Below are 57,671 nucleotides of genomic sequence, written 5' to 3' on the forward strand. Positions count from 1 at the left end.
GCTGGAAGCGGCGTTGCGCAAGCCGGCGGCGCAGCAACCGGTGTGGCCTGATCCGCGCCGGGCACGAGACGCGGTGGCCGCGCTGAGCCGGGCCGAACCGATCGTGGCGCCGGACGAGACCGCACGGTTGGCCCGTCAGCTCGCCGCGGTCGCCCGGGGCGAGGCGTTCCTGCTGCAGGGAGGCGACTGTGCGGAGACCTTCGCCGACAGCACCGAGGCCCATCAGCGCGCCAATCTCCAAACGCTGGCCCACATGGCCGCGGTGCTCGTCCACCGTGCCGGACTGCCCGTCGTCAAGATCGCTCGAATGGCCGGGCAGTATGCCAAGCCCCGGTCCCAGGCCGTCGATGCCCGGGGTCTGCCCGTCTACCGCGGCGACATGGTCAACTCGGTCGAATCCACGCCCGCGGCCCGGGCACCCGATCCTGACCGGATGCTGCGAGCCCACGCCGGCGCCGCCGGCACCATGGGGTTTGTCCGCGAATTCCGTCGAGGCGGCCCCGCCGGCAGCGAGATCTACGTCAGCCACGAGGCGCTTCTGCTCGACTACGAACGGTCGCAGCTGTGGGTGGACACCAGCGGGCCGGAGCCTCGCCTGTCCAGTGGACTGGGGCACTTCCTGTGGATCGGCGAGCGCACCCGCCAGCTCGACGGCGCCCATCTCGCCTTCGCGGAGCTGTTGTCCAACCCCATCGGTATCAAGATCGGTCCGGCGACGACCCCGGAGCAGGCGGTCGAATATGTGCGCCGGCTCGACCCGCACGGCGAGCCCGGGCGAGTCACGCTGGTGAGCCGCATGGGGCACTCCCGGATCCGTGACGTTCTGCCGCCGATCGTGGAGAAGGTCACCGCCTCCGGCTGCCAGGTGATCTGGCAGTGCGACCCCATGCACGGCAACACCTACATGTCGGCGAACGGCTACAAGACCCGCCATCTCCGTCAGATAGTCGACGAGATCACCGGCTTCTTCGAGGTGCACCGGGGGCTGGGCACCCACCCCGGCGGCATCCACGTGGAGGTGACGGGCGACGACGTCACCGAGTGTCTCGGTGGTGTGCCGGCCGTCGCGGAGAAGGATCTACCTGTCCGGTACGAGACGGCTTGCGATCCCCGCCTGAACGCGCAGCAGGCGGTGGGGCTCGCCTTCGTGGTCGCGGAGCTGGTCGGGGCGCCCCGGACGTAGCGGACGCGAACTCAACTCGGGCAGCTGGGCGACCCGGAATCGCTGTGCATCCCGTCCGCGAGTTCGTTCCACATGACCGCCAGCTCCAGCCGGGACTTGACGCCGATCTTCTGGAATATCTTCCGGAGGTGGAACGCAACGGTGTGCCGGGAGAGGAACATCTGTGCCGCTGCCTGCCCGTTGGTGAGGCCGATGGAGACCAGCCGGGCCACGGCATATTCGGTATCGGTCAGACCGGGAATACCGCTGGACGGCCAGAATCTCGCCTGCGACTCCGGGTTGGATTTGATACCTCGCAGCTTGCTCCGGACGCGGGAGGAATCCCGCAGCGACCCCATCTCGGCGAACGATCGCATGGCCAGATCGAGGTTCTTCACCGCCTCCGGGTTCTCCTCGTCGTCCTCGGCCAGGACCAGGCCGATGTCCTCGATCGCCAGCGCGCGCGCCCACGGATCGGTGTGGGCCTCGGCGGCCAGGCGGATCTCCTCGACATCCCGGGCCAGGAGCCCCGCCGCGTGTGCCGCTGCCGCGCGTAGTTCGGGAATGTCGGGATTCTCGGTGGCGACCCGCTCGGACAACTGCACGCCGCAGCCGGCCAGGGCGGTCTGCCCCTGGTTGATCAGGAGCCGGACCAGCCACGGGATCGCGGCGGGCTCGTCGGCGAGCAGGGAACAGACTGCCGCTTCCGACTCGAGCACCTTGCCGGCGAGCGAGGCGGCCTGCTCCGGGCCCTTCTCCGCTTCGGCGATCTGAATGACGATCCACATGGCCTGACCGGTGGGCAAGATTTCGCGGCCGAAAACCGCGTCCTCCTTCAGCTGATTTGCATGATGAATGCTCTCCAGCAAATCGCCGCATCGCAAGGCTGTTGTGGCCAGGATAGCGTTGCCGAGTGGCGTCCAGGTCGTCTGATTAGCCTCGTTCGCCAGCTGCATTCCGATTTTTGACTGGCTGGCCGCACCCGCGATGTCGCCGTTCGCAAGTTTAATCTTTGCTTCGACCAGTGTGGCGATGGCGGCAGATTTGCGGTGCTCGATCAACGCGGGGCTGGCGCGTATCTCATCGATGATCTGCTGCGCCGCGCCGGTCCGCCGGATCAGGGTGTAGAGCAGCGCCTGTTGCAGGCGCGCGTGCAGGGCACAGGGTTCGCCGCACCGATCGCAACGGGCCAGGGTGGCGGCCTCGGTGTAGGAGAGGCCCAGGCCGAGGTCGCCGGAGCGCCAGCTCGCCCGGGCCTGCGCGAGCATCTGAACGATTAGGCAATTGTCGGAGGAAATGCCGTGGGAATCGTTCCGGGCAGACTTTGCCCGCCGTGACCTGATCAAAGACAATCCCCCAAATTGATCATGCCGATCCGGGCGGGTCATCTATTGCTCGCCGCCCACAACCAGGCCGCCTTGCCCGCCATGGTGCGCTTCTGACGTTACCATCGAAATGGATGAATCAAACACTGTTTTTTACCGTTGGCAGCCAGATTTCCGAGGTGTTGCGGGGCACGGTCGGCCGCACGATCGCAAAGGTGCTGGTCAGCGCGTCGACGGCGCGTACGTGCGGGCGGCTATCAGATCTCGGACCATGCCCGGTGAGGCCGGTTCATCTGAGCATCACTCACCTTGGCAGTTCGATGTCCGTCAAATGCGATGGGGTGCTTCGTCCGCAGGCTCCACCCGGCCGGTTCGCGGGCCACTACCCGGTTTGACAGTGTTGAGTGGAGGCGCTGGTCAGCAGACCGGTCCACCGGCGACATGGATGATCTGGCCGGACACGAACGACGCGTGGTCGCTCGCCAGGAAGGCCACCATGTCGGCGATGTCCCTCGGCTGACCGACCCGGCGCAGCGGAATCGTCGCCGCGGCCTGCGCCTGGTGCTCCTCGACCGTACGGCCGGCCTGCGCCGCCAGTGCCGCGGTCATCTCGGTGGCCACATAGCCGGGCGCCACGGCGTTGACGGTGACGTTCAGCGGGCCGAGTTCCAGGGCCAGCGTCTTGGTCAGGCCCTCGATCCCGGCCTTCGCCGCCGAGTAGTTGGCCTGGCCGACGTTGCCGACCGCGGCGATGCTCGACAGGTTCACCACGCGGCCCCAGCCGAGCTTGACCATGTGCTCGGCGACCGCGTGCGTCATCAGGAACGTGCCGCGCAGGTTCACGTTGATGACCAGGTCCCAGTCGGTCGGCGAGAGATAGAAGAGCAGGTTGTCCCGGGTGGTGCCGGCGTTGTTGACCAGGATGCCCGGCGGCCCGAACCGGTCGACGACCTCGTCGACCGCCGTGCGGACCGAGTCGGCGTCGCTCACGTCGACCCCGATGGCCGTGGCGCGGCCGCCCGCCCGGTCGAGGCTGGCGGCGGCGGCCTCCGCCGCCGCCGGATCGATGTCGAGGACGGCGACATCGATGCCGTCCTCGATCAGCCGGCCGGCCACCGCGGCGCCGATGCCCCGGGCCGATCCGGTGACGATGGCGACGCGGTTCACGCCGGCTCGGGCGTCAGCGCGACCGGTAGCGAGCTCATGCCGTGCAGGATGCTGGAGTAGATCCACCGCTCCGGCCCGGTCTGTTCCGCGGACGACACGAGCGTACGCAGCGAGTCGAGCACCTCCTCCACCTCGATACGCGCCAGCGTGTGCCCCAGGCAGATGTGCGAGCCGAAGGCGAAGGTGAGGTGCTTGTTCGGCGTACGGCCGAGGACGAGGCGGTCCGGATCGGCGAAGACCTCGGGATCCCGGTTGGCCGAGGAGATCCAGACGCTGACGATGTCGTCCTTCTTGACCGGCTGCCCGTTGACCATGGTGTCGCCGGAGGCCTTGCGTCCGCCGTGCAACGAGGGAACGGTCCAGCGCAGCACCTCGTTGGCGGCGGTGTCGAGGCCGACGGTGCCCTCCTTGAGGGCGCGCCACTGGTCCGGCCACTCGATCAGTGCCTGGAGGCCGCCGGAGATGGCATGACGTCCGGTCTCGTCCCCGCCGATGATCAGCCCGTAGCAGTTGGACATCAGGTCGGCGTCGCTCAGCGGGCGACCGCCGACGTGGCAGTTGGCCAGCAGGCTGACCACGTCGTCGGAGTCACTGCCGCGCCGGGTCTGCGCCAGGTCGGCGAAGTAGAGCAGAATCTCGCTCTTGGCCTGCCAGCTCTCCTGCGGCGGGGCGTCCGCGTAGTCGGAGCTCCACGCGTGCGAGGTGAGCCCGAGCAGATAGCGGCGGTCCGCCTCGGGCACGTCCATCAGACCGCAGATGGCGCCCAGCGGAACGTTCGCGGACACGTCGTGGACGAAATCGCACTCGCCCTTGTCGATCGCCGCCCGGACCAGGTCGTCGATCGTCCGCCGGATCGCCTCGCGGATGCTCTTGAGCCGGCGGGGGGAGAATGCCGCGTTCAGCACGTTGCGCAACTGGGTGTGCTTGTCGCCGTCGGTCACCGCGAGCATGGAGCCGGACGCGGAGTCGCCACCGGTGAGCAGGGTCGCCAGCGCGTTGCCGCCCTCGGTGGTGAAGTGTTCCTTGTCGCGGTAGACCGTCATCGCGTCGGAGTAGCGGGTGAAGACCCAGAAGCCGGGACGGTCACCCTTGGGCGGGTGCCAGTAGTGGGGCCGCTCCTCGCGGAGCGCACGCCACACCTCGGAAAGTTCGTTCTCGGCGTGCAGCACCGGGTCGGCGAGGTCGAGCGAATCGAGGAGCTCAGGGCTGACTTCTGGGCGGGTCATCGGCGGCCTTCCACGTGAGGAGTCGGGGCGGGCGGGGACGGCAGCGGGGTCGCCACCGAGGCGAGGGCACCGATCGTGGGGTTTCCCATGATCTCCGCGGGGGAGATGGCCAACCCAGCCTCGCGAGCGCGCCGGATCAGCGAGATGGCCAGCATGCTGTCGCCGCCGAGCGCGAAGAAGTCGCTGTCGACACCGACCTCGGCGGCCTCCAGCAAGTCCTGGAAGATGGCGACCAGCGCGCGCTCCGCGGGGGTACGCGGGGCCTCCCGCGCCGGACCGTCCTGTTCGGCCACTTCGGGAAGCGCGGCCAGGTCGAGTTTGCCGTTCGGCGTCACCGGAAGGGCCTCGACGACGACGTACCCGGTCGGCACCATGTGCTCCGGCAACCGGCGTGCGGCGTGCTCGCGGAGGTGCTCGCGGGCGGGCGCCTCCCCGTCGGCGGCCACGACCCAGGCGACCAGCCGGGTGCGGCCGGTGCCGTCCTCGCGTACGCCGACCACCGCGCGGGCGACCGCGGGAAGTTCCTCGAGCACCGCCGCCACCTCGCGCGGCTCGATCCGGAAGCCCCGCAGTTTGATCTGGTCGTCGGCCCGGCCGTGGAAGTCCAGGTTGCCGTCGTCGCGCCAGGAGGCGACGTCGCCGGTGCGGTACATCCGGCTGCCGGGCGGGCTGAACGGGTCCGCCACGAAGCGTTCGGCCGTCAACGCGGGCCGGTTGAGGTAACCCCGCGCGACACCGGTTCCCGCTACGTAGAGCTCCCCGCGGAATCCGGGTGGCACCGGCTGCAGCCCGGGACCGAGCACGTAGACGCGGGCACCGGCGATGGGCCGTCCGATCGGGGGACGGCCATCTCCCGTGAGCGGCCCGCTCTGAGTGGCGCAGACGGTGACTTCGGTGGGCCCGTAGGCGTTGACCATCCGGCGGTTCGCGGACCACCGCGCGGCCAGCTCGGCCGGACATTCCTCGCCGGCGCTGATCAGGCCACGGAGCCCGGGCACGGCTGAGCAGTCCATGCTGGACAGCGCCACCGGCGGGAGGATGGCGTGGGTGACCCGCCGTTCGACCAGGACCGCTGTCAGCGGTTCTCCGGCGAGGGGGCCCGGCGGCGGCACGACCACCGTCGCCCCCGCGGTGAACGCGCCCATCAACTCGGCGACGAACGCGTCGAAGCTCGGTGACGCGAACTGCAGCACCCGGGCGGTGCTGTCCAGTCCCAGGCCCTCGCGCTTGGTCGCGGCCAGGTTCGCCAGCCCGGTGTGGGTGACCACGACGCCCTTCGGCCGGCCGGTCGTGCCGGAGGTGTAGATGACGTACGCCGGATCGGCCAGTCCCGGGGTGACCCGCGGAGATTCGTCCGTCCGTTCGCCGATCCCCGGGTCGTCGACGAGGACGCGCGGCCAGGGACGGGTCAGCGGGAGGTCGGCCGACGCCGTCGTGCAGACCGCGACCGGGTCACAGTCCTCCAGCATGGCGGCGATCCGCTCTCGCGGATATCCCGGATCGACGGGGACGAAGGCGGCGCCGGTCCGCACGGTCGCCAGGAGCGCGGTGATCAGGTCCAGGGATCGTGGCAGCACGAGGGCCACCATCCGGCCCGGTGCCGCACCCGCCTCGGCGAGGGCCGCCGCGAGCCGTCCGGCACGGTGGTCGAGTTCGGCGTACGAGGTCACGACGCCGTCCTCGTCCACCGCCGGCTGCCCGGCGTGCTCGTCGACGGCGCGCTGCCACAGCCGGCCCAGCGTCGCGGCGGGCTGCGGCTCTCGGAACGCGTTCCATTCGCGGAGCACCTGGCGGCGGGTGGCCGGGTCGAGGAGGTCCAGCCCGGCGACCGGTTGGCCGGGCGCCTCGCGGAACGCGTGGAGCAGGCGCACGACCATGTCGAGGAGACGCCCCGCGGGTTCCGCGCCGATGCGCCGCGGGTCGGTGACCAGGGTCAGGACGAGTTCGCCCGCGTCACGGTCCACCCTGAGTTCGGCCGTGGGCGGCCGGACCGGATCGGGCGGCGGGTCCCCGGCACGGGTGAAGCTGACCGCGGTGTCGAACAACGCGTCCGCCGCGGCGTCGAGCACGGCCCGCCCCCGCGGTCCCAGCCGGGCGTGCCCGGCCGAGGTGGCCACGGCGTCCCCGACCCGGTCCAGGACGGCGCCGACCTCCTCGTCCGGCGCGACGTCCACCAGGAGCGGCCGGAGCCCGGCCCCGAAGACCACCGGAGAGCCGGCGCCCAGCAGGTGCAGCAGTACCGCCCAGACCCCGAGCAGCGTGTTCTCCGCGGACGGGAACTCCGGGACCCGCCGGACGAGCGTCGGTACCCCGGCCGCGTCGTCGCCCGGCCGGGCGAGCCGGTCGCGCAGCAGGGAATCGCCGTCGACACCGTCCAGCGACGACTGCCAGAACCGCGCGCCCAGCGCCTGCTCCAGCAGCAGGTTCCGATCCGGCTTCGCCGATCCCAGCAGGGGCAGTTCGGGTCTGACCTCGATGTCCACCGGAGCGTGGCGGTCGCCGATCGCGTCCGCCACGTACGCCCGCAGGTCGGCCGGTCGTGGCGTGCAGCCGGACGCCGGCGTCACCACCGCGTGGACCAGCGCCAGGCGGTCCCCGTCCTCGATCCCGAACACTGCCGCCTGGGCCACGTCCGCGTGCTCGAGGAGCACCCGCTCCACCGCCTCCGGGTAGATCCGGACGCCGTGGCCCTTCAGGACGCCGTCGAGCCGGCCGTCGAGGGTCAGGTACCCCGACTCGTCGAGCCGTCCGAGGTCGCCGGTGTGCACCCACCCGTCGCGGACCGTCCGCGCGGTCTGCTCCGGGTCGTTCCAGTAGTGGCTCATCGCCCATCCCCCGGACGAGCAGATCTCGCCGGCGACGCCCGGCGGGAGGACCCGGTCGTGGTCCTGCGGATCGCGGATGGTGATCCGGACGTTCGCCGGGGCCCGTCCGACGGTGCGGCGCAGGTCGGGGTCCAGGTGGTCCTCCGGGGTGAGCAGGCTGACCATGCCGGTCTCGCTCGTGCCGTAGACCTGGAACAACACCGGGCCGAGCGACTTGGCGGCGGCCGCCAGCCGCTCCGGCGCGGCCGGGCTCCCGGTGTAGAACACCTCGCGCAGGCTCGAGAGGTCGTAGTCGTCGAACGCGTGGTGCTCGGTGAGGGCGTAGACCTCAGGAGAGGCGAGGACGAGCCGGGTGACGCGGTGCCGTTCGACGGCCCGGAGCACCACCTCGGCGTCGAACCCGTGGTGCAGCACGACGCGGCCCCCGGCGATGATCGCGTCATCGGCGGAGAAACCGCTGGAGTGGGTCAGCGACCCGGTGACCAGGCAGACCGCCGGCCGGGCCCCGGCCGCGGCCGCGGCCATGTCGTTCTTGACGGCGAACGGCCAGCTGATGCCCTTCGGCCGTCCCGACGAGCCGCTGGTGAACGTCACCACGGCGACCTCCGGCGGATCGGCCGTCGAGTCGTCGAACGGCGTCTCCGGGGGCCGGGTCATGTCCAGCACGTCCGGCCCGGACGGACCCGGGGCGGCGAGGGCGAACGCGGATCCGGCCGCGGCACGCAGGCCGCGCGCCCGGTCGAGGTTGTCCTGGTCCACCGCGAGCACCGCCGGCCGGAGGTCGGCGAGGATCTCGGCCTGGACACGGGAACCCAGCTCGTCGCGGGGGTCCGCGGCGTTGACCCCACGGATGTGGACCGCCGTCGCGCCGACGAGGTTCACCCCGTAGCGGTAGACCAGCGTGGCCGGCGTGTTGGGGCTGGTCAGCACGGCGACCGAGGTGCCGGGGCCGACACCGGCCGAGCGCATCCACGCGGCTGTCGTGCGGATCGCCCTGGCGAGGCGCTCGGCCGAGAACGGCTCGTCTCCGAGCGTGACGGGAACGGCGGCAGGATCGGCGTCGAGCCGGCCGAGGATCTGGCGGACGTAGTGTTCATGCCCCCGCAACGGTGATCTCCAATGCAGCTCGACGATCGCGGCCGACGGATCGGCCGCGAGGCTGGGCGCCGGCGCAGGCCAGGCCGTCGTGACGGTTTGCAGGGCAACGCTAGGTGCCGTGCCGGCCGTCGTGGATCCCTCGCGTTGACGGTGGTTGCCGGTGCCGGGTGCTGTTCCCCGCCGGCACTGTCAGGGCAAGCGATGGGGCACGCCGAGTCGCCTGCGTATGGTCGCGAGACATGGCTTCCCTGACCCCGCGCGCCGACGTCCTCGTGGTCGGCTGCGGTCCGAGCGGTGCCGTGCTCGCGAGCCTGCTGGCCCGCCGGGGCCGGCGGGTGACCGTGCTCGAGCGGCATCGGGAGGTCTTCGGGCTGCCCCGGGCCACCAGCTTCGACGGCGAGACCGCCCGTCTGCTGGCGGCGGCGGGTGTCGGCGCCGGCCTGCCCGGGGTATCGGTGCCCGCGACCGGCTACCAGTGGCGCGGCGCGGACGGGCAGGTCCTCCTGGACATCGCCTTCAGCGAGGCCGGCCGGTACGGGTGGCCGGACGCCAACACGATGCACCAGCCCGCGCTGGAGCAACTGCTCGGCGCCGCGCTGGCGGCCGAACCCGGGGTCGAGGTCCGGCGTGGCCTGTCCGTCGTCGGCATCAGCCAGACCGACGACGGCGTCACCGCGATCGCCGAGGACGAAACCGGCGCCACCCACACCTTCCGGGCCGGCTGGCTGGTCGGCTGCGACGGGGCCAACAGCGTCGTCCGCGAACTGACCGCCGTGCCGATGACCGACCTGGGGTTCTCCTTCGAGTGGCTGCTGTGTGACGTCGCGCTGCACGAGCCCCGCGAGTTCGTACCGACGAACCTGCAGCTGTGCGACCCGGCCCGGCCGACGACGCTGGTGGGCAGCGGGCGCGACCGGAGGCGCTGGGAGTTCATGTGCCTGCCGGGGGAATCCGCCGCCGAGATGGACAGCGTCGAGACGGCGTGGCGGCTGCTGGTGCCGCACGGGGTCACGCCACAGACGGCGACGCTGCTGCGGAGCGGGGTCTACCGATCTCATGCCCGGTGGGCCCAGCAGTGGCGGCAGGGCCGGGTTCTTCTCGCCGGGGACGCAGCCCATCTGATGCCTCCGTTCGCCGGCCAGGGCATGTGCTCGGGCATCCGCGACGTCAGCAACCTGGCGTGGAAGCTGGACCTGGTTCTCGGCGGCCGGGCCGACGATCGGCTGCTCGACTCGTACACGCTCGAGCGGCGCGGCCACACCAAGGCGGCCGTCCTCGCCTCGGTCAAGCTCGGCCGGGTCATCTGCGTGACCGATGCGGCCGCCGCGGCGGACCGCGACGCGGCCATCCGGGCCAACGGCGGTGGCCGCCGGACGTCACCACCCGAGGCGGCACCGCTGGTCACCGGACTGATCCAGCCCGGGGGCGGTGACGTGATCGGCACCGGCCGGTTCGACGACCTGATCGCGGCGGGCTTCTTGCTGATCACCACCGAGGAGCCGGACGCCGTCAGCGAGACCCAGCGCGCCCTGCTGTCCGGGCTCGGCGCCACCGTCGTCCATATCGGACCGGGCGAACAGGCGGACGGCGGGTACCTGGACTACCTGCGGGACCGGGGCGCGGTGTCCGTTCTGGTCCGGCCGGACTACCACGTCTACGGCACCGCTGCCGCAGGCGCGACGGCCACGTTGGTGGACGGTCTGTTCGACCGGCTGGGGCCGCATCGCCCGTCAGTCTGAAGGATCCCGGCCGCCCGGCCGCACCCCTAGCGTTGATTGACGTGAGTACCTCTGAGCAAGATCTCATCCGGGCACTGCGCGAGTCGGTCAAGGAAACGGCCCGGCTGAAGCAGCGGAACAGCCAGCTGCTCGCCGCGGCCTCGGAGCCGATCGCGGTGGTCTCGATGGGGTGCCGCTTCGCCGGGGACATCGCCGGGCCGGAGGACTTCTGGCGGGTGGTGTCCGAAGGCGTCGACGTCTACACGCCGTTCCCCGGAGACCGGGGCTGGGACCTGGTCAACCTGTACGACCCGGACCCGGACACCCCGGGTACGACATACGTCGACCAGGGCGCCTTCCTGCACGACGCCGCCGAGTTCGACGCCCGCTTCTTCGGCATCTCGCCCCAGGAGGCGACGGCGATGGACCCGCAGCAGCGGCAGCTGCTCGAGGTCTGCTGGGAGACGATCGAGCGCGCCGGAATCGACCCGGACAGCCTTCGCGGCACCACCACCAGCGTCTACGCGGGGATCGTGCACCAGGACTACGCACCCGACATCGCGGGGGCGGAGGGTTTCCTCAGCCTCGAGCGCGCGCTGGGCAGCGCCGGTGGCATCGCGTCCGGCCGGGTCGCGTACTGCCTCGGGCTCGAAGGGGCCGCGGTCACGGTCGACACGATGTGCTCCTCGTCGCTGGTCGCGATCCACCTGGCGAGCCAGGCGCTGCGCCGGGGGGAGTGCACGATGGCGCTCGCCGGTGGTTCGACCGTGATGGCGACGCCGGGCGGCTTCGTCGGGTTCGCCCGCCAGCGGGGCCTCGCCCGCGACGGCCGGTGCAAGTCCTTCGCCGCCGCGGCGGACGGCAGCAGTTGGGCCGAGGGCGTGGGCGTGGTGCTGCTCGAGCGCCTCTCCGACGCCCAGCGCAACGGGCACCAGGTACTCGCCGTGATCCGCGGCTCCGCGGTCAACCAGGACGGCGCCTCGAACGGCCTCACCGCCCCGAACGGGCCCGCGCAGCAGCGGGTCATCCGCGCCGCGCTGGACGCCGCCGGGCTGTCCGCGGACGAGGTCGACGCCGTCGAGGCGCACGGAACGGGGACCACGCTCGGCGACCCGATCGAGGCGCAGGCGCTGCTGTCGACGTACGGCCGGGGGCGTGATCCGGAGCGGCCCCTGCTGCTCGGCTCGGTCAAGTCGGTCCTCGGTCACACCCAGGGCGCCTCGGGCGTCGCGGCCGTGATCAAGACCGTGCTGTCGCTGCGCAACCGGTACCTGCCGGCCACGCTGCACGTCGACGCTCCGACCCCGCAGGTCGACTGGTCGCCCGGCACCGTCGAGCTGCTGACAGAGGGGCGCGCGTGGCCCGACACCGGGCGTCCGGCCCGCTCCGGCATCTCCTCGTTCGGCGCCAGCGGGACCAACGTCCACATGATCGTGGAGGAGGCTCCGGCCGCCCCCGAACCGGGCGAGCAGGTCGCCGACACCGCGCCGGGGGCGGCGCTTCCGTTCGTCGTCACGGCCAAGACCGCGACCGCGCTGGCCAACCGCGGCCGGCGGCTCGGGGACACCGTGGACGAGAGCGTCGCGCTCGGCGACCTCGCCCACGCGCTGGCGACCCGACGCGCGGTGCAGAGCCGCCGGGCGGTGGTGGTTGCGGCGACCCGCGAGGAGCTGCGCGCGGGGCTCGCCCTGGTGGCCGAGGGCCGGACCGGGCCCGGGGTGGTCGCCGGGTCGGCCGGCACGAGCGGGCCCGGCAAGGTCGTCTTCGTCTTCCCCGGCCAGGGCACCCAGTGGATCGGCATGGGCCGTCGGCTGCTGGACACCTCGCCGGTCTTCGCCGCCCGGATCGCCGAGTGCCAGAAGGCGTTCGAGCCGTGGGTCGACTGGTCGCTGGTCGACGTCCTGCGCGACGGGACCCCCGAGGAGCTCGAACGCGTCGACGTCGTGCAGCCGGTGTGCTTCGCGATGATGCTCGGCATGGCGGCGGTCTGGGAGTCGCTCGGCGTGGTCCCGGACGCGGTCGTCGGCCACTCGCAGGGTGAGATCGCGGCCGCCTGCGTCTCGGGCGCGCTCTCACTGGCGGATGCCGCCCGGGTGGTGACATTGCGCAGCCAGGCGATCGCCGAGCTGCTGCCGGCCGGGGGCGGGATGGCGTCGATCGGGCTGGCCGAGGACGCGGTACGCGCCCTGATCGAGCCGTGGGGAGCGCGCCTGCAGGTGGCGGCGCTCAACGGACCCTCGTCCGTGGTGGTCGCCGGCGAGGGCACCGCGCTGGACGAGCTCGCCGCGCAGCTGGCCGACAGCGACAGCCGGTTCCGCCGGGTTCCGGTCGACTACGCCTCCCACAGCCACTACGTGGAGAGCTTGCGATCCGCCCTGCTGGCCGACCTCGCCGCCGTCACGTCCTCGGCGCCGCGCATCCCGTTCTATTCGACGGTCGAGCCCGGCTGGCGCGACGAGCAGCCGTTCGACGCCGAATACTGGTACCGCAACCTGCGTCAACCGGTCCTGTTCGAGCCGGCCGTCCGCGAGCTGATCGCCCAGGACCATCGGGTCTTCATCGAGCTCGGCGCCCATCCGGTGCTGGTGCCGTCGATCACCGGGACCGCTGCGGAGCTGGACGCGGACGTGCTCGCGGTCGGGTCGATCCGGCGGGACGAGGACGAACCCGCCCGGCTGGCCACCTCGGCGGCCGAGGTCTTCGTCCGCGGCGTGCTGGTGAAGTGGCCGGCCCTGCTGCCCGAGGGCGCCGGAGCGGTCCGGGTCGAGCTGCCCACCTACCCGTTCGACCACCAGCGGTACTGGATCACCATGCCGACCACCGCAGCGGGCGCCGAGTCGCTGGGGCAGGTGACCAGCGGCCACCCGCTGCTCGGCGCGGTGGTGGAACTCCCGCAGACCAACGGCGTGGTCTGCACCTCCCGGTTGTCCCTGGCGACCCACCCGTGGCTGGCCGGTCACCGGATCCAGGACAACGTGCTGGTGCCCGGCACCGCCTACGTCGACCTGGCGATCCAGGTCGGCGACGAGCTCGGCTACGGCGTGCTCGACGAACTGGTGATCGAGGCGCCGTTGGTGCTCGAGGCGGATGCGGCCGTCAGCCTGCAGGTCGCCGTCGGCGCGCCGGACGCCGCCGGTCGTCGCCGGGTGGAGGTGCACAGCTCCCGCGGCGGCGAGTGGACCCGGCACGCCGCCGGCCTGCTGTCCGACGCGTACGACCAGACGTCGGGCAGCGGCTTCGACTTCGGTCAGTGGCCACCCCCCGGCGCCGTTCCGGAGTCGGTCGACGACTTCTACGACCGCCTGGCCGACCGCGGATACCAGTACGGGTCGGCCTTCGCCGGGCTGACCGCCGTGTGGCGGCGTGGCGAGGAGATCTTTGCCGAGGCGGCGCTGCCCGCCGACCACCGGGACGACGTGGACCGGTTCGGCATCCACCCGGCTCTCTTCGACGCCGCCCTGCACACGAACGCCTTCCACCGGCGCGCGGACGACCGCAACGTCCTGCCGTTCGCCTGGACCGGCGTCCGGCTGCACGCCGGTGGTGCCGTCGCGCTGCGAGTCCGGGTCGCGCCGTGCGGACCGGACGCGTTGTCCTTCGACGCCGCGGACGGGACCGGTGCGCCGGTGCTGTCCATGGAGTCACTGGTCTCGCTCCCGATCACGGACGTGGGCGGGCAGCCGGGCGGCCGGACGCCGGACTCGCTCTGGCAGGTCGACTGGACGCCGCTGCCCCTGCCGGCGCCGGTTACGGTGCCGGAGCACCAGGTCGTCGTCGAGAGCTCAGGCGATGTGGTGCGGCTGGCGCTGGCCGACGAGCTCGGCGATCCCCACCCGGACGTCGCCGTCCTGGACGTCGCGCCGGCCGCTGGCGCGGAGGTCGAGCCGCTGCCGCTGCTGGGCCGGGTGCTCGAGGTGGTGCAGGCTTGGCTGGAGGAGCCGGCGCTCGCCTCGGTGCCCCTGGTGGTGGTGACCCGCGGTGCGGTCCCGGCGTCGGGTCCGATCGGGGATCCGGCGGGTGCCGCGGTCTGGGGGCTGGTGCGGTCGGCGCAGGCCGAGCACCCGGGCCGGATCCTCCTGGTCGACGTGGAGCCGGGCGGAGACCGCGACGGGGCGGTCGCCGCGGGCCTCGCCGCCGGCGAGGCGCAGGTCGCGGTCCGTGGGGACGCCGTCCTGGCCCCGCGGCTGGGTCGTGCCGTCCTCACCGGGGAGGCGGTCGCGCCCGGGTTCACCGACGGCGGCACCGTGCTCATCACCGGCGGGACCGGCGTGCTCGGCGCGCTGCTGGCCCGGCATCTGGTGGCCGAGCACGGCGTCCGCCGGCTGGTCCTGGCGGGCCGGCGCGGCGCGGCCGCCGACGGGATGGCCGAACTGGGCGAGCTCGGCGCGTCGGTCGAGGTGGTCGCCTGCGACGTGACCGACCGGGACGCGCTCGCCGCGCTCCTCGCCGCCGTCCGGGCCGAGCACCGGCTGACCGGCGTCATCCACGCGGCCGGGGTGCTGGACGACGCCGTCATCGCGAGCCTCGACCCGCACCGCCTGGCCCGGGTGTTCGCCCCGAAGGCGGCGGCACTGCGGCTGCTGGACGAACTGACCCGCGACGACCCGCCCGAGGTCTTCGCCGTGTTCTCCTCGGCCGCGAGCGTTTTCGGCTCGGCGGGCCAGGGCAACTACGCGGCCGCGAACGCGTACGCCGAGGCGGTCGTGTCCGCGCGCGCCGCCAGTGGTCTGCCAGCGGTGGCGCTGGCCTGGGGACTGTGGAGCCCGGCGACCGGGATGACCGGCCGGCTGGCCGACGTCGACCGGACCCGGATGAGCCGGGGCGGCGTACGGCCGATGCCGGCTGACGAGGCGCTGGCCAGTTTCGACGCGGGCATCCGCTCCGGCGCCCCGCTGCTGGTGCCGATCGGTCTCGACCTCGGCGCGGTCCGGGCTGAGGCGGGTGCCGACGGCACCGTTCCGGCGCTGTTCCGGTCGCTGGTCCGGCCGCCACGGCGGACGGCGCGGGCGGGCGCCGGCGAGCCCGGGGGCGCGCTGGGCCGCCGGCTCGCCGGGCTCACGACCGAGGAGCAGACCGAGCTGGTCCTCGCGCTCGTGCGCACGGAGGTCGCGACCGTGCTCGGCATCGCCGACCTCGACCCCGCCTCCGACGACAGCCGCTTCGGCGAGATCGGGTTCGACTCGCTGACCGCGGTCGAGCTGCGCAACCGGCTCACCGCGGAGACTGCGGTCAAGCTTCAGGCCACGCTGATCTTCGACTACCCGACACCGCGGCAGTTGGGCCGCTACCTGCTCGACAAGGTGCAGGGGTCGGTCGACAGCGGTGCCGCGCCGGTGCCCCGGGCCCCGGAACGTCCGTTCCCGGCCGCCGACGATCCCGTGGTGATCGTCGGCATGGCGTGCCGGCTCCCGGGCGGGATCACCACGCCGGCCGAGTTCTGGGACCTCGTGGCCGAAGGCCGGGACGGCATGTCGCCGCTGCCGGCCGACCGCGGCTGGGAGGTGGACCGCCTCCTCGGCACCGACCCCGATCAGGCCGGGACCACCTACGCCCGGCAGGGCGGCTTCCTGCACGACGCCGGCTACTTCGACGCGGCCCTGTTCGGCATCTCGCCGCGCGAGGCGACCGCCATGGACCCCCAGCAACGGCTGCTGCTCGAAATCACGTGGGAGGCCCTGGAGACGGCTGGCCTCGACCCCTCGTCGCTGCGCGGCCAACCTGTCGGCGTGTACACGGGCATGTCCATCCACGACTACCTCGGCGACCTGGCGCGCGTCCCGGCCGAGTTCGAGGCGTTCACCACCACCGCGACGGCCGGCAGTGTCGCGTCCGGCCGGGTGGCGTACGTGTTCGGCTTCGAGGGCCCGGCCATGACCGTGGACACCGCGTGCTCGTCCTCGCTGGTGGCGATCCACCTGGCGGCCCAGGCGCTGCGCCAGGACGAGTGCGAGATCGCGCTCGCCGGTGGGGTCGCCGTCATGGGCTCCCCGGTCGGCCTGACCGGGTTCTCCCGGGCCCGGGGGCTGGCTGCGGACGGCCGGTGCAAGGCGTTCGCAGCGGCGGCCGACGGCACCGTGCTGTCCGAGGGTGTCGGCGTCGTCGTGCTGGAACGGCTTTCCATCGCACGGCGCAAGGGCCATCGCCCGCTCGCCGTCGTCCGCGGCTCCGCGATCAACCAGGACGGCGCGTCCAACGGTCTCACCGCCCCGAACAGCCTGGCCCAGCAGCGGGTCATCCGGGCTGCTCTCGCCGCGGCCGGCGTCGGCGCGGCCGAGGTCGACGTGGTGGAGGCGCACGGCACCGGCACCACGCTCGGCGATCCGAGCGAGGCGCAGGCCATCATCGCCACCTACGGTCGTGACCGCCCGGCCGGGCAGCCGCTGTGGCTCGGCTCGGTGAAGTCCAACCTCGGCCACACACAGGCCGCGGCCGGCGTCACGGCGGTCATCAAGATGGTGGAGGCGATCCGGCACGGGCAACTGCCGTCCACGCTCTTCGTCGACGAACCCACCCCCCACGTCGACTGGTCCGAGGGCGCCGTGGCGCTGCTGACCGAGGGCCGGGACTGGCCCGACGCCGGCCGGCCCCGGCGCGCCGGGATCTCGTCGTTCGGCATCAGCGGCACCAATGCCCACCTGATCCTGGAACAGATCCCCGAGCCGGCCGCGCCGGAGGAGGACGGGGACATCGCGCCGGCCGTGCTGCCGTTCGTCCTGTCCGCACAGAGCGCGGCGGCGCTCGCCGGCCAGGCGGGACGGCTACGAACCGCCGTGGCGCAGGGGGTGCCGCTCCCCGGTGCGGCCCGGACGCTCGTCGCCGGCCGCGCGCTGCTCCCGCACCGGGCGGTCGTCGCCGCGGCCGGCCGGGACGCTCTGCTCGCCGGCCTGGACACGGTCGCCGCGGGCGAGGCCGGCCCGGGCACGGCGCTGGGCGCCGTCACCGCCGGCGCCACAGCGTCGGTGGTGTTCGTGTTCCCGGGCCAGGGGGCGCAGCGGACCGGCATGGGCCGCGAACTGCACGACCGGTTCCCGGTCTACGCCGCCGCCTTCGACGACGCGTGCGCGAAGCTCGACGAGAGGCTGGCCGGCGTCGTGGACCGGTCCGTCCGGGACGTGGTCTTCGCGCAGCCGGACAGCCCGGAGGCGGCCGCGCTGGACCAGACCGTCTACACCCAGGCGGCGATGTTCGCGGTCGAGACCGCGCTGTTCCGGCTCGTCGAGTCCTGGGGCGTACGACCCGCTCTACTGCTCGGGCACTCGGTCGGCGAGATCACCGCGGCGCACGCCGCCGGAATGCTGTCGCTCGACGACGCGGCGACCGTGGTGGCCGCCCGTGGCCGCCTCATGCAGGCGCTGCCCGCCGGTGGGGCGATGGCGGCGGTGGCCGCGACGGAGGAGGATGTCCGGCCGTTCCTGGGCGGGGGCGTCTCCCTCGCCGCGGTGAACGACCCCGCCTCGGTCGTGCTGTCCGGCGACGAGGACGCGGTGGACGCCGCCGTGCGGGCGCTGCGGGAACAGGGCCGCAAGGTGCACCGGCTGACGGTGTCCCACGCGTTCCACTCGGCGCGGATGGACCCGATGCTCGACGGGTTCCGGTCCGCGATCGCGGACGTGGTCTGGCGGCCGGCCCGGATTCCGGTGGTGGCCCCCGACGGGGCCGACCTGACGGACCCCGGCCACTGGGTCGACCACGTCCGGCGCACCGTGCGCTTCGCCGACGGCGTCCGCGCCGCGCTGGACCGGGGTGGGCGGCTGTTCGTCGAGCTCGGGCCGGGGGCCGGCCTGTCCGCGCCGATCCTGGAGACGGGGACGCGGTCCGGGTACGAACCGGTGTGCGTGCCCGCGCTGCGGGACGGACAGGCCGAGCCGGAAACCGTGATCGGTTCGTTGGCCGCGCTGTTCGTGCGGGGAGTGCCGGTGGACTGGCACCCGCTCGTCCCCGCGGACGCCCCGGACGTCCCGCTGCCGACGTACGCGTTCGACCGCCGGCACTACTGGCTGACCTCGACGCCCGGCGCGGTGAACGCGGCCGATCTCGGGCAGGTCGAGGTCGACCACCCGCTGCTGTCGGCGATCGTGCCCGTCCCGGACACCGGTGGCCTGATCGGCACGGCCCGGCTGGCGCTCACGACCCATCCCTGGCTCGCCGGGCACCGGCTGCACGAGGTGGCGATCCTGCCGGCCGCCGCGCTCGTCGACCTCGCCGTGCGGGTGGGTGATGAGCTCGGCTGCGGCGTACTGGGAGACCTGGCGCTGGAGGCGCCGCTCGCGATCCCCCCGGAGACGACCGTCCGGCTGGAGATCGTGGTCGGAGCCGAGGCCGGCGGCAGCCGCCCGTTCACCGTCTATGGCGCGCGGGACAGTGGGGGAACATGGGTCCGGTGTGCCGGCGGCACCCTGGAAGCCGGCGCCGTCACCGACCCCGGGCCGGTGCAGCCGTGGCCGCCGTCCGATGCCGAGCAGGTCGCGATCGACCCGGAGGCCGCCGGGCGCTCGGAGCTGCTCGGGCTGTGGCGTCGCGGCGAGGACACCTTCGTGGAGGTCGCGCTCGCCGACGAGGAGGAGCCCGCTGCGTTCGGCCTCGACCCGGCCCTGCTCGACGCGGTGACCCGGGTGGTGCTCGACCCCGGTTCGCTCGCGACGCGCTGGGAATCGGTGGTGCTGCACGCCACCGGGACGCGCCGGCTGCGGGCTCGCCTCGCCCGGCTGGACCACGATCGCTGGAGTCTCGAGGCGGCCGACGAGACCGGCCGGCCGGTGCTGTCCGCCCGGTCGCTCGGCTCGATGCCGGTCCGCCCCGAGGACGTGGGCGGCCGCCTCGCGACGGACGCCATGTACCGGGTGGCGTGGCATCCCGTGGCCACCGATGAGGTTCCGCCCGGCCATCCGGCGACCGTCGGCATCGACAGCGCCGAGGGTGTGGCCGCGCTCGCCGCCGATCCCGGCCGGCCGGCGGCCGCCGTGTACGACGTGCCGGCCGGCCCGCCCGCCGGGGTCGTCCTCGCCGACGTTCTCGCCGTGCTCCAGGCCTGGCAGCGCCACGCCCTCGCGGACACCCGGCTCGTCGTGCGGACCGAGGGTGCCGTCGACGGCGGGACCGGCGGCCTCACCGACGCGACCGGTGCCGCCGTGTGGGGCCTGGTTCGCGCGGCCCAGGCCGAGATGCCCGGTGTGCTGCTGCTCGATGTGGAGCCGGGCCTCGACGCCGGAGCGGTCCTCGGTACGGCACTGGCTGTCGATGAACCACAGCTCGCGGCCCGGGCCGGCGGTTTCCGGGTTCCCCGCCTCGCGGCGGCCGGGGCACTGGCCGCGGAGCCCGCCTCGTGGAACCCGGACGGGACGGTGCTGATCACCGGTGGCACCGGGTCGCTCGGCGCTCTCGTCGCGCTTCACCTGGCGCGGACCCGCGGTGTCCGGCGGCTGCTCCTGGTCAGCCGGCGTGGACTCGCGGCCGACGGCGTCGAGGCGCTGGTGGCCGAGCTGTCCGAACGGGGCGCCGAGGCGTCTGTGGTCAGCTGCGACGTCACGGACCGGGACGCGGTGGCGGCGTTGCTCGCCGCGATCCCGCCGGAGCACCCGCTGACCGCGGTCGTGCACACCGCCGGTGTCCTGGACGACGGGCTGGTCGCCGCGATGACCCCGGATCGGCTGGGTGCCGTGTTCGGCCCGAAGGCGGACGCCGCCCGCCACCTGGAGGAGCTGACCCGCGACCACGACCTCGCCGCTTTCATCACGTTCTCTTCCGCCGCGGGGCTGCTCGGCTCGGCCGGGCAGGCCAACTACGCCGCCGCCAACGCCTACCTGGACGGCCTCATGGCGATCCGGCGCGCGAACGGCCGCAACGGCGTGTCGCTGGCCTGGGGCCTGTGGGCGCAGGACGGCGGCATCACCCTGAACCTCGGTGACGCGGACCGGGCCCGGATGCGCCGCGCCGGTGTGTCGCCGCTGCGCCACGAGGAGGGGCTCGCGCTCTTCGATGCGGCCGTGGACAGCGGTGAGGCCCACCTTGTGCCGATCAAGCTCGACCTGGCCGCCGCGCGGGCCGACGCGGCAACGGGCGGACCGGTGCAGCCGCTGCTGCGTGACCTGGTGCGCGTCCGCCGCCGGGCGGGCCGGGCGGCCGCCGCCGGTGACCTGGCGGGCTCGCTGGCCGGCCGGTCGGTGGCGGAGCAGGAGCGCACCCTGCTGTCCCTGGTCCGGGCCCGGGTGGCGCTGATACTGGGGTACGCCTCGGCCGAGGACATCGCGCCGGACGCGCCGTTCCAGTCCGCCGGGATGGACTCGCTGGGCGCGGTCGAGCTGCGCAACCGGCTCAGCGCCGAGGCCGGGTTCGCCATGCCAGCGACGCTGGTCTTCGACTACCCGACGCCGGTGGAGCTGGCCCGGTTCCTCCGGGAACGGCTCACCGGCCGGGACGCGCCGGCGGCGGTCGAGGCCGTCGCGGCGGCGAACCCGGCCGATCCGATCGCGGTGGTCGGGCTCGGCTGCCGGCTGCCGGGCGGCGTGCGGGGCCCGGACGGATTCTGGGACCTCCTGGCCACGGGCGGTGAGGGCCGGTCGGCAGTGCCGACCGACCGCGGCTGGGACCTGTCCGCCATCCCGGTGGAGACGGCCGGCTTCCTGACCGACGCCGCCGAGTTCGACGCCGGGTTCTTCGGCATATCCCCGCGCGAGGCGACGGCCATGGACCCCCAGCAGCGGCTGCTGCTCGAGGTCGTGTGGGAGGCCTTCGAGGACGCGGGGCTCGACCCGGCCGCATACCGGGGTTCCGATGTCGGCGTCTTCGTCGGTGTGATGGGCGAGGGCTACGGGATGCACGGCGGTGACCCGCAGACCGACGGCCTCCGGGTCACCGGCGGTGCGCTTTCGGTGGCGTCCGGCCGGGTGTCCTATGTGTATGGCTTCACCGGGCCGGCGATCTCTGTCGACACGGCGTGCTCCTCGTCCCTCGTCGCGATGCACCTGGCCATGCAGGCCCTGCGCAACGGTGAGTGCTCGCTCGCCGTGGTGGGGGGCGTGACGGTCATGGCGACGCCCAACGCGTACATCGAGTTCGCCAAGGCCGGCGGGCTGGCGGTCGACGGGCGGTGCAAGGCCTTCGCGGCGTCGGCGGACGGGACCAGCTGGTCGGAGGGCGTCGGCGTGGTCCTGCTGCAGCGTCTGCCGGACGCCGAGGCCCGGGGCAGCACGGTGGGCGCCGTGATCCGGGGCTCGGCGGTCAACCAGGACGGCGCCTCGAACGGCCTGACCGCCCCGAACGGGCTCGCGCAGCAGCGGGTCATCCGGCGGGCCCTCGCGGTCGCCGGGCTCGAGCCGTCCGAAGTGGATGTCGTCGAGGCGCACGGTACGGGCACCCGGCTCGGCGACCCGATCGAGGCGCAGGCCCTCCAGGAGACCTACGGCAGGCGCGAGACGGCGGAGCCGCTGTGGCTGGGATCGGTGAAGAGCAACGTCGGCCACACCCAGGCGGCGGCCGGTGTGGCCGGCGTGATCAAGATGGTGCTGGCGTTCCGGCACCAGGCGCTGCCGGCGACTTTGCACGCGGACACACCGACCCCCGAGGTCGACTGGTCCGGTGACACGATCCGGCTGCTGACTGAGGCCCGGCCGTGGCCGGCGCGCCCGGACCGGCCGCGCCGCGCCGGCGTGTCCGCTTTCGGGGCCAGCGGCACCAACGCGCACCTCATCCTCGAGGAGCCGCCCCGGCGGACGCCGGTCACCGCGACCGGACCGGCCGGGTCCGGCGCGGGAGGCCTCCTGCCGTTCGTCGTGTCGGCGGGCGATCCGGGCCGCCTCGCCGCGGTCGCGACCCGGCTGGCGGACGCCGTCGAGGACCGGCAGCCTCCGCTGCCACAGCTGGCCGCCGCGCTCGCGTTCGGCCGGACGAAGCACCGGGAGCGAGCCACCGTGCTCGCGGCCGACCACGGCGAACTGGCCGGGCGGCTGCGAAGCCTCGCCGCCGGCGGGACCGGACCGGACGTGGTCACCGGACGGTCCGGGCCGGGCACCGGCGCGGTGTTCGTCTTCCCCGGCCAGGGCAGCGGTTGGGCCGGCATGGGCCGCGAACTGATGGCCGAGTCGGCGGAGTTCCGGGCGTGGGTACACCGATGCCAGGAACTGCTCGACGAGTACGACTGCGACTGGACCCTGGAAGAGGCGCTCGGCGGTGCCAACGACCTGTCCCGGACCGACGTCGTCCAACCCGCCGCGTTCGTGATGATGACCGGGCTGGCACGGCTCTGGGCCCGGGCCGGGGTCACCCCCGAGGTGGTGATCGGGTCGTCGCAGGGAGAGCTCGCCGCCGCCTGCGTGGCCGGGATCCTCTCGCTGGACGACGCGCTGCGGATCTGCGTCGTGCGCTCCCGGCTGGCCGCGGCGCTGCCCCCCACCGGCGGAATGCTCGTTCTGGGCGTCAGCCGCGCGCGGGCGGAGGAGCTGCTGCTCGCGTACGAGGGCCGGCTCGAGCTCGCCGCGGTCAACGGACCCGCGATGGTCGGCATCTCCGGTGAGGTCGCCGCCATCGAGCAACTCGAGGCTTTCGCCGCGGAGCAGGGGATCTGGTGCCGCAGGCTGCGGGCGGACTACGCGTCCCACTCCTTCCTCGTGGACGAGTTGGAGCGGCCGATGCTGTCCCAGCTCGACGGGGTCGGCGAGCGCCCGGCGCGCGGGCTCGGCGGTTCGTGCCGGTTCTATTCCACGGTCGAGAGCCGGTGGATCGGCCCGGACGAGGTTCTCGACGCGGGTTACTGGTTCCGGAACCTGCGCCGGCCGGTCGAGCTGGAAGGGGCCGTCCGCGCGGTGACCGCCGACATGCGGGCCGTCGTCGAGGTGTCCCCGCACCCGGGCCTGGTGTCGCCAATCCTCGACGTCGTCGCCGACGCCGGTCGGCCGGTCGGGGTGATCGGCACGCTGCGCCGTGACCAGGGTGGCGTACGCCAGGTGTGGACCGCGATGGCCGAGGCGTTCGCGATCGGGTTGCCGGTCGACTGGTCGGCGGCCGTTCCGGGCGACGGGCCGGCCTGGCGTGAGCTGTGCCGCGACCTGCCCACCCATCCGTTCGAGCATCGCCGGTACTGGCTGCGGGGCGGCGGCGCCGTCGCGGCCGCGGAGGAGGCGGTTCACCCGCTGCTGAGCACCGTGGCCGGTTTGCCCGATTCCGATGGCGTGCTCGCCGTCGGGCGGCTGTCCACGCACCAGCAGCCATGGCTCGCCCGTGCCGCGGGGCCGGGCCCGGTCGAGGTACCCGCTTCGGTCTGGGTCGAGCTGATCATCCGGGTCGGTGACGAGCTGGACTACGGCACGATGGCGGAGCTCGACCTGATCGAGCCCGCGTGGTTGGACCGGGGAACGTCCCTGTCGGTGCAGATCTGCGTCGGTGGGACGGACTTCGCCGGTCGGCGACCGGTGACCGTGCGGTCCGCGCCGGCCTCGGCCGATGGCGACCGGTCGGGCTGGACCCTGAACGCGACCGGTCTGCTCGTTCCGAGCCCGGCCGGCACCGACGCGGCGGAGTCCGGTCTCACGGTCTGGCCTCCGGCCGATGCCGAACCGGTGACACCGGCCGACCCGCGAGACGACGTACGTGGCGTCTGGCGGCGAGGCGACGAAACCTTCCTGGAGTTGGTCCTGCCGGACGAGCACCGCGAGGACGCCGCCGCCTTCGGCATCCACCCGCTGCTCCTGGACGCCGCGAGCCGTGCGATGGACCGCGCGCCGGGGAGCGCGGCCCGGTGGCGCGATGTCGAGTTGCACGCGACCGGCGCCGCGTCGTTGCGCGTCCGGCTGCGACCGGCCGAGGACGGAATCGCGCTGACCGCGGCCGACGAGACCGGCCAGACGGTGCTCACCGCCGGCCGGATCGCGGTACGGCCGGCGCGCGAGCCCCGGCCCGGCAGGCCGGGCGGCGTGCTGCGGACTGCGTGGGCCGAGCTCGACCGGGAGACCGCTGCGGCCCCGCCGCGGACCGTTCCGGTGAACAGCGACGATGCGGTGCTCGACCTCAGCGGCGATCCGTCCGCCCTGGCGGTCGCGGTCCTCGACGTGGCTCTCGGCGAACAGCCCGTGGCGGCTTGCCGTCGAGCGCTCGTCGTCGCGCAGACATGGCTCGACGAGCCCGAGCTGGCCGGCCTCCGGCTGGTGGTGCGGACCCGGAACGCGGTCCCGGTCGAGTCCGGCGCGGTGCTCGACCCGGCCGCCGCGGCCGTCCGAGGCATGATCTCCGCCATCCAGGCCGAGTACCCGGATCGTTTCGTCCTCGTGGACGTCGAGCCGGACGCGGATCCGGACGCCGGGCTGGGCCCGGTGCTGGCCGCCGGCGTCGCACAGGCGGCGGTGCGGGCCGGGCGCGTCCACGTTCCACGGCTGGTGGCCGTCGACGAAGCCGGACCGGCTGTCCAGCCGCTCGACCCGGCCGGCACGGTCCTGATCGTGGGCGGTACCGGCGCGGTCGGATCCCGGGTGGCCCGGCATCTGGTCGCCGGGCACGGCGTCCGCCACGTGGTTCTGGCGGGTCGGCGTGGTCCGGACGCTCCCGGGGCGGCGTCCCTGGTCGACGAGCTCGCCGCTCTCGGCGCGTCGGCGACCGTCGTGGCCTGCGACGTGACCGACCGGGACGCGGTCCACCGCCTGCTGTCCGGGATACCGGCGGACCATCCGCTGACCGGCGTGGTGCACGCCGCCGGGATGGCCGACCGCACTCCGCTCGCGGAGTTGGGCCCGGAGCGGCTCGGCGCCGTCCTCGATGCCAGGGACGAGTCGCTGCGGCACCTGGCCGAGCTCACCGCGGGTCAGGACCTCGCCCTGTTCGCGGTGATCACCGCAGCGGCCGAACTCACCGGTCCGGCCGATCAGGCGGCCACGGGAGCGGCTGAGGGGCTCGCCCGGGCGGCTGCCACACGCTGTGGCGCTCGCGCGCCGATGCTGCCGTCCGCGGACGGCTCGGTGCTGTCGGCCCTTTCCTCGGCGATCGACACCGCCGAACAGTTCCCGGTCCCCGGCCGGCCCGATCAGTGGGGCGCACCCGCGCCCGGCCGGCCGGTCCCTCCGCTGCTACGCGGGCTGGTCCGCCCGCGGCGGCGGTCCGCGTACCGGGCGGCGACCGGCGTGGAGCCGGCCGACCGGTGGACGGAGCTCCTGAGTGCGCAGGTCGGTGCGGACCGGGAGAAGACAGTGCTGGATCTGGTGCGGACGCAGCTGGTTCGCGTCCTCGGACTGAACCCGGACGACCCGGTCGAGCCGGAGCGCGGCTTCTTCGAGGTCGGCCTGGACTCCGTGATGGCACTCGAACTGACCCGGCGACTGAGCAGCCACGCCGGCACCGCGCTCACCCCGGCCGCAGTGTTCAACAACCCGACCCCGGCGGCACTGACCCGATATCTCGTCGAGCGGCTCGAGGCGGCCGGGCAAGAGGCCCGGAACTGAGGAAGAGGTAAGGGTATGCGATTCCTGCTCACGACGTTCGCCTGGCCGTCGCACTACTACCCGATGGTGCCGCTCGGGTGGGCGTTACGGGCCGCTGGGCATGAGGTAGTAGTAGCGAGCACGCCGTCGCTGGTCGACGCGATCATCACGACCGGGCTGCCGGCGGTGGCGGTGGGTAAGGACGTCGACATCGCGGGCAGGGCCAGGGACGGCAAGCTGCACGATCACAAACGGTGGCCGACCGATCCGGGCAGGTTGAGCGACGTACAGCAGAATCTGGTCAAGCAGATGTCGCACACGATGGTCGATGTCGCCGACGCGATGACAGACGATCTTGTCAAGTTCGCCCGGAGCTGGCAGCCGGACCTGATCGTGCACGAATCGATCACCTTCGCCGCGCCGGTCGCCGCCGAGGTGCTCGGCATTCCGACCGTCGCGCATGCGGTCGGAATGCCGCTCGCCCCGGGAATGATCGTGAGGAAAGACCGCCCGGCGCCGTCGCCGGCGTATGTGCGTCTCTTTCAGAAGTTCGGCGTTGCGCCGAGGACCGTCCCCTCGGCGTGGATCGACCCCTGCCCGCCCAGCATGCGCGTGCCGGGAGAGACCTCGGCCCCGCGGCTGTCCGTTCGATATGTGCCTTATAACGCCCCCGGTGCGCTGCCGACGTGGCTTATCGAGCCGCCCACCCGGCCCCGGGTGTGCATCACCTGGGGCACCTCAACGGTGGGGATGATCGGTGACGCGGTGACCGGTCTGCTGAGCCAGGCGATCGAGGCGGTCTCCAGCCTCGGAGTGGATGTCGTGCTCACCGTCTCTACAGCCACTCGTGCGGCTCTCGGCACGGTGCCGGACGGGGTGCGGGTGGCGGAGTCGCTGCCCCTGCACATGCTGCTGCCGAGCTGTCGGGCGATCGTGCACCCAGGCGGGGTGGGTACCGCGCTCACCGCGGGCATCTACGGAGTGCCACAACTGGCTGTCACCCAGTTCTCCGACCAGATGACCATCGGCGACGTACTCGCGGCCAGCGGCGCCGGTCACCATCTACTCCACGACGAGACCACCGTGGAGCGGATCAAATCCCACGTCGTCGAGTTGCTGGATGACCAGGAGTGCCTCGAAGCCGCCAGGCACCTGCAACGGGAAATCGCATCGCAGCCTGCGCCGGCCGAGTTGGTGCCGAAGCTGGTGGAGCTGGCGGGCAGGCGCGTGTCGGCTCGGGCGTGATGGCGGAGACACCATCAAGAAGGGAGTTAAGGTCCACAGTGTGTCCCCGAAGTACGAGCGGAGCCGTCCGGCCCGTCAGCGCCGACCCGGAACCGAGACCGGCGGGCACACCGGCAGCAGCTCGTCGGGGGAGTGGATGACGAGATCCGGGCCGGCCGCCATCAGGTCGTCCTCGTCCACCGTCGCCCAGGTCGCCGCCACGGAGGTCACTCCGGCGGCTCGGGCGCTGCGGATGTCGGCCGGGGCATCGCCGACCATGACGGCCGCGCCCGGCGCCGCGTCGAGCAGGCTGAGCGCGCGCAACACGATGTCCGGGGCGGGTTTGGCGTTGACGACCTCATCCGAGCCGACCACGTGGTCGAAGTGCTGGATCAGGTTGAGCGTGGTCAGCAGCGAGCGGGCCCGCGGCCCGGCCTTCCCGGTGGCCACGGCGAGCCGGAATCCGCGCGTCCGGAGCGTCTGGAGCAGGTCGACCACCCCGTCCGCCACGGGCACCTGGGCCGCGAGCCGGTAGCTCTCCCGGACGAACGGTTCCTCCATCTCCAGCGGTAGGCGCATCCGTCGCATGATCTCAGGGAAGTACAGGCCCTGATAACGCTGGTAGTCGGCGAACGGCGCCGGACCGGCACCGACCACTTCCGCGTACGCCGCGGCGAAGGCCCGGCCCATCACCTCGTGACTGTCCACCAGGACGCCGTCGAGGTCGAAGATCACCACACTGCGCATCGGTACGGCCTCCATCAGGTCGCCGCCGCGGTCGTGACCGGCCCGGTGGGCAGCAGCGGGGTCGCCGAGGCCGCGTACAGCGCCTCGATCGTGCCGACGATCCGCCGCGCGCCCGCGATCGCGGATCCGCACGCCGACGGATCGGCGAGGCGGGCCCTGAGGTCGTCGAGCTGGCGGGAGTACTCCGTGCCGATCGGCTCGGCCGGGACCGCGACCTCGCTCGTCCGGCCCCGCCGGACGACGCTGAGCCGCGGCCGCGGCTCGCGGTTCGGGCTGAAGCCGAAGGTGGACCGGAGCGTCGCGGCACCGCCGCTCCCGTCGATCCGGATCTCGGTGACGTCATGGCTCACCGAGTGCGTGGCCCAACTGGCGCGAAGGCCCACTGACAGACCGGTGCCGGTGACCAGGAATCCCCGTACGGTGTCCTCGACGTCCGCGTCGAGTTCCGGCGCCGGCTGATCGTGCCGCCAGGCCGCCGTCCAACGCGGGTCGTTGACGTGGTCGTGCGAGATGGACGCGGTGACCCGGTCGAAGGCCACCGGCCCGGCGATGGCCTCGAGAACGTCGAGCAGGTGCCAGCCGAGGTCGAACAACACCCCGCCGCCTGCCTCCGCCCGGCTGGTGAACCAGCCCTGGGACCGGGGCACTCCGCGGGCCCGTTCCCACACCAGGTCGATGTGGCGCAGGTGGCCGAGCTCGCCCGCCAGATCCGCCAGCTTTCGCACGTCGGCGCGGTACCGGCAGGCACTTCCGGCCAGCAACGGGCCGCCGCCCGCCCGCTCGGCTTCGGCCAGCGTGTCCGCCTCCGCGCTCGAGAGGCAGACCGGCTTCTCCACGAAGGTGGCGAGACCTCGGGAGAGAAGACGTCGCGCGATCGCCGCGTGCAGGTGGTTGGGCGAGGCGACCAACGCGAGGTCGGCGTCCTCGGCTCGCAGCAGGTCGACGTCACCGAAGGCCGGGCGGTCGGTCGCCGCGGTGAACGCCTCCCGCTTGGCCGGATCGGGGTCGACGGCGGCCACCACCTCGTAGTCGCCGCTCGCCATCAGGCGGGGAAGCCAGATCTCCCGGCCGGACCACCCGAACCCGACCAGTACGGTGCGGATCCTCATCCGGCGGCCACCACGTCGGCCACGATGGCGGCTGTGTCGGTGAGAGCCTGCTCCGACGCGAGCAGAGTGCGGTGGTGCAGCCAGACGCAGTCCTGGCTGATCGCGTCGGCGTTCGGGCACCGCTTGGCGAGCGTGTCGACGGACTCCGCGGGTGCGCCGGTTTCCCAGAACGCCGCGGTGCGGTAGATGGCGCGGAAGCCCGCGAAGGCCGGGATCCCCGCGTCGACCAGACGATCGACCAGGAGGTTGCGCCGCTCCTCCGACCAGCCGGGAAGCCGGAACATCGCCATGTAGTGCGGATTCCGGTCGGCCCGCGAGTCGCCACCCTGCGGCCGGACGCCGGGGATTTGGGCCAGGAGCGCAGACAGGAACCGCCACCGCTGCTCCCGCAACTCGATGTGGCTGTCGAGGCGGCCCAGCTGAGCGCGCAGGACGGCGGCCGAGAACTCGTTCATCCGCATGTTGGTGCCGGCCACCTGGTGGTGATAGCCGCGGTCGGTGCGTGGCCGGCCGCAGGAGTGGCGCAGGAACGCCTTCTCGTACTCGTCCGAGTCCGGGAACAGCACCGCGCCGCCCTCGCCCGCGGTCATCAGCTTGCCGTTCTGGAAGCTGAACGCCGCGACCGAGCCCAGCTCGCCCACGCGCTTGCCCTGCCATCGGGCGCCGTGCGCGTGGGCCGCGTCCTGCAGGACCCGGGCACCGGCATCCGAGGCGAGCTTGTCGAGTGCGTCCATGTCGGCCATGAGACCCGCCATGTGCACCGGCATGATCACCCGGGTCCGCGACGTGATCGCGTCGGCGGTGGCGGTCACGTCGATGTTGTAGGTGTCCGGATCGACGTCCACCGGGACGGCGACGGCCCCGATCCGCTGAGCGGCCTGGGACGAGGAGATGAAGGTGAACGCGGGCACGATCACCTCGGTGCCCGGTCCCGCGCCCAGCACCTGCAGGGCGAGCTCCAGCGCGTGCGTGCCGTTGGTGACGGCGAGGGCGTGACGGGCACCGTGGTATCCGGCGAACTCCCGCTCGAAGCTCTCCACCTCGCTGCCACCCATGCGCCACCACTGGCCCTGGGTCAGCGCCCGATCGAGAGCTCGCCGTTCGGTGTCGTCGAATTGCGGCCAATCCGGAAAGGTCGGCCCGGGTCGCGGACTCATTTCTACCTGGCTCCTTCTGGTCGATTGGCCTCACGGTACGAAGTCCGGCGCGACGCTACTATCCCTCAACCTGACAGCGATTTCAGAATTCGCCGCCCTCCCATTCTGCGAATTCGAAGTGAGTGGTGGGACTTCTTTCGGGGAGCATTCCCTCGGGTGGTCAGGTGCGGGTGATCGTGGCCAGCCAGGCCGGCGCCCCGTTGATGTCCCTGTTGTTCTCCAAAGTCACGGACTCGATCGAATCGACCCGCCAGCCATCGGCGAAGGTGGCCCGGATCTCGTCCTGGCTCACCCGCAAGGCGCGGATCCCGCCCTGGCTCTCCCGTCGCGGTCCGCTGCCGGAGTGATGGCGGTCGCTGATGCAGAGCAGGAACAACCGTGCGCCCGGCGGCATGACGGTGGCCAGGCTGTCGGCGTAGCGGACCCGCTCGGTGCCGCTGAACGCGTGGAACAGGGCGGAGTCGAGCACGGTGTCGAACTGCTCGCCCAGGTCGCCGAGTTCGAGCGCGTCCCCGACCTGGAAGCGCACTTCCAGGCCGCGCTCGCGTGCTTTGCGTCGCGCGGTCTCGATCGCTGTCGGCGCCGAGTCGATGCCGACCGTCGGGAGGCCGAGGGCAGCTGCCAGGAGCGCGACCTCGCCGGTGCCGCAGCCGACCTCGAGTACCCGGCCGCGGAACGCGCCTGCCTCGGCGAGGTTGCGCATGGCCAGTTGCGGGCGGCCGAGGTCCCAGAGCGGTGTCCCGCTGTAGTGCGCGTCGAAGCTTTCCACCTTGCTGCCACCCATGTCTGCTGGCTCCTTCTGGTCGATTGGGCCTTACGGTACGAAGTCCGGCGCCGGCGCCGGCCTATCCCTCAACCTGACAGCGATTTCGGAACTCGCCGCCGTCCCGTTCTGCGAATTCGGCGTGAACGGGGCGCCTTTCGGAAAAGTTCGCTCGGGAAGAGGGTGCTCAGGTGCGGGTGATCGTGGCCAGCCAGGCCAACACCCCGTCGACATATTTGTTGTTCTCCAACGTCGCGGGTTCGATCGAATCGACCCGCCAGCCGCTGGCGAAGGTGGCTCGGATCTCGTCCTGGCTCACCCGTCGCGGCCCGATGTCGGGTGGATGGCGGTCGCTGAAGCAGAGCAGGAACAACCGCGCGTCCGGCGGCATCACCGTGGCCAGGGTGTCGGCGTAGCGGACTCGTTCGGCGTCGCTGAACACATGGAACAGGCCGCAGTCGAGCACCGTGTCGAACTGCTCGTTCAGGTCGCCGAGTTCGAGCGCGTTGCCGACCATGAAGCGCGCTTCCAGGCCGCGCTCCCGTGTTTTGCGCCGGGCGATCTCGATCGCCGTCGACGCCGGATCGATGCCGACGGTCGGCAGGCCGAGGGCCGCCACCATGAGCGCGACCTCGCCGGTGCCGCACCCCACCTCGAGTACCCGGCCGCGGAAGGCGCCCGCCTCGGCGAGGTCGCGCAGCGCCGGTTGCGGACGGCCGGTCTCCCAGGGCGGCGTACCCGAATACCGCGCGTTGAAATGCTCGGGTGACAGGGCGTCGGTGAGTTGGCGCGCCAGTTTTTCCAGCGTCTCGACCAGTTCCTTGGCCTGGCCGGGGTCCTGGATCCCGGCGGCCGCGGCGAGTCGCTCGTCGATCCGCGCGGCGGATCGATCAGCGGCTCTGTGCCGGGCGACCTGCCGGACGAACGTGCGTCCAGGGTGGGCCGGGTCAGCGGCGGTGGTGACCACGCCCCGGTCGCGCAGGGTGGCGACGCTCGTCTCCACGTGACTCGCCGGGAAGCCGGTGCGGTCGGCGATCTCGGCGATCGAAGTGTCCGGGTGTTTGAACACATCGGTCATGATTTGACGCACGCCGGGGGACATCTGCCGCATGCCCGTGGGGTCCGGGATGGCATCCTCGCCGATCCGCATCAGCTTGCGCGCGAGGTCGTGCAGTTCGAAGCCGTCCATGATCGCAAAGTGTTCCCGACGCCGGATAGCGCACGCCATCACGCAGGTTGACGGTGTGCTCGGCGGTTCACCCGCGACGGCTGGACGACTAGCAGTGTGAGGGATGCCAGGGCCCGGCGGTCCGGATCTACCGTGGCTTGCGGTTATCGCGGATTCGGACCGTACGAGAGAAGTGGGTTTCATGAGTGTGAAACAGTCCGAACGGACGCTGTCCAACTTTCTCGCCTATCTCGACGGGCTGCGCGAGCGCGGAGCCGTGCACTTCGACGACAAGATCAAGGCGTGGCACGTGCTCGGTTACCACGACACCCTCCAGGTGTTGACCGACTCGGCGACCTTCTCGTCCGACGTCTCCCCGCTGGCCCCCAAGCAGGAAGACTTCGACCTGTTCAAGAAGGGCAACTTCGTCCGGGCGGACGATCCGGTGCACCGCCGGCTGCGCGGTCTGGTCAGCCGGGCGTTCACCCCGAAGATGATCGCCGGACTCGAGCCGCGGATCACCGAGGTGACCCTGCAGTTGTTCGACGACGCGGACGCCGGCGGCGACCAGTGGGACCTGATCGAGCAGCTGGGCTACCCGTTGCCGTTCATCGTCATCGCCGAGATGCTCGGCATCCCGGTCACCGACCGCGCGTTCGTCCGGCGGCTGTCCGACACCTTCTTCGAGGTGCACAACGTCGACCCGGAGCAGTCGCTGGATTCCCTGGGGGAGAGCGCGGTCAACAATGTCGCGCCGCTGCTGCGCGAGTTGAACACCCACCTGCTGGAGTTCGTCCGCGCCCGTCGCAAGACCCCAGGCGACGACCTGACCAGCAAGCTTCTGGAGGTCGAGGTCGACGGTACGCGGATGGACGACGAGGAGACCGTCGGCTTCCTCGGCCTACTGCTGCTCGCCGGCCACGTCACCGCGACATCCACGCTGGGCAACACGGTTCTCGCGTTGCACGAGAACCCCGAGGTCTGGGAGCAACTGCGGGCCGAGCCCGCGCTGATTCCGGCCGCGGTCGAGGAATCGATGCGCTACCGGCCGCCGTTCCCGCGTCTCGGTCGGCAGGCGATGAAGGACGTCGAGATCGGCGGGCAGATGATCCCGGCCGGCGACTTCGTCCTGGCGTGGCTGACCACCGCGAACCGCGATGAGCGCGTCTTCGCCGACCCGGACCGGTTCGACATCCACCGGAACCCCAACCCTCACCTGACGTTCGGCAAGGGCATGCACTTCTGCCTTGGCGCGCCGCTGGCGCGGCTGGAGGTGGGGATCGCCATGCGCCTTCTGATGGAGCGGTACAGCGACATCCGGGTACGCGACGACGTGCCGGTCAACCTGCGCAATCCCTGGGCGATGATCGGCGTCAACCGGCTGCCCATCGAGGTCCGCCGGTCCTGACGAACCGGAGCGTGGGCTCAGCGGTGGGGCAGCTCCGAGGTGCTGCCCACCTGCCGGGCCCGGTTCCGTCCAGCAGCGCCCTGGCCGGCGGGCTTGGGGTGAAGGGGACTTTCCGCGCGTGCGATGCGGGGAAAGTCCCCTTCACGTTTCTGCTGTAGGCGACCAGCCCCTCCCGGGCACAGACGCCGAAAAGCAGCGCTGCCGGAAGAATATCGACCACATACATCGATGGTCACGATAGCGACGCCGACACCAGGGCCCAGGCGAAGTCGTTAGGGTCTCCGGCTTGGCGGGCCCCAGGGGATGCGCACGTTGCCGGCACCATCGGCCCCTGCCGGGTCGGTCTGCCCTGCGTTGGTCCCTGTGGAGCTGCCCCGTTTGTGCTGTCGGTTCAGCGGGAGCGTGGACGGGGCAGCTCCGTAGGGGCCGAAGGGCAGGTCCCCGACCGGGTGGGGGCGTATTCGTCTGAACTTCGGGCGGGATCGGACACTCCGCGACTTTGCCGGGGCCCTGCTCAGGACACTGGTCCGCCGGCCGGACTACGCGGCCGAGGGAGGTCCGTCGACGGGCGCCCTATCAGCCTGGGGTGAACCACGGCTTGCGACGAAGGAGATCCCCGTGGCCAACCCGTTCGAGGTGGGGTCCGGCGACTTTCTTGTGCTCGGCAACGACGAGGGCCGGTTCTCGCTCTGGCCCGGATTCACCGATGTGCCCCCGGGCTGGAGCGTGGCCGCCGGCCCGGACGCGCGGGCAGGCGTGCCTGGGCTTCATCGAGCAGACCCCGTGACCGGTTTCTGACCGGCCGTCCGACTCGGCTCCGGCGATCAGCTGCCGGAGCCGAGTGCCCGCTCGATCAGACTGTCGACGTCCATGGCGTCGATGAGCTCGTCGTCGGCCGCCTGCGTCGACTCGGGGCCCTCGTCGGAGGCTGCGGCCCCGCCCGCCCCGGCGTCGGCCAGGCCGAGCAACGCTTCGAGGACACCGGCCTCCTTGAACCGTTCGAACGGCACCGAGGCCAGGATCCGCCGTACGTCCTCCTCACGGGTGTCCACGTCGTCCTCGGCCCCGAGTAGCTCCGAGCGCAGGTATTCGACCACCGCCTGCGGGGTCGGATAGTCGAAGATCAGGGTGGCCGGCAACCTCAGCCCGGTGGCGGTGATCAGGCTGTTGCGGAAGTTGACGGCCGCCAGCGAGTCGAAGCCGGCCTCCTGGAACGCCTGGGCCGGACCGACCCCGTCGGCACCACTGTGACCGAGGACCGTGGATGCCTGGCTCCGCACCAGCCGGAGCAGGATCCGATCCTGTTCGGCCTCCCCGGCCGCGCGCAGCGAGGTCGTCAGCGACGACGCGTTTTCCGTGGAGTCGTCGGAGGGCTGTGCCGCCTCGATCGCCGCCGCGGCCTCCGGCAGGTCGTCGAAGAGCGGGCTGGTGCGGGCCGACGTGAACGGCACGATGAAGGCGCGCCAGTCCATGTCGGCGACGACCACCGATTCCGTGGCGGCCTGGATCGCCTGGTCCAGTGCGGCCATCGCCGTGTCGGGTGTCATCGGGATGACGCCGCGCCGCCGGAGCTGGGCCAGCGTCTCCTCGTCCATCCCCGCGCCGGCCGCGGTCAGCGCACCCCAGGCGATCGCCTGCGCCGGGACGCCGTCTGCTCGAAGGCGCCGCACCAGCGCGTCGAGGACCGCGTTCGCCGCGCCGGCGGCTGCTTGACCGCCGCCGCCCCAGATGCCGGCGATCGAGGAGAAGACGACGAACGCGTCGAGTGGAAGTTCCGCCGTCAGCTCGCTCAGCCGGACCGCAGTGTCCACCTTGGCCCGGAAGACCTCGCTGACCTCCACGTCACCGGTCTCGTCGATCGGTTTGGTCAGGGACAGGTCGGCAGCGTGGATGACCGCGGTCACCGGGTGGCCCGGAGCGTGCACGAGGCCGGCGAGCGCGTCCCGGTCGGCGTCCGCGCACGACTCGACGACGGTGCCGCTGGCCAGCTTCGCCAGCTCGTCGCGCAGTGACTCGACGCTCTCGCCGGGCTCGCCCTCGCCGGTCGTGACCACCAATCGCTCCGCGCCTGCCTGCGCCAGCCACAACGAGACGTACCGGCCGAGGCCCTCCGCGCCGCCGGTGACCAGGACCGTCCCCCGCGGCCGCCAACGCCGTTCGCTCCCGGTCCCGGCCGGACCGGTGGCCCGCCGCAGGCGCCGGACGTGGACGCCGGACCGCCGGATCGCGACCTGGTCCTCACCGGACGCCCCGCTCAGCACGCCGAGCAGGTGCCGGACGGCCCGGCCGTCCGGTTCGGCGGGCAGGTCGATCAAGCCGCCCCAGCGGTCCAGGCGCTCGAGTGCGGCCGCCCGGCCCAGGCCCCACACCGCCGCCTGGGCCACGTGGGACGCCCCGGCGACGGCGTCGCGGGCATCGACGCTGACCGCGCCCTGGGTCAGGCACCACAGGGGCGCGGTGGTGCCGGCTGCGGCGAGCGCCTGGATCAGGGTCAGGGTGGCGGTGGTGAGCGCGACCGGGTCCGGCCGGTCGCGCTCGGTCCGGTCAGGGAGTGCCAGCAGGGACAGGATTCCGATCACCCCGTCGTCGGCCAGGACTCCGCCGAGCCGGCGGGTGAGCTCGTCGGTGGACAGGCCGGGTTCCACCGCGCAGGGCACCACGTCGAGGCCGTTGGCCCGCAACTGGTCGAGCAGACCCTCGCGGGAGACGTCCGCGGACTCCGGCGTGATGACGAGCCAGCGACCGGCGGGCACACCCAGGGCCTCGCGCTGGGGCGGGACCCAGCCGATCGCGTACCGGAGTTTCGCCGAGACCGACCAGGTCTCGCGTGCCCTCCGCCAGCCGGCGATGGCCGGCAGCACCGCGTCCAGGGCATCGCTCTGGTCGGCGGACAGTTCGAGCATGGTGGCCAGAGCCGCCGGATCGGCGTCCTCGATCGCGTTCCAGAAGCCGGCATCCGTCGCCTGGCCGCCCGGTCCGTCATCGTCCGGAGCGGCTTCGGTCAGCCAGAAGTGCTGGCGGTCGAAGGCATAGGTGGGCAACTCGGCCGGGTGCCGGGGCCGGTGCGCCGGCAGTGCCGAGCTCCAGTCGACCGGCACACCGCCGACGAAGAGCCGCGCGGCCGCGGCGAGGAAGGATGCCGGACCATCGGCGTCCCGGCGCAGCGTGCCGGAGACGATCGGGCGCCCGCCGCCGCGGGGCCGGGCGCCCGAGTCCGCGTCGTCGATGACGTCGGTCATCGGCTGCACCAGGACCGGATGCGCGCTGACCTCCAGGAAAACTCCGAAACTCTGGGTCAGCAGGCTCGCCACGGCCGGGCCGAAGCCGACCGGCTGCCGCAGGTTCTGATACCAGTAGTCCGCGCCGAGCAGGTCGCCACCGTCGATCCAGCCACCGGTCACCGTGGAGTAGAACGGAATGCGCGGAGGCCGGGTGTCGATCCCGCTCAACGCCGTCGCCAGGACGTCCTCGATGCGCTCGACGTGGCGGGTGTGCGAGGCGTAGTCCACCGGCACCTTGCGGGTCCGTACGCCCTCCCGCGTCAAGGACTCCAGAGCCTCGGCCAGCGACTCCTCGTCGCCGGCGATGACCACCGAGGACGGGCCGTTCACCACGGCCACCTCGAGCCGGCCGGGCCAGGCGGCCAGCCGGTCGTTCGCCTCGCCCGCGCCGAGCATCACCGACGCCATGCCGCCACGGCCCGACAGTGTGGTCGCGATCGCCTGGCTGCGCACCGCGACGACGCGGGCCGCATCGGCCAGCGACAGCGCACCGGCGACGCACGCCGCCGCGATCTCCCCCTGGGAGTGGCCCACCACCGCGTCGGGCCGCACGCCCACCGACTCCCAGAGCGCGGCCAGGCCGACCATCATCGCGAAGCTCGCCGGCTGGACGACGTCCACCCGATCGAGGGTCTGTTCGTCCACCTCGCCGCGCAGGACATCGGTCAGCGACCAGTCCACCCAGGGTTCGAGCGCCCGCGCGCACTCGTCGATCCGCGCCCGGAAGACCGCGGAACTGTCCAGCAGCGCGCGCCCCATGCCGGTCCATTGCGATCCCTGGCCAGGGAAGACGAGAACCAGCCGGCCGGGTGCTCCGGAGCCGACCACGCTGCCCGTGGTCAGGTTGGGTGCCACCTCGCCGCGGGCGAGCGCGGCGAGGCCGGTCAGCGCCTCGTCTCGCGAGCCGGCCAGCACGACCGCTCGCTCCGGCAACGTCGCCCGGCCGTGCACCAGGGCGTCGGCCATCGCCGGCAGCGCCGGTTCGCCGGTCTGAGCGGGGGTGTCCAAAGACGTCCGCAGCCGGGTGGCCTGCGCGGCGAGTGACCGGACGCTCTTGGCGGACACCACCAGCGGCACGACGTTCGTCGCGAGCCCCTTCACCGGGTCCGAATCCTCGGACGGGGCGGTCGTGGCCTCCTCGGACGGGGCCTGCTCGAGGATCAGGTGCGCGTTGGTTCCGCTGGCGCCGAACGCGGAGACGCCGACCCGTCGGGGCCGACCGGTCTCCGGCCACTCCCGCGGCTCGGTCAGCAGGGCAAGGGTGCCAGCCGACCAGTCCACCTGTCCGGTCGGTTCCTCGACGTTGATGGTCGGCGGCAGCACTCCGTGCCGCAGCGCCTCGACCATTTTGATCACACCGGCCACGCCGGCGGCCGCCTGGGTGTGCCCGATGTTGGACTTCAAGGACCCGAGCCACAGCGGCTGCTGCGCATCCCGGGCCTTCCCGTACGTGGCGAGCAACGCCCCCGCCTCGATCGGGTCGCCGAGTACCGTGCCGGTTCCGTGGGCTTCCACCGCGTCGACGTCGGCCGGACCCAGCCCGGCCGAGGCGAGTGCCCGCCGGATCACCCGTTGCTGCGCCACCCCGTTCGGTGCGGTCAGCCCGTTCGACACACCGTCGGAGTTGACCGCCGACCCGCGAACCGTGGCCAGCACACGATGGCCACGCTGCCGGGCCACCGAGAGCCGCTCCAGGAGCACGACGCCGACACCCTCCGACCAGCCGGTGCCGTCCGCGGCGGACGAGAACGCCTTGCACCGGCCGTCGGCGGAGAGCCCGCGCTGGCTGGAGAACTCGACGAACGCCTCTGGGCTGGCCATCACTGTGGCCCCGCCGGCCAGCGCCATCGTGCATTCGCCCAGCCGGAGCGCCTGCGCGGCCTGGTGGATCGCGACCAGCGAGGACGAGCACGCGGTGTCCAGGGTCACCGCAGGCCCCTCGAAGCCGAAGACGTACGCGATCCGTCCCGAGGCGACGCTCGGCGACGTGCCGGTCATGACGTATCCCCGGACCTCCTCGGGAATCCGGCTCAGCCGGGTCGCGTAGTCGTGGTGCACGATCCCGGTGAACACGCCGACCTCTTCGCCCCGGGCGGACAGCGGGTCGATGCCGGCCCGCTCCATGGCCTCCCAGGACGCCTCCAGGAGCAGCCGTTGCTGCGGGTCCATGGCCAGCGCCTCGCGCGGGGAGATCCCGAACAGCCCGGGGTCGAACTGGGCGGCGTCGTAGAGGAAGCCACCCGACCGGGTGTAGGTGGTCCCGGGGTGCGCGGGATCCGGATGGTAGAGCCCGTCGGTGTCCCAACCCCGGTCGGCGGGGAAGCCGGAGACCGCGTCGCGTCGCTCGATGACCAGCCGCCACAGGTCGTCCGGGCTCTCCACGCCGCCGGGCAGCCGTACGCCCATGCCGATGATCGCGATGGGCTCGTCGGGGTCGGCCACGGGCGCCGGAGCCCGATCGGTCACCTCGGCGACCTCGCCGGACATCTCGCTCGCCAGGTGCGCCGCCAGGACCCGCGGCGTCGGATAGTCGAAGACGGCCGTCACCGGCAGATCGACGCCCGTGAGGTCACGTAGCCGGTTGCGCAGCCGGACGCCGCCCAGCGAATCGAAGCCCAGGCTCTTGAACGACTGGTCGTCGTCCATCGCGTCGAGATCGGCCCGCTGGTAGCCCACCACGACCGCCACCGACTCCCGGATCACCTCGAGCGCGACCCGTTCGCGTTCGTCCCGGGACCGGTCCGCCAACCGGGCGGCGACGCTCTTCTGAGCGTCCTCCTGGCCGCCGGCCGGCCCGGCCGTGACCGCGGGGACCGCATCGCCGAGCGGTGCCTGGTCGAGCCAGTACCGCCGGCTCTGGAACGCGTAGGTCGGCAGCTCGGTGGCCAGGGCCGAGGCGGATCCGGCCGGCCGGCCGACGACCGCGGGCCAGTCCAGGGCCACGCCGCGGACGTGCAGTTCGCCCAGGGCCGCCACCGTGTCGGCGACTTCCGCGCCGTCCGAGCGCAGCGTCGCGACGCAGGACACCGTCGACGATTCCAGGCTCTCCGACGCCATCGTGGTGAGCACGCCCCCCGGCCCGAGCTCCAGGAAGGTCGTCACGCCCTGATCGCGCAGCGAGGTGACGGCGTCCCCGAAACGGACCGTGGCCCGCACCTGCTCGACCCAGTAGTCGGCGGTGGCGAACCGCTGTCCGGCGTCCGGCCGGCCGGTGACCGTGGACACGACGGGCACCCGGCCCGGCCGGTAGGTCAGTGACTCGGCGACCTCCCGGAACCCGGCGAGCATCGGCCGCATCAGCGGCGAGTGGAAGGCGTGGCTCACCGGCAGCCGGCGGGTCTTGTGGCCGAGCTGGGCGAGATCGCTCGCCACCCACAGCACGGCCACCTCGTCACCGGACAGCACCAGCGACCGGGCGCTGTTGACCGCCGCGACGCCGACGACGCCGGGTGCCTCCACGAGCGACGGTGTCACCTCGGCCTCGCTCGCCTGGACGGCGACCATGGCTCCGCCGGTAGGCAGCGCCTGCATCAGCCGGGCCCGCGCGGCGACCAGCTTCCCCGCGTCGGCCAGGTCGAGCACCCCGCTGACGTGCGCGGCGGTGATCTCCCCGATGGAGTGGCCGGCGACCAGGTCCGGGCGCAGCCCCCACGACTCGTAGAGCCGGTACAGGGCGGTTTCCAGGGCGAACAGGCCGGCCTGGGTGTAGATCGTCTGATCGATCAGCCGGCCGTCCTCCGCGCCCGGGGCGGCGAAGACGACGTCGGACAGCGGCGCCGTGGCATGACCGGCCCAGTGCTTCTCGACAGCCCGGCAGGCGGCGGTGAACGCCTCGGCGAAGACCGGGAAGGCGGCCGCGAGGTCCCGGCCCATGCCGGGCCACTGACTGCCCTGCCCGGTGAACAGCACGGCCAGCTTGCCGTCGACCGGGGCGCCACCGATGGCCGGCGCGGAACCCTCGGCCAGGCTGCGCAGATCGCCGACCAGCTCGTCGCGGTGCCGGACCACCAGGACCGCCCGCCGGTCGAGCTGCGCCCGGCCGGTGGCCAGCGCGAGGGCGATGTCGGCGGGCTCCAGCTCCGGCCGCGATGCCACGAAGTCCGCCAGCCGGTCGGCCTGGGCCCGCAGCGCGGCGGGGGTGCGACCGGAGACCGGAACCGGCACGCAGAGGCCGTCCGAGGGCCGATCCAGGGCGGGGTCCTCGGTCATCTCGCCGGCGTCGGGCCCGGCGGTCTCCTCGCCGGCCTCCTCCAGGATGACGTGAGCGTTGGTCCCGCCGATGCCGAACGACGACACACCGGCCCGGCGCGGCCGTCCGGCAAGGGGCCAGTCGCGGCGTTCGGTGAGCAGTCGGACCGCGCCCGCCGACCAGTCCACGTGCGTCGACGGCCGGTCGACGTGCAGCGTCCTCGGCAGGACGCCGTGCCGCATGGCCAGCACCATCTTGATCACGCCCGCGACGCCGGCCGCGGCCTGGGTGTGGCCGATGTTCGACTTCACCGACCCGAGCCAGAGCGGGCGGTCGGCCGGCCGGTCCCGGCCGTAGGTCTCCAGCAGCGCCTGCGCCTCGATCGGGTCGCCGAGCGTGGTCCCGGTGCCGTGCCCCTCGACGACGTCGACCTCGTCGCCCCGCAGTCCGGCCGCAGCGAGCGCCTTGCGGATCACGCGCTGCTGCGACGGGCCGTTCGGCGCGGTGAGGCCGTTGGAGGCGCCGTCGGAGTTCACCGCCGTCCCGCGGACCAGCGCCAGCACCCGGTGGCCCCGCGCACGGGCCTGGGACAGCGGCTCGACCAGAAGCAGCCCCACCCCCTCCGACCAGCCGGTACCGTCGGCCGCGTCGGCGAACGCCTTGCAGCGGCCGTCGGGGGCCAGCCCCCGCTGCCGCGAGAACTCGACGAAGGTCTCCACCGTGCCCATCACCATCACGCCGCCCGCCAGCGCCATCGAGCACTCGCCGTTCCGGATGGCCTGCACGGCCAGGTGCAGAGTCACCAGCGAGGACGAGCAGGCGGTGTCCACGGTGATCGCCGGGCCCTCCAGGCCCAGGTGGTAGGCCACCCGTCCGGAGACGACGCTGCCCGAGCCGCCGGTCAGGCGGAAGCCCTCCACGCCGGACGCGTGGTGCGTGAGCACGGTCCAGTCGTGGCTGTTGACCCCGACGAACACGCCGACGTCCTGGGCGGCCAGGCCGTGCGGGTCGATGCCGGCCCGTTCGAGCAGCTCCCACGAGGCCTCCATGACCAGCCTCTGCTGCGGGTCCATCGCCAGTGCCTCCTGCGGCGAGATGCCGAAGAAGGCGGCGTCGAACGCGCCGGGGTCGTCGAGGAAGGCGCCGTGGCGGACGTAGGTGGTGCCGGGGTGGTCGGGGTCGGGATCGAACAGCCGGTCGGTGTCCCAGCCGCGGTCGGTGGGGAACTTGGTGACCGCGTCGGTCTCCGCAGCGAGAATCCGCCACAGGTCCTCGGGGCTGCGTACGCCGCCGGGGAACCGGCAGGCCATCGCGACGATGGCGATCGGCTCCTCGGCCGTCGCCCTCGGCTCCGCGGTGGCCGGCTGGGTCTGGGCCTGCGCGTCGTCGAGGAGCTTGGCCTGCAGGTGGGCCGCCAGCGACCGAGGCCGCGGGTAGTCGAAGATCATCGCGGGGGACAGGGTCAGCCCGGTCTCGGCAGCGAGCCGGTTGCGCAGTTCGAGCGCGGTGAGCGAGTCGAAACCCGAGTCCTTGAACGTCCGGTCGAGCCGGATCGCGTCGGTGCCCGCATGGCCGAGGACGAGGGAGCACTGCCGGCGGATCAGGTCGACCAGTGCGTCGAGCTGCTCCGCCGGGGGCAGCGCGCTGATCCGGCCGGACGAGGAGGCCGGCGCCGCCGGAGCCGGCCGCACGGTCGCACCGGCCGGGGTGACCGGCTGCCCAGCCGGTACCAGACCGCGCAGCACGGACGGCACCCGCGAGCCATTGGCCGCTTGCAGCGCGGCCGGGTCGAACCCGGCCGCGACCACGGCCGCGCCGGCGTCGTCACCGGCCCGCAGGGCCTGGTCGAACAACGCCATCCCGTCGCCGTCGGACAGGCCGATCATGCCGACGTCCCGGTTCCGCCGGTGGTCGGCGTGGCTGAGGTGGCGGGTCAGGCCGCTGGCCCGATCCCAGTAGCCCCAGGCGATCGAGACCGCCGCCAGGCCGGCGTGCCGCCGTTCCCGCGCCACGGCGTCCAGTGCCGCGTTGGCTGCGGCGTAGTTGCCCTGCCCCGGGTTGCCGAGCACGCCCGCGGCCGAGGAGTAGAGGACGAAGGCGGCGAGATCGAGGTCGCGGGTGAGGTCGTCCAGGTGTCGGGCCGCGTCGACCTTCGCCCCGAACACGGCGTCGACGCGGTGCGGGTCGAGCTCGGTGATCACCGCGTCGTCCAGTACCCCGGCGGTGTGCACGACCGCGGTCAGCGGGTGTTCCGCTCCGACCGTGGCCAGCAACGCCGCCACCTGCTCGCGGTCCGCCACATCGGCGGCCACGAGCCGGACGGTCGCGCCGAGCCCGGCCAGTTCGTCGTGCAGCGCCGCGGCGCCGCCGGCCTCGGGGCCGCGACGGCTGGCCAGGATCAGCCGGCGGACACCGTGCTCGGCGACGAGGTGCCGCGCGGTCACCGCCGCGAGCGTTCCGGTACCACCGGTGATCAACACAGTGCCGCCGGGGTCGAGCGGCCGGGACGCGGGTGCAGGCGCGACCGGCCGCAGCCGCGCCAACCGGGGCACGAGCACCCGGCTGTCCCGGAGCCTCAGCTGTGGTTCACCGCTCCGCACGGCCGCGATGACGGAGGCGGTCGCCCGGGCCGCCTGGTCGGCGGCCACCAGCACGAGCCGGCCCGGGTGCTCCGACTGGGCGGACCGGACCAGCCCCCAGACGGCGCTGGTGGCGATCCCGTCGTCGTCCTGCGTGACGATCACGAGCCGGGCGTCGTCCTCGCCGGGCCGGGCGAGGAACGCCTGGATCAGCTCGAGCACCTCGACGACCGCCGCGCGCGGGTCGCCGTCCGAGACGTCGGCCTCGTGGATCAGCAGGGTCGCCGGCGCGTCGGCGATCCCGGCGGCACCGGTCACGTAATGGGCGGCGAGGCCGGGCGTCGAGGTGTCCCGGGGCATCGGACGGTCGACCCAGTCCAGGCGGAAGAGGTTTGCGGTGGACGCGCGCTGCCCGGCGACCAGCTCGGCCACCGCCAGCACCGGCTGCCCGGCCGGATCGGCCAGCTCGACGCGGAAGGCCAGTCCGTCCCCGGCGGACGTGGACCGGACGCCGACAGTGTCGGCCCCGGACGCCAGGAGCCGGACGCCTCGCCAGGTCTTCGGCCGCTGATCGGGGGAGAGGACGGTCCGGACCGCCGCGTCGAGCAGTGCCGGGTGGATGCCGTAGCGCTGCGCGTCCGGCCGCTCGGCGTCGTCGAGGGCGACCTCGGCGGCGGGTACACCGGCGACCTCGGCGGCGGGTCGAGCCGCCGGTGCCACGGTGCCGGTGGCGTGCGGCGTCCACTCCTCGGCGGCGCCCGCGCCGGACGGACCCGAGTAGACCGTCAGCGACCGCCGGTGGGCAGCGTCCGGCTGCCCCACGAGGATCCGTACGTCGAGGCTGCCGTGGCGGGGCAGCACGACGGACCGGTCGATGGTCAGCTCCTCGACGACCGGGGCGCCGGCCAGGTCACCCGCCCACAGCGCCAGCTCGACGAGGGCCGCCTCCGGTACCTCGACCGCGTTCTCGTCGCCGTTCGACCAGGGCAGGAGCGACGCGGACCACCGCCCGGTCGCGACCAGGCCACCGGAATCGGGCAGCCGGACGAGCGCGCCGAGCAGCGGGTGCCCGGCGTCGTCCAGGCCCAGGCCGGACGCGTCGGCGGCCGCCACCGGACGTCGCCAGAACCGCCGCCGCTCGAACGGGTAGGTCGGCAGGTCGATCCACGCGGCCTCGCCGGCCGCCGGGAGCAGGCCGCACCAGTCCACCGGGACGCCGCGGACGAACAGTTCGGCCATCGAGCGCACCAGGCGGCCGATTCCGCCGTCGTCCCGGCGCAGCGAACCGGCGACGACCGCTTCCGAGCCCGCCTCGTGGACGGCCTCGGCGACCGGCTGGACGAGCACCGGGTGGGGGCTGACCTCGACGAACGCGCCGAAGCCCTGCTCCAGAAGGCGGTCGATCGTCGGACCGAACCGGACCTGGTGCCGCAGGTTGCGGTACCAGTAGTCGCCGTCCAGCGCACCGTCGGCCCGGCCCGCGGTCACGGTCGAGTGGAAGGGCACCGCGGGCTCGGCGGGCGACAGCCCTGCCAGCGCCACCGCCAGACGCTCCCGGACGGCCTCGACCTGGTCGCTGTGCGATGCGTAGTCGACTGCCACCCGCCGTACGTCGACACCGGACTCGGCCAGTTCGCGCAATGCCTCGGTCAGGGCCTGCGGGTCACCGGAGAGCACCACCGAGGACGGGCCGTTGACCGCGGCGACCTGCACCCGGCCGTCCCACTTCGCCAGCCGCGCTGTCGCGTCGGAGGCGTCGAGGCGTACCGAGGCCATGCCGCCCCGGCCGGACAGGGTCTCGGCGATCATCTGGCTCCGGACCACGACGACCCGCATGGCGTCATGTAGCGACAGCGCTCCGGCGACGTAGGCCGCGGCGATCTCGCCTTGCGAGTGGCCCACCACCGCGTCGGGCCGCACCCCGGCCGACGCCCACAGCGCGGCCAGTCCGGCCATCATCGCGAAACTCGCCACCTGGATGACGTCGACGCGTTCCAGCAGTTCCTGGTCGGCCTCGCCGCGCAGCACGTCGATCAGCGACCAGTCTGCCCACTCGGTCAGCAGCCGAGCGCACTCCTGGACGACCTCGGCGAACGCGGGGGAGGTGTCGAGCAGTTCACGGCCCATCCCGGCCCACTGCGCGCCCTGCCCCGGGAAGATCAGCACGACGCCGGACGACGCGTCGGAGGTGGCGCTGTCGCGTACGACGAGGGGACTGGCCTCGTCACGGGCCAGTGCGCGCAGACCCGCCAGCGCCTCGTCCCGGGAGCCGGCCAGCACGACCGCGCGCTCGTCCATGGTCGTCCGCCGGGAGGCCAGCGCCACGGCGACGTCGACCCACGACGACTCGTCGGCGGTCTGGACCAGCGAGACCAGCCGGTCCGCCAGCCGGTTGAGCGCCCGCGCTCCGCGGGCGGACAGGATCAGGGGCACGATCCGGGGCGCCGGTGGCGCCGGCTGCCGGACGGCCGGCTGCCGGGGTGCTTCCTCCAGAATGACGTGGGCGTTCGTTCCGCTCAGGCCGAAGCTGGAGATTCCCGCGCGACGAGGACGCCCACGGTGCGGCCAGGGCCGGCTTTCCGTCAGCAGCGCGACCGCGCCGGACGACCAGTCGACGCGCGATGTCGGCTCGTCCACGTTGAGCGTCGCCGGCAGCACGCCGTACCGAAGCGCCTGGACCATCTTGATCACGCCGGCGACGCCGGCTGCGGCCTGGGTGTGGCCGATGTTCGATTTGAGTGAGCCGAGCCACAGGGGCTGGTCGGCGTCCCGGTCCCGGCCGTAGGTGGCCAGCAACGCCTCGGCCTCGATCGGGTCGCCCAGAACGGTCCCGGTCCCGTGTCCCTCCACCGCGTCGACGTCCGCAGGACCCAGATCGGCCGATGTCAGTGCCTGCCGGATGACCCGTTGTTGCGCCTCACCACTCGGTGCGGTGAGACCGTTCGACGCGCCGTCGGAGTTCACCGAGGAGCCGCGCAGCACGGCCAGGATCCGGTGCCCGTTGCGGCGGGCATCGCCGAGGCGTTCCAGGACCAGCACCCCGGCGCCCTCCGCCCACGCGGTGCCGTCGGCGGCCGAGGCGTAGGACTTGCACCGGCCGTCGGCGGCCAGTGCCCGCTGCCGCGAGAACTCAACGAACGACTGAGGGGTGGCCATCACCGTGGCCCCGCCGGCCAAGGCCAGCGAGCATTCGCCGCGGCGCAGCGCGTGGGCAGCCAGATGTAGCGTGACCAGCGACGACGAGCACGCCGTGTCCACGGTGATCGCCGGTCCCCGCAAGCCGAGCAGGTAGGAGATCCGGCCCGACGCGACGCTGCCCGCGGTTCCGGTCGTCTGGAAGGCTTCGAGCTCCTCGGGCACGGGACCGCTGGTGCCGTAGCCCTGTTCCATCAGGCCGACGAAGACCCCGGCATCGGCGCCCCGCAACGACGAGGCGTCGATGCCCGCGTGCTCCAGCGCCTCCCACGAAATCTCCAGCAGCACCCGCTGCTGCGGGTCCATGGCGAGCGCTTCGCGCGGGGAGATCCCGAAGAAGTCGGCGTCGAACTCCGCCGCGCCGTCGAGGAACCCGCCGCGGTCGACATACGAGGTCCGGGCGCGGCCCGGGTCGGCGTCGAACAGGCGCTCCAGGTCCCAGCCACGGTCGGCCGGGAAGGGCCCGGACGCCTCCCGACCCTCGCTGACCAGATTCCACACGTCGTCCGGTCCGGTGATTCCACCCGGCAGCCGGCAGGCCATCCCGATGATCGCGATCGGCTCGTCGGTCCCGGACGGCGTGCCGACGGCGGTGTCGGTGGCCCCGTCGGTGGCCGTGTCGCCGACCAGTTCGGTGTGCAGGAACGCGGCCAGCGCGCGCGGCGTCGGATGGTCGAACGCCGCTCCGGTCGGCAGCTTCAGACCGGTCCTGGCCATCAGCCGCGTACGCAGCTCGACGATCGCGGCCGAGGCGCATCCGAGATCCCGGAAGGTCCGGTCGGCCGGGACGCCGGCGGTGCCGAGCCGGTTGAGCGTCGCCGCGGTCTCGTCGCGGACCAGGGCCTGAAGCAGCGCATGTTGCGCGTGCCGGTCCAGGCGGCCCAGTTCTGCCCGGAGGGCGGACGTCGTGTCGTCGAGTCCGTCGAGGACGAGCGGCTCCGGGAAGATGTCACGCAGCAGAGCGGGCACGCCCGCCCCCGGCTCCGGCCGGCGCGGACGCAGGGCGAACAGCGGTGCCGGGTCCGAGGTGGTTAGGAGCGTGTCGACCGCGAACAGCCCGTCACGCGCCCAAGGCGAACCCGGAGTGTCCCCGGCCGGTTCGCACCAGGTCAGCACCGCTCCGGCCAGCCCACGCCGACGGCGATCGTAAACCACGGCGTCCACCATGGCCGCCGAGACCGCCCGGCCGGGGTCCGCCGTCTTGGTGACCTCGTACGGGTCGGCGATCGCGATGAACGAGGTCCGATCGGAGTCCGCGGCGGTGCTCAGCTTCCTGGCCAGCTCCGAGTCGCCGTCGGCGAGGATCACCGCGGCGGCGGGGCCCGGTGAGATCGTGGACTCCCACTCAGCAGCGGCGGCGTCCCCGCTGGGGATCAGCAGCAGTCGCCCGTTCGGGTGGACGGAGGCCAGGTGGCGTGCCACCGCGGCGCCGCGTACGGTGTCCGCGCCCGTCAGCACTACGACACCGTCGGCGCCTGACCACGAATCTCGCATCGAACGATCCGGGACCGCCTGGCGGGTCAGCCGGGCCACCAGGAGCGCGCCGGACCGCAGCGCCCAGCGCGGTTCGTCGCGCAGGAGCGCGTACGGCACGGCGTCGATCGGCGATTCGTCGTCCAGGTCGACCAGGATTGCTCGGCTCCCCAGAACCCGGCCCGTCGCGGCCGCGAACATGGCCTGAGCCGGATCGGCCGGCTCATCCTCGGCCGACACCGTCACCGCCTGCCGGGTCAGGAGGACCAGCTGCCCCGATCCGACCCGAGCGGCCCACGCCGTCACCTCTTCGACCAGCTGCCGGGTCTCGGCGCATCGCTCCGCCCAGGTGCCCGGCGTTTCGGGCGCGAGCAGCACCGTCATCTCGGCGGCGTCGGCCGTGGCCAGGTCGGCGTAACAGGAGGACGGACCCACAACCGCGGCGAGGTCGGCCGCGCCCGAGCCCACGAACGCCCAGGTCGTCGGCGCAGGGCTGGCGGTGCCGTGAGACGGCGCGGGCACCCATTGCAGGCGCAGGACTCCGTCGTGCAACCCGCTTGCCGTGTACCGCAGCACGGCGGGCTGATCGGCCAGCCGGCGGCGCTGGATCTTGCCCGACGCGGTCCGCGGAACGCTGACCACCTCGTAGACCTCTTCGGGAATCTTGAACGTGGACAGCTCCCGGCGGCACCGTTCGATCACGGCCCCCACCTCGACGCCCGACGGATCCGCGACCACATAGGCGACGGGCACCTCGCCCAGCACCTCGTGCGGCCGGCCGGCCACGCCGACGTCGGCAATCCCCGGAGCGACGCGAAGGACCGCCTCGATCTCCTCCGGATGGACGTTCTCGCCGCCCCTGATGATCAGATCGCTGATCCGGCCACAGATGGTGAAATAGCCGGCGGTGTCCCGGCGGGCGAGGTCACCCGTGCGATACCAGCCGTCCCGGAACGCCGCTGCGGTCGTCTCCGGTTTGTTGTGGTAGCCGGACGTCACGTTCGGTCCGCGCACCCAAACCTCGCCCTCGACGCCGACCGGCACGTCGCGGCAGGTCTCCGGGTCGACGATCCGGACATCCACACCGGGCACCGGAAGCCCGCACGACCCGTCGACGCGGACGCCTCCCGGCGGGTTCATGGTGATCGCGCCGCACGTCTCGGTGCTGCCGTACGCGTCGACCAGCGGCACCCCGAAATCCTCACGGAACGACCGGCACAGCTCGGGACCGGCGACCGCGCCCCCGACCAGCCCGATCCGTAGATCCGGCAGGGCGAGCCGGCGCTGCCGCCGCGCCTGCAGAAGGTAGTGATAGGTGGCCGGCACACCCGCCACAAAGGTGGCCCGGGTTTCCCGGGCGGCCTCCAGGAACTCGTCCCCGGAAGGGCTGTCCATGATCCGGGCGGTCGCGCCGACCACGGTCACCGCCAGCACGCACGCGATATGGGAAAGGCTGTGGAACAAGGGCAGCGGCCACAGCACGCGATCGTCCGCCGACAACCCCGGGATCGGAACGTAGCTCGCCGCGACCGAGTACAAGCAGTTGCGCTGGCTGGAGAGCACTCCCTTGGGTTCTTCGGTGGTCCCGGAGGTGTAAAAGATCCACGCCGTTTCCCCCAGACCCAGGTCGTCTGGGGCGGCTACCGCCGGTTCGCTCGCGGCGAGCTTCTGGTAGGCGTGGACCGACGTGTGCGCGGGTGCGTCGCCGGTCACCAAGAGGCGCGCGTCGGGGGCCAGGGACGGCGAGCGCAGGAAACCCGCCACGTGCACGGGGTCGGTGATGACGACGGCCGCCGCGCTGTCGGCCAGAAAATAGTCCAGTTCGGAGTCGGTGGACGCGGGGTTGACCGGTACCCCGACCGCGCCCGCGCGAAGGATGGCGAGGTAGCTCTCGATCGTCTCCACGCTGTTGCGTAGGCAGATCATCACCCGGTCGCCACGCCGCACACCGAGACCCATCAGATGTCCGGCCAGCCGCCGGGTCCGCGCCTCCAGATCGCCGTACGTGACCGCCCGCTTGTCGTCCTGGAAGGCGACCTTCTCGCCGAAGCTGTCCGCGTGCTCCCGCAACACCAGGGGGAGGGCTCTGATCAGTTCGGCGCGCACGGATCACACGTCCTCTCGTAGAGCGGACCCGGTCGGGCACCGGATGGGCGACACCCGTCGGCCCGCATTCGGAGGCTAGAAGCGGCCGTGCTGACCGGGCATCCCTCAGCCTGGTAAACGCCTCCACCGGAAAAGCCGTGGGCGGTGAGGCGACAGTTCCGGCTATCACCTCACCGCCCACGTCCTGTCAGCTCTGCGGCCGTCCGCAGGTGAAAAAGGGCCTGCAGCGGAGCCGTGGCATGCTCGCCGGCGCCGGTTTGCACCGCGGCGGGCAGCGCCTTCAGCTGGACTGTGGCGAGGTGCAGGGCGAGCGGGTCGGCGATGGTGGGGACGAGCCGGCACTGCTCCCCGTCCTCGTCCTCGACGTCCGCCTCGGTGAGAACCCCCGCGGCCTGCTGATCACGTGTGCGTGGCAGTCGTGCGGCACCCGGCTGAGGTCGCTCAGCGCGTTGCGTCCCAGGCCACGTCCGGGAGTGGCCACCGTGGTCATCACGCTCTTGCCTCAATCCCCGTCCCGCCGGGGCCAACGGCCTCAGGGCCGCGAGAAGTCGGCTGTTGAACGACTCCTTACGAAGGGACCCGGAGCTCCGTTCAAAGCCTTTGTGAAAGGGTGTGGCTTCCCTGAGGGGTTCTATACCCAGGCGATTGCGCGCGACGACGCCCGGTCTGGTAACGTTCAGCCTCGGCCGTGACAGACCCTTGAGGAGGTGAGACCCGTGAATGCTGGTTCGATGATGTGGGTGCTCCCCCTACCGGTCACGGCAGGCGATTGACGGAGACGTCGCAGGAGCGCCCCAAAGGCACTCCTGAAAGGCGACAGTTATTTACGTCACTACGCATCCCATCCCAGACCCCGTGAGGCCCGTGATCACGAGGGTCGCGGCAGATCAGTGGCATGCCGTTGAAGACGACTTGGTGGTCGGCCGCGGCGACACCATGCGCAGGCCCGACGGGCGACTGTTCATCAGCATCGACGCATGGCACGACGCGGTCTTCGACCGGCTGGCCGCCGCCATGCTGGCGGAACTGCCAGCGCCGCTACACACGATGGTCGACGCCGACGACTCGGATACGACCTCGAACTGGCGGCGAGCTGGCTTCGCCGCCCAGCGACGTGAGCGGCAGTACCTGTTGGTGCCCACCGAAGCGCAGACCACCGCCCGGCCTCCGGCCGGGGTGACTCTCACCGGCGGCGAGGGTGTTTTCCACGCCGAGGTCGAGGGCGCCGAGGTTGGTGTCATCCGGTTTCTGCCGCTGATGCGGGAGGACGGGACGCCGCGGATAGGGCGGTTCGTTTCCATTGAGGTCCGTGCCGACCAGCGGCGCCGTGGCATCGGCCGGGCGCTGCTGGTGCACGCGCTGGGTGCCCTGCACGCTGGCGGGTTCGATATCGCGACAGTCGACGTCGACGAAACCGACACCGCAGCGATTTCGCTGTTGGAGGGCGTCGGCGCCCGTCGCGCGAGCAGTAGCCTGGAGTTGATATGGCAAAAGTAAACCGGGGTATCGAAGTCAACGGCATCGTCGTCGAGTGCCTGAAAGACGCCCGCTTCAGGGTGCAGCTCGACAACGGGCACAAGGTGCTTGTGCACATCAGCGGGAAGCTCCGCAAGAACTTCATCAAGATCATGCTGGAGGACAGGGTGCTGGTGGAGCTGAGCCCCTATGACCTGACCCGCGGCCGGATCACCTACCGGTACCGGATGTAGCAGCCGGCAGAGCATGCCAAGACGGGAGCGGTGCGGATCCTCCCAGGGGATCCGCACCCTTCGAGGAGCGTCTGGGTCAGCCAGTTCACAGTGTCGCGTCGCTGGGAGCTTCTGCGACCCCTGATTTGGTGAGGCACTCGCCGCGCAGGTCCCGCCGCCGAGCAGGGTCGGCGGAGCGTTCGGGACGTTCAATTCGTGTGAGTGATTCGAAGATCTCTTCGGCTGTCTTGGTCCAGATGAACGGGCGTGGGTTGCTGTTCCAGTCAGCGATCCAGGCCCGAATGTCCGCTTCGAGGGACTGCGCGCTCTGGTGGGTGACACGGCGGATCCTCCGGTCGGTGAGGTGGCCGAACCAGCGTTCGACCTGGTTGATCCAGGACGAGCCGGTCGGGGTGAAGCACATGTGGAACCGGGGATGTTTCGCGAGCCAGGCCCGCACTGCCCGGGTCTTGTGAATGCCGTAGTTGTCGCAGACGAGGTGCACATCCAACTCGGCCGGTACCGCCTTGTCGATCGTGGTCAGGAACTCTCTGAACTCGACGGCGCGGTGCTGGCGATGCAACTCGCCGATCACAGTGCCGTCGGCGATGTTGAACACCGCGAGCAGGCTGGTGATCCCGTCGCGGGCGTAGTCCTGGGTACGCCGTTCGGGCATGCCGGGCATCATCGGCAGGACCGGCTGGGACCTGTCGAGGGCCTGGATCTGGCTCTTCTCGCCGACACAGAGCACGACGGCCCGTTCGGGCGGGTTGTGGTACAGGCCGACGACGTCAACGACCCTTTCGATGAACAGCGGGTCCGTGGACAGTGTGAACGTCTCGGCACGGTGGGGCTTGAGGCCGAAATCCCGCCAGATCCGTCCGATCGTGGACTTCGACAATCCCGACTTCTCGGCCATCGATGTGCGCGACCAGTGGGTGGCGTTACGCGGGGTCTGCTCCAACGTCGTCACCACCACGTACTCGACCCGGTCGAGGCTGATCGACGGCGGGCGGCCCGGGCGCTGCTCGTCCATCAGCCCGTCGAGCCCCAACGTCAGGAACCGCCGTCGCCACTTGCCCACCGTGGATACGTGGACTTCGAGATCCCTCGCGACGTCGGTGTTCGACGCGCCCTCGGCGCAGGCCAGGACGATCCGCGAACGCATCGCCAGGACCTGCGACGACTTCGCCGGCCGTGACCACCGCGTCAACGTCGCCCGCTCTTCGTCGGTCAGCGTCAGCGGCGCGGTGGGACGCCCGGTTCTTGGCATCCCACCCCCTACCCACTTATCAGGCGAATTTCCGGCGCAAAGCCCCGGTCGAACATCAGGCGGAGTTCAACAAGCAGCTCGCCGGTATCCGCGCTGCCGTCGAACGTGCGGTAGCCGACTTCAAGTGCTGGCGGATCTTCTCCGAGGAGGGCGGGTGTTTCCGCGCACTCATGGAGAATTTCGCAGAGTCCCTTACCGCCGTGGTCGGACTGCGCTTTTGCATTCATGTCCGTGACAATTTGATGATTCTGTTGTCGCACTCCAGCGACCTGGCCGGAAGTCTGCGGCGCGCCCTCATCAGTCAGGTTGGTAGTATTTCCGACGACGCCCGGACTTCCTTGCCTGGCCTATCTTCGGCTGCCTAGCGTAGCAGCCGTGACGATGCATACGGTTCAGTCCACACTGGCCACGGTCCGGCCGGGAATCCTCGATTCCGGCGCTGCGCCGGCCGTCAAGATCGAACCCGGCGACGAGGTTCTCTATCCGGACACCTGGACGAACTGGCAGAACCAGCTGCGGTACGGCATGTCGTCGGCCGACCGTGCGCGGCTGCGCAAGGAGTACCCGGGTTGCCCGTTCCAGATCATCGGCCCGGTCGAGGTGACCGGTGCCGAGCCCGGCGACGTCGTCGAGTGCCGGTTGACGGAGTTGCGGCTGAGCGACTGGGGCGGGAACGCCTTCCCGACCCGGGCCGGCGCGTTGCCGTACGACTTCGACGAGCCGTACTTCCACGACTTCCGGTTCGACCAGACCCGGACCCGAGCCGACTACGTCCACGGGATCTCGCTGCCGCTCGACCCGTTCGCCGGCATCATCGCGGTCGAACCGCCAGGCGACGAGCAGGTGAGCGCGCTGGTCGGCGGCGTGCACGGCGGCAACCTGGCACTTCCCGAGCTCACCGTGGGTTCGTCGCTGTTTCTTCCCGTGGCCAAGCCGGGAGCCCGGATCTGGATCGGTGATGTGCACGCCTTGCAGGGCGACGGGCTGGTCGACCAGACCGGTCTGAAGTCGACGGCCGAGCGTCTGCGGATGCGGTACGACCTCCACAAGAACGTCGGCTTGACCCGGCCCCTGGCCGAGACCGACACGCACTGGGTCGGCATCGGACTGGCCGACAGCCTGGAGGCCGCGCTGGTCGACTGCCTGCGCGCAATGATCAGCTGGTTCAGCGCGGCATCCGGCGTCACCCGCGCCGAGGCCCACGCACTGTGCAGCATGGCGGCGAGCTTCCGGATCACCCAGTACGCGGACCAGAGCGAGATCCACCACGTCGATGTTCCCCTGCCGCCCAAGGGCGTGCACGCCCTGCTGCGCAAAGACGTCTTTCCGGCCGACCTGCGTACCCGGGTCGACCGTTGGCTGCGCCCCGCGGCCTGACGCGATTCAACTTTTTCCCGGACAGGAAGGCGAAACCGGGTGATGAGTACGACGCATGTGCATTATGTCCAGCAGTTGCTGACCCGTTTCGATGCCGATCCGGATCGCGTTGCGTTGGTCAGCAGGGGTGTGCTCCTCACCGCAGGGGAACTGGCCGATGCCACCCGCCGGGCCGCGGCCGTGATGGGCCACCACGGCATCAGCCGTGGCGACGTCGTCTGCATTCTGACCGAGCCGAACACCGCCGCCACGCTGATCCTGCGGTGGGCGGCGGACTTGGTGGGGGCGACCGCCGCGCACGTGCGCGGGATGAACGCGGTGGTGCCCGATGACGAGTTGCGGGTGGAGTTGCAGCGCGCGGTCGTCGCGGATCTCGGCGCACGGATGCTGGCGGTCGATCCGGCCAACGAGGAGCGGGCGCGGGATCTGGTGGTGAACGCGGCCGATCGGCCGATTCTCGCCGTGCTGGGCACCGGGCAGCCGGACACTGTGGACCTGACCGCGGGTTCCGGTGCTGGTGTGGGTCCGTGTGCGGACATCGTCGACGGTGACCTCGCGTTGATCACCCAGACCAGCGGGTCGAGCGGCCTGCCGAAGGGCGTCTGCTGGACCTTCGGGGTCAAGAACGAGATGGCCACGTCGGCCGTCGGCCGCAGCGTCCGGACGAACCTCCTGATCACCGCACCGCTCACCCATTCCAGCGGATTCGGCGCGGACGACACGCTCGTCACCGGTGGCATGGTCGTGCTGCACAACGGCTTCGACGCGGGGGCCGTGCTGCGCGCGGTCGCCGAGTACCGCATCGGCCGGCTCATTCTCGGCACTCCGCAGGTGTACGCGCTCGCCGAGCATCCGGACCGGGCGGGCACCGACCTGTCCAGCTTGACCGAGCTGATCTACACCGGCAGCCCCGGGGCACCGCTCCGGCTGCGCGAGGCCCGGGAGATCTTCGGTCCGGTGCTGATCCAGGTGTACGGCACGACCGAGACCGGCGTGCTCACCATGCTCATCCCGGACGATCACGGCGACCTGCGCGCGTGCGGCACCGTCGGCCGGCCGTTGAACCCCGAAGCGCTGAGCATCCGGGACCCGGAGACCGGCGCGGCGCTGCCCGCCGGCGAGGTCGGCGAGGTCTGTGCGAAGCCACGCTGGCCGATAGCCGGCTATTGGCACGAGCCGAAGCTGACCGCGGCGCTCGTCCGTGACGGCTGGGTGCGCACCGGCGACCTCGGGCACCTCGACGCCGACGGTTACCTGCACCTGAGCGGCCGGATCGCGGACATGATGAAGGTCAAGGGTCTCCGCATCCACCCCGAGGCTGTCGAGAGGGTGCTGAGCCAGGCGCCCGGCGTGTCCCAGGTCGCGGTGTGCGGCGTGGAGGACCCCGACCGCGTGGAGCGGATCTACGCCGCTGTCGTACCGAAGCCCGGTGCGGACCTGGACCCTCAGGAGTTGCGCCGTCATGTCGCCGAGGCACTGTCCGACAACCACGTTCCCAGCTTGATCGAAATCCGCCAGGAACTGCCGGTGACCGGCCCGGGCAAACCCGATCGGGTCCAGCTGCGGGCCGATGCCCGCGCGGCACTGGCCTCGCCCGTCTCCCGGGTCTAGGGGCGATTCAGCCTTCCCGGGAAACGTCGGGCCGCCTCATTCGCGGTGACCACGTGCAGTCAATGTGAGGGATGGTTACCGGGGCACTCGCCGGTTAGTCTGCGATTTATCTCGCTCGGCCGATGGCCATCGCATTTTTCCCGGACAGGAAGGCGAAACCGGGTGATGAGTACGACGCTCGTGCATTATGTGCAGCAGTTGCTGACCCGTTTCGATGCCGATCCGGGTCGCGTTGCGTTGGTCAGCAGGGATGTCCTCTTCACCGCGGGGGAATTGGCCGATGCCACCCGCCGGGCTGCGGCCGTGATGGGCCGCCACGGCATCAGCCGCGGCGACGTCGTCTGTATTTTGACCGAGCCGAACGCCGCCGCCACGCTGATTCTGCAGTGGGCGGCCAACCTGGTGGGGGCAACCGCCGCGCATGTGCGCTGGGTGAATCCGGGCGGGCCCGACGACGAGTTGCGGTTGGAGTTGCGGCGCGCTCTCGGCACGGGTGTTGGTGTGCGGATGCTGGCGGTCGATCGGGCCAACGAGGAGCGGGCGCGGGATCTGGTGGTGAACGTGGCCGGTCGGCCGATTCTCGGGGTGCTGGGCGCCGGGCAGCCGGACACCGTGGATCTGACTGTGGGTTCCGGTGCTGGTGTGGGTCCGTGTGCGGACGTCGTCGACGGTGACCTCGCGGTGATTACCCAGATCAGGCTGTTGAGCGGCCGGAACGGCGTTTGCTGGACCTTCGGGGTCAGGAACGCCATGGTTTCGGCGGCGCCGTGCCTGCCACCCATGGCTGGCGCGAGCGCCACCGGCCGCAGCGGCCGGACAAACCTCCTGATCACCACACCGCTCATTCATTCCGACGTGTTCGCCGCGGACGACACGCTCGTCAGCGGTGGCATGGTCGTGCTGCACAACGGCTTCGACGCGGGGGCCGTGCTGCGTGCGGTCGCCCAGTACCGGATCAGCCGGCTCGCTGTCGGCACTCCTCAGGTGTACGCCCTCGCCGAGCACCCGGACCGGGCGGCCACCGATCTGTCCAGCCTGACCGAGCTGTTCCACGCGGGAAGTCCGGCGGCGCCGCAGCGGCTGCGTGAGGCCCGGGAGGTTCTCGGTCCGGTGCTGATCCAGGTGTACGGCACGACCGAGGCCGGGGTGCTCACCATGCTCGCCCCCGACGATCTCGGCGACCTGGACGCCGGTGGGCCGGTCGGCCGGCCGGTGAATCCCGAGGGGCTGAGCATCAGGGACCCGGAGACGGGCGCGGCGCTGCCCGTCGGCGAGGTCGGCGAGGTTTGTGCGAAGCCACGCTGGCCGTCGGCCGGCTACTGGCATGAGCCCAAACTGACCGAGCAACTCGTCCGTGACGGCTGGGTGCGCACCGGCGACCTCGGGCACCTCGACGCCGACGGT

General features: G+C 72.2%; 22 protein-coding genes and 1 pseudogene (2 of these 23 cut by a window edge). 12 read left to right on the forward strand and 11 right to left on the reverse strand.

All coding sequences use genetic code 11. From position 1 onward, the window contains the following. Positions 1-1,183, forward strand: the 3' portion of a protein-coding gene (locus ACH4T9_RS29440; RefSeq protein WP_396674457.1) for a 3-deoxy-7-phosphoheptulonate synthase. It extends 41 nt beyond the left edge of the window; only the last 1,183 of its 1,224 coding nucleotides appear in the window; its start codon lies off the left edge, out of view; the stop codon is at positions 1,181-1,183. 11 nt (positions 1,184-1,194) lie between these two features. Here the strand turns inward: ACH4T9_RS29440 and ACH4T9_RS29445 are convergent, their stop codons facing one another. The 4 genes from ACH4T9_RS29445 to ACH4T9_RS29460 all read right to left on the reverse strand — a co-directional run bounded on the left by ACH4T9_RS29445 (position 1,195) and on the right by ACH4T9_RS29460 (position 8,812). After that, positions 1,195-2,430, reverse strand: a complete 1,236-nt coding sequence (locus tag ACH4T9_RS29445) for a LuxR C-terminal-related transcriptional regulator (RefSeq protein ID WP_396674458.1) — start codon at positions 2,428-2,430, stop codon at positions 1,195-1,197. 474 nt (positions 2,431-2,904) lie between these two features. After that, positions 2,905-3,654: a 3-oxoacyl-ACP reductase FabG gene (fabG, locus tag ACH4T9_RS29450; RefSeq protein ID WP_396674459.1), complete on the reverse strand. Its 750-nt coding sequence runs from the start codon at positions 3,652-3,654 to the stop codon at positions 2,905-2,907. Next, positions 3,651-4,880 (reverse strand): cytochrome P450, encoded by a 1,230-nt coding sequence (locus tag ACH4T9_RS29455; RefSeq protein WP_396674461.1) that lies wholly within the window; start codon positions 4,878-4,880, stop codon positions 3,651-3,653. Before ACH4T9_RS29455 ends, fabG begins: the two co-directional genes overlap by 4 nt. Then, positions 4,877-8,812 carry an amino acid adenylation domain-containing protein gene (locus tag ACH4T9_RS29460; RefSeq protein WP_396674462.1) on the reverse strand — a complete coding sequence of 1,312 codons (3,936 nt, stop codon included), beginning with the start codon at positions 8,810-8,812 and terminating at the stop codon, positions 4,877-4,879. Before ACH4T9_RS29460 ends, ACH4T9_RS29455 begins: the two co-directional genes overlap by 4 nt. A gap of 230 nt (positions 8,813-9,042) precedes the next feature. Between ACH4T9_RS29460 and ACH4T9_RS29465 the strand changes: the two genes are divergently transcribed. The 3 genes from ACH4T9_RS29465 to ACH4T9_RS29475 are packed head-to-tail and all read left to right on the forward strand — an operon-like array spanning position 9,043 to position 27,164. Beyond that, a complete protein-coding gene (locus tag ACH4T9_RS29465) occupies positions 9,043-10,542 on the forward strand; it encodes a bifunctional 3-(3-hydroxy-phenyl)propionate/3-hydroxycinnamic acid hydroxylase (protein WP_396674463.1) in 1,500 nt (499 codons plus the stop codon). Positions 10,543-10,583: 41 nt separating this feature from the next. Beyond that, a complete protein-coding gene (locus ACH4T9_RS29470; RefSeq protein ID WP_396674464.1) occupies positions 10,584-25,940 on the forward strand; it encodes an SDR family NAD(P)-dependent oxidoreductase in 15,357 nt (5,118 codons plus the stop codon). 15 nt (positions 25,941-25,955) lie between these two features. Then, the gene (locus ACH4T9_RS29475; protein ID WP_396674465.1) at positions 25,956-27,164 is read left to right on the forward strand and encodes a nucleotide disphospho-sugar-binding domain-containing protein; all 1,209 of its coding nucleotides are present in this window, start codon (positions 25,956-25,958) and stop codon (positions 27,162-27,164) included. A gap of 75 nt (positions 27,165-27,239) precedes the next feature. Here ACH4T9_RS29475 and ACH4T9_RS29480 read toward each other — a convergent pair whose 3' ends face one another. From ACH4T9_RS29480 to ACH4T9_RS29500, 5 genes are all read right to left on the reverse strand, one after another. Next, positions 27,240-27,890 carry an HAD-IA family hydrolase gene (locus ACH4T9_RS29480; protein WP_396674467.1) on the reverse strand — a complete coding sequence of 217 codons (651 nt, stop codon included), beginning with the start codon at positions 27,888-27,890 and terminating at the stop codon, positions 27,240-27,242. Positions 27,891-27,904: 14 nt separating this feature from the next. Continuing rightward, entirely contained in the window at positions 27,905-28,999 is a 1,095-nt protein-coding gene (locus ACH4T9_RS29485; protein WP_396674469.1) for a Gfo/Idh/MocA family protein, read from the reverse strand. Continuing rightward, positions 28,996-30,156, reverse strand: coding sequence for a DegT/DnrJ/EryC1/StrS family aminotransferase (locus tag ACH4T9_RS29490; protein WP_396674470.1), 1,161 nt, complete (start codon positions 30,154-30,156; stop codon positions 28,996-28,998). The genes ACH4T9_RS29485 and ACH4T9_RS29490 overlap by 4 nt, the downstream gene beginning before the upstream one ends. A 160-nt stretch (positions 30,157-30,316) precedes the next feature. Further along, a complete protein-coding gene (locus ACH4T9_RS29495) occupies positions 30,317-30,940 on the reverse strand; it encodes a class I SAM-dependent methyltransferase (protein WP_396674471.1) in 624 nt (207 codons plus the stop codon). Positions 30,941-31,106: 166 nt separating this feature from the next. Then, complete coding sequence (locus ACH4T9_RS29500) at positions 31,107-32,291, reverse strand: methyltransferase domain-containing protein (RefSeq protein WP_396674473.1); 1,185 nt, start codon at positions 32,289-32,291, stop codon at positions 31,107-31,109. Between ACH4T9_RS29500 and ACH4T9_RS29505 the strand changes: the two genes are divergently transcribed. Next, positions 32,290-33,495, forward strand: a complete 1,206-nt coding sequence (locus tag ACH4T9_RS29505; protein WP_396674475.1) for a cytochrome P450 — start codon at positions 32,290-32,292, stop codon at positions 33,493-33,495. The two genes, ACH4T9_RS29500 and ACH4T9_RS29505, sit on opposite strands and share 2 nt — an antisense overlap. Before the next feature lie 618 nt (positions 33,496-34,113). Further along, positions 34,114-34,293: an MbtH family NRPS accessory protein gene (locus tag ACH4T9_RS29510; RefSeq protein ID WP_396674478.1), complete on the forward strand. Its 180-nt coding sequence runs from the start codon at positions 34,114-34,116 to the stop codon at positions 34,291-34,293. Positions 34,294-34,319: 26 nt separating this feature from the next. On the opposite strand, the gene ACH4T9_RS29515 is transcribed toward ACH4T9_RS29510, so the two are convergent. Then, on the reverse strand, positions 34,320-50,318 hold the full coding sequence (locus ACH4T9_RS29515) for a type I polyketide synthase (protein ID WP_396674480.1): 15,999 nt from the start codon (positions 50,316-50,318) through the stop codon (positions 34,320-34,322). 864 nt (positions 50,319-51,182) lie between these two features. Between ACH4T9_RS29515 and ACH4T9_RS29520 the strand changes: the two genes are divergently transcribed. Continuing rightward, complete coding sequence (locus tag ACH4T9_RS29520; RefSeq protein WP_396674482.1) at positions 51,183-51,815, forward strand: GNAT family N-acetyltransferase; 633 nt, start codon at positions 51,183-51,185, stop codon at positions 51,813-51,815. Beyond that, positions 51,803-52,027 carry a translation initiation factor IF-1 gene (infA, locus tag ACH4T9_RS29525; RefSeq protein ID WP_387026116.1) on the forward strand — a complete coding sequence of 75 codons (225 nt, stop codon included), beginning with the start codon at positions 51,803-51,805 and terminating at the stop codon, positions 52,025-52,027. Before ACH4T9_RS29520 ends, infA begins: the two co-directional genes overlap by 13 nt. Before the next feature lie 193 nt (positions 52,028-52,220). On the opposite strand, the pseudogene ACH4T9_RS29530 reads toward infA, so the two are convergent. Further along, positions 52,221-53,279, reverse strand: a pseudogene (locus ACH4T9_RS29530) (IS630 family transposase); the annotation flags it as partial. Between ACH4T9_RS29530 and ACH4T9_RS29535 the strand changes: the two are divergent. The 4 genes from ACH4T9_RS29535 to ACH4T9_RS29550 all read left to right on the forward strand — a co-directional run. Then, positions 53,204-53,644: a transposase family protein gene (locus ACH4T9_RS29535; protein ID WP_396674484.1), complete on the forward strand. Its 441-nt coding sequence runs from the start codon at positions 53,204-53,206 to the stop codon at positions 53,642-53,644. The pseudogene ACH4T9_RS29530 and the gene ACH4T9_RS29535 sit on opposite strands and share 76 nt — an antisense overlap. Before the next feature lie 16 nt (positions 53,645-53,660). Further along, a complete protein-coding gene (locus ACH4T9_RS29540; RefSeq protein WP_396674486.1) occupies positions 53,661-54,656 on the forward strand; it encodes an acetamidase/formamidase family protein in 996 nt (331 codons plus the stop codon). 42 nt (positions 54,657-54,698) lie between these two features. After that, on the forward strand, positions 54,699-56,267 hold the full coding sequence (locus ACH4T9_RS29545) for a class I adenylate-forming enzyme family protein (protein WP_396674488.1): 1,569 nt from the start codon (positions 54,699-54,701) through the stop codon (positions 56,265-56,267). Between the two features lie 165 nt (positions 56,268-56,432). Beyond that, positions 56,433-57,671, forward strand: the 5' portion of a protein-coding gene (locus ACH4T9_RS29550) for a fatty acid--CoA ligase family protein (RefSeq protein ID WP_396674490.1). 360 nt of this gene lie beyond the right edge of the window; 1,239 of the gene's 1,599 nt are visible here — the first part of the coding sequence; it begins with the start codon at positions 56,433-56,435; its stop codon lies beyond the right edge, outside the window.

This window comes from Micromonospora sp. NPDC020750, assembly GCF_044334565.1.
Taxonomy (GTDB): Bacteria; Actinomycetota; Actinomycetes; order Mycobacteriales; family Micromonosporaceae; genus Micromonospora.

What these genes read in the sequence shown, in the direction of transcription:
- ACH4T9_RS29455 (WP_396674461.1), bottom strand. Translation starts at nt 4,880, where the DNA reads ATGACCCGCCCAGAAGTCAGCCCTGAGCTCCTCGATTCGCTCGACCTC.
- ACH4T9_RS29445 (WP_396674458.1), bottom strand. Translation starts at nt 2,430, where the DNA reads ATGCTCGCGCAGGCCCGGGCGAGCTGGCGCTCCGGCGACCTCGGCCTG.
- ACH4T9_RS29490 (WP_396674470.1), bottom strand. Translation starts at nt 30,156, where the DNA reads ATGAGTCCGCGACCCGGGCCGACCTTTCCGGATTGGCCGCAATTCGAC.
- ACH4T9_RS29505 (WP_396674475.1), top strand. Translation starts at nt 32,290, where the DNA reads ATGAGTGTGAAACAGTCCGAACGGACGCTGTCCAACTTTCTCGCCTAT.
- ACH4T9_RS29540 (WP_396674486.1), top strand. Translation starts at nt 53,661, where the DNA reads ATGCATACGGTTCAGTCCACACTGGCCACGGTCCGGCCGGGAATCCTC.
- ACH4T9_RS29475 (WP_396674465.1), top strand. Translation starts at nt 25,956, where the DNA reads ATGCGATTCCTGCTCACGACGTTCGCCTGGCCGTCGCACTACTACCCG.
- infA (WP_387026116.1), top strand. Translation starts at nt 51,803, where the DNA reads ATGGCAAAAGTAAACCGGGGTATCGAAGTCAACGGCATCGTCGTCGAG.
- ACH4T9_RS29500 (WP_396674473.1), bottom strand. Translation starts at nt 32,291, where the DNA reads ATGAAACCCACTTCTCTCGTACGGTCCGAATCCGCGATAACCGCAAGC.
- ACH4T9_RS29495 (WP_396674471.1), bottom strand. Translation starts at nt 30,940, where the DNA reads ATGGGTGGCAGCAAGGTGGAAAGCTTCGACGCGCACTACAGCGGGACA.
- ACH4T9_RS29465 (WP_396674463.1), top strand. Translation starts at nt 9,043, where the DNA reads ATGGCTTCCCTGACCCCGCGCGCCGACGTCCTCGTGGTCGGCTGCGGT.
- ACH4T9_RS29545 (WP_396674488.1), top strand. Translation starts at nt 54,699, where the DNA reads ATGAGTACGACGCATGTGCATTATGTCCAGCAGTTGCTGACCCGTTTC.
- ACH4T9_RS29485 (WP_396674469.1), bottom strand. Translation starts at nt 28,999, where the DNA reads ATGAGGATCCGCACCGTACTGGTCGGGTTCGGGTGGTCCGGCCGGGAG.
- ACH4T9_RS29480 (WP_396674467.1), bottom strand. Translation starts at nt 27,890, where the DNA reads ATGCGCAGTGTGGTGATCTTCGACCTCGACGGCGTCCTGGTGGACAGT.